Raw genomic sequence first — 51881 nt, 5'->3', positions numbered from 1 at the left:
TTAACCGCGCTGTCGTAGGTTCAAGTCCTACTCGGGGAGTTCTGGCTCCTTGGTCAAGTGGTTAAGACACCGCCCTTTCACGGCGGTAACAGGAGTTCAAATCTCCTAGGAGTCATATGCCGATGTGGCTCAATTGGCAGAGCAGCTGATTTGTAATCAGCAGGTTAACGGTTCAAGTCCGTTCATCGGCTTTGCCAAACATTACTTTGGATTATTTGGGGACCTTTAGCTCAGCTGGTTAGAGCGGTCGGCTCATAACCGATTGGTCCGGGGTTCGAGTCCCTGAAGGTCCACTTTATCTGGCCCGATGGCTCAGCTGGTTAGAGCGCCGCCCTGTCACGGCGGAGGTCGTGGGTTCGAATCCCATTCGGGTCGCTTATCCTTTTTTGTGAAGGATGATTAATTTCATAGCATGGGATCTTAGCTCAGCTGGGAGAGCATCTGCCTTACAAGCAGAGGGTCATAGGTTCGAGCCCTATAGGTCCCATATGCCGGCGTGGCGGAACTGGCAGACGCACAGGACTTAAAATCCTGCGGGACTTATACTCCCGTATCGGTTCGATTCCGATCGCCGGCATACCAAAAGAATACGTGGGCATAGCTCAGCTGGATAGAGCGTCTGGCTACGGACCAGAAGGTCGGGGGTTCGAATCCTCTTGCCCACGCTTCTCACTTTTATAGTGAGCCAACAGCATAAAGCGCTATCGCCAAATGGTAAGGCACTGGATTCTGATTCCAGCATTTCCAGGTTCGAATCCTGGTAGCGCTGCTAGAAAAAGACACAGATTTGTGTCTTTTTCTTTTACTCTGTTTTATAAATTATTATATAAAACAGGAAAATCAGAAGCAGACAGTCAGAATTATTCTGGCAGCACATCCTTTACCTCTTGAGGACAAGAAAACATATTGTGTTATAATGACCGATATGGTATGATAAACAAAATAGTTCTTACAGGGGCTTTTAGCATGAACAGCATGTGATGGTCGGTAATTACACAATATAAGGTAAAGGGGATAGATATCAGATATGGCAGAGGCACGTATTATTTACAATCCTGGTAAGCTGGTTATGAAGATGTTTTATCGTAAGATGAACCAGGAATCCAGGCAGGAACTGGCAGAGAGAAAATATGACGCTGTTGGACTTTTTCAGACTACGGTATCAGGCGTATTATATTATGCTGACCGTGTTGCAAAGGTAAGCAACGTTTATCCGGTCGAGATAAACGGAAGTTGCCCGCAGCACATTATTACACTGGCTTTCTTTGGTGAGACAGCCGCAGTGGAGACCGCCATGAAGATGGTGATACAGGAAGAAAAAGAAAGAAAGAATCGTCTCATTTAACAGTGAGCGAATCACAATAGTCATTGATAAAAGGAATGATAGGGGTTCTGTTAACATAAGTTATGTCTAATAGAACCCTTTATTTGTGAATAAAGGGAATGGAATTCAGGAAACGGAAAGAAGGATTGACGGAATGTATGAAATGAAAATTCAGGTAAGATACAGTGAAACAGATCAGAACGGCAGAGTAAAGCTTCATCAGATACTGGAGTATTTTCAGGATTGCGTTACATTTCATTCTATGGCTGTCGGACTGGGAATCCGTGGGGATAAACAGGAAGACCGGGCCTGGTATCTGATTGCATGGAACATCCGGATTCATCGGTATCCACAGATGGCTGAGAATTTAACAATAGTGACAGAGCCTTATAAAATGCGCGGCTTTTACGGTTACCGGCGTTTCAGGATTTTGGATGCACAGGGAACAGTGCTCGTGGAGGCTGATTCCAACTGGATATTCATGGATACGAAAAAAATGATTCCGGTAAAGATACCACAGGATTTGGCAGAACGGTACATTTCTGCTCCTGTGAAGGATCAGACGGTCAGAGTAAAAAGAAAGCTGTCTGCAGACGGCGTCTGGACCGAGGGAGAAAAGCTGACGGTGACGAAGATTTTTCTTGATTCTAACGGACATGTCAATAATACGTATTATGTGCTGTGGGCGGAAGATGTCCTGCCAGAATGCTATGAGATTGGAGAGGTGAAGGTAGACTACCGGCAGTCAGCCTTTTTAAATGATATGATTCATATCAGTTATATAGAAGAAAAAGACGGTTGGAGAGTCCGTTTTTTAAATCAGGACGATACCTTGATTGCGTTGGTGGAACTGAAAAAACGATAGATGAAAAATGAAAAATTGAAAATATCAGGTAGATAGGAGAAAACAATGATTGAACTGGGAGTAAAACAGACACTTTATATTGACCATACCACCAGTTTTGGTGTGTATTTATGTGAAAAAAAGAATCTTGGAAAGAAAAAGGAAGATTGTGTGCTGCTGCCGGGCAGACAAGTTCCGGAAGGCAGTCAGAAAGGTGACGGCGTGGAAGTTTTCCTGTACAGAGATTCTCAGGACAGACTTATTGCCACTACACAGATTCCCAAAATAACATTGGGAGAGCTGGCGGTACTTGAAGTGGTGGATGTGACTAAAATCGGAGCCTTTTTGGATTGGGGGCTGGAAAAAGATCTGCTTCTGCCGTTCAGCGAGCAGACTGTGAGAGTCAGAACAGGCGAAAAATATTTGGTAGGTCTCTACATTGACAAAAGTGAACGACTTTGCGCAACTATGAAAGTATATGATTTTCTTCGAACAGATTCTTCCTATCAAAAAGGAGATTCCGTTAAAGGTATCGTATTTGGAAAAAATCCGGAATACGGAGTGTTCGTAGCTGTGGACGGCAGATACAATGCGATGATTCCCAAAAATGAAGTGGTTAGAAAGCTGGAAATCGGGGAGGAAGTATCGGCAAGAGTTGTTGCATTGAGAGAAGACGGCAAGCTGAATCTCAGCATCCGAGAGAAAGGATATATCCAGATGGACATCGATTCAGCCAAAATTATGGAAAAACTGTCAGAGAATCATGGATTTCTTCCATATCATGATAAATCTGCGCCGGAAGATATCAGAAAAGAATTCGGTATGAGCAAAAATGAATTCAAGAGAGCCATTGGAAGACTGTACAAAGGGCATAAAATAGAAATCACAGATAAAGGAATCAAGAGCGTATGAACAGAGCGGCCTTTGATATAAATGCATTCTGGTTCTGTGCGGTTTTGCTGCATATTCTGGGTTCGATTGTATTCAGCGTGATGGGCCTGCTGCCGCTGGGGACGCTTTTTTGTCTTGCGGCCTTGTGGGGAACATATATACATCTGTCGGATAAAAAACGACAAAGTATGTTCATAGCGCTTGCAGGATGGCTCATAAGCGGCGGAGTAATCCTCACCATGCCGATTTCCTACGGGAGCAGTCTGCTCATGAATCTGCTGATGCTGCTTCTTGTTTACTACGTCTGCCGGCAACGGGAGGTAACTCTGTGGAAATACTGCGCATTTAAAAAGATTCCGGCAGTACAGGGAGGCATTATTCTGCTGCTCACTTTTGTATTTCTGGTTATTGCTTCCTATATAAATGCAGTGTCCATGTTATTTGTTGAGAATCGCACCGCTGCATCGCTCCAGGGTACAGGAGATATATTCCTGCAGAGTGTTTTGGTTTTTGCGGTGCTTCCTGCCATAACGGAAGAAATCCTGTTTCGGGGATACATTTTCAGAGGAATTGCAGATAAAGATGTCGCTGTCATCATTTCTGCCGTGATGTTTGCGCTGCTGCACATGAACTTTAATCAGATGAGTTATGCATTTATCATGGGACTTCTGTTTGCTCTTCTGGTAAGAAGTACGGATAATCTGTCTGTGCCGGTGCTGGTTCATCTGTTGTTTAATTTGTATAATGTATTTACAGCTGCATTTCCGGAAAATCCGGCGGCGGTGTTTTTTCAGACTCTCAATATTGGCGGGTATAAGCTGCTTGGAGCGTCTCTCACGGATTCATCCGGGGAATACAGTTTTCAGCTGATGGGTATTGGAAGTGTAATAGTGATTTTAGCATTATCTGCAGCGGCTGTATTGCTCTGGCTGCTGAAAAAGAGCAATGGAAATATAGCACAGAGTCAGCGCACCACACAGGAAAACAGCATGCAGAAAGAAGGAATTCCCTGGAAGCCTGACAGGACATTTTGGGGAAGCTGTGCGGCCTGTCTGGTCATTGCGGTATCTTATGAATTTCTTTTATGATAATCAGAAACGGGTTTTCCGTCATCCGTAGGAAAAAGGATGTCGGGAAACCCGTTTTTTGTATTATTTATTTCTTTTTCTGATAATCCAGCGCCGCAGAGAGAAATCCCTTAAAGAGAGGATGCGGCTTATTCGGTCTGGACTTAAACTCCGGATGTGCCTGAGTTCCAATGAACCATGGATGATCCGGAATCTCAATCATTTCTACGATACGTCCGTCAGGAGAGAAACCGGATAACAGCATACCGTACTCCTGCAGAACTTCACGATATTTGTTATTAACTTCATAACGATGACGATGGCGTTCCTCAATAGTCTTGGAACCGTAAAGCTCCAGAGCTTTGGAATTATCCACAAGGTTACAAGGATAAGCGCCAAGACGAAGGGTACCGCCAAGATTGGTGATGCCTTCCTTGTCCGGCATAATATGAATCACCGGATTGGTGGTCATCGTGCTGAACTCATTACTGTGAGCATCTTCAAGGCCGACCACATTGCGGGCAAATTCAACGATGGTAAGCTGCATGCCAAGACACAGGCCAAGATAAGGAACCTTCTGTTCTCTGGCGTAACGAATGGCACAGATCATTCCTTCGATACCGCGGTCACCGAATCCGCCCGGAACGATGATTCCATCCACATCAGCGAGAAATTCGTGAACATTATAATCGCTGATCAGTTCGGAATCCACCCATTTGATCTCAACCTCGGAATTGTTGGCAACAGCGCCATGCTTTAATGCTTCCACAACACTGATATAGGCATCATGCAGCGATACGTATTTACCTACCAGAGCAATCTTAACTTTATGTTTTGGATTCTTCCATGCATCCACCATAGCAATCCAGTCATTAAGATCCGGCTGTGGACAGTCCATGTTGAGACAGTCACAGACGACATTGGCGAGCTTTTCTTTTTCCATTTCGAGAGGCAGTTCATAAAGGATATCCACATCAAGATTCTGGATGACTCTTTTTTTAGGGACATTACAGAACTGCGCGATCTTTTCTTTGATGCTGTCATCAAGAGGAAGATCGGAACGGCAGACAAGAATATCAGGCTGAATGCCCATGCCCTGCAGTTCTTTAACGCTGGCTTGTGTCGGTTTGGTCTTGAGCTCTCCGGAAGCTTTCAGATATGGAATTAATGTTACATGAATGAGGATACAGTTCTCATGGCCTACTTCATGCTGAAACTGACGCAGAGCTTCAAGGAAAGGCTGGCTCTCAATATCTCCGGCAGTACCGCCAATCTCGATGATAGCTACTTCTGTTTCAGAAGCATCCTCATTATGATAAAAACGGCTTTTGATCTCGTTGGTAACGTGTGGGATAACCTGAACAGTGTTGCCGCCAAAATCACCGCGTCGTTCTTTGTTCAGGATACTCCAGTAAACTTTACCGGTAGTAACATTGGACTTCTTATTTAACTTTTCATCAATGAATCGTTCATAATGTCCCAGATCAAGATCAGTTTCCGCTCCATCATCGGTAACAAAAACTTCACCGTGCTGAATCGGGTTCATAGTACCCGGATCCATGTTGATGTATGGGTCAAACTTCTGGCTGAATACTTTGTAACCTCTTGCTTTTAAAAGACGTCCAAGGGAAGCTGCCGTGATTCCTTTTCCTAAACCGGAAACAACTCCACCTGTGACGAATACGTATTTCACTGGCATGGATTATCCTCCTGTTTTTTCACTTTTCTCACATTAATTATTCCATTATACTATAGGTCCTGCTTTTTTTCCAGATAAAAATTAACAGGAGAAAGTTGAAAAATTGTGCGGAATGCATGAAAGCATAGGGTAAAAATATTTTCAATACCTAAAAGTATAAAAATATTTTCAGAGTTGTAAAGAATAATGAGTAAATTTAAAATTATAATAAGATATTTTCTGACGAATTGTTGGCTAATGCAATGGAAATCCACTGATAAAATAGTAACCATTTATCAATTATATGCAAATTATGACGTTTGTCAATCAAAAAAGAGATTGGAGGGGATTATGATGAGACTTTGTGAAATGTCCATAGATGAGTTGATCTCCGTTGATTACAGCTGTAATTGCGAATGAGATCTTTATTGAAGAACTCAGTAAGATTATGCCGGAAGATGTCAGGCTGCCCATAGGAGTTGGTTCCGGGACGATTAATGATCTGGTGCATCGGATGGTGAAACATGTGAACGGATAAAGAAGATGCTGTTGAGGAAAGGAAAATATTCATGTTTGAAGTATCTTTAGAAGGATAGATATGGGAAGCTATATCAGCGGAGAAATACTTGATGTGACCGGCGCGAGGATGAGTTGAGAAGAAAAACATGTTATATGGAAAACGATATAAGTCTGGCATAAAGATACATGAGAACGAATAGAAAACAGGAGGCATCCATGATCCAAAGCATTACAATATCAGATTGTGTAGGACCATATTCCCAATGTGTCCTGAAAGGTGATATATTACAATGTATTGATCACGCAAAACGCCTGGGATATGAAGGCGTGGAGATGCATATGCGAAACGCAAAGCTTAATGATTATAACAGGATAAAAGATTATCAGTACAACATCAGCGAGGCAGCTTTAACTGTCTCGCTGTTTTGCTGCTGTAACCTTTAATCCTTTTTCACAGATCTGCGGTATTCGTTTGGCGTCATCAGAGTCTTTTTCTTAAAGGCCTGTGAAAAGTAGGACTGAGAAGAGAAGCCGATGAGCTTGGATATCTCGGCGATGGAGTAATCGGTGTTTTCCAGAAGCTTTTTGCTCTCGTCAATCCTTTTTTCGTTAAGGTAACTGATAGGGGAACGAATATATTTCTTGGTGAAGGAATGTACCAGATAATATTTATTCATGCCGCTTTCTTCGGACAAAGTATCAAGGGTAATATTTTCGGCATAGTGTTTATCAAGATAATCCTTGATATTCTGGCAGTCCTGGCTGGATTTATCCTCCAAAAAGGAGGTAAACTGTATTTCTGTGTCTCTCTGCAAAAAGATGAGAAGAAGTTCCGTGTAGTGGCTGCATACATCTTCAAAAGAAAGTGGCTGTCCCTGAACTTCCTCCACGATTTTGTTGATAAAAAAGGAGTACATTTCTGAAGGACATTGATGAAGAACAAAAGGCTGTTCTAATATATTGTCTTTTTTTAAAAAATATAAATACTCGATACCGAGAATGGCAATGTCCGTTGGATTTTCGTTAATTTCAATGGAAAATTTCTGCCGTTCCGGATTCATGAGAATCAGGGTGCCGGCCTGAAAAGAAATATTGTAATTTTCATAATGCAGCTGTCCGGAGCCTTTTTGCACAAAAATCAGTTTGGCATAAGGATGACCTGGAAACACATCGGATGTCGGAGTATCACAATGGTAAAGATTAATATGAGAAAGTCTTACAGGAGCCTGCATGTGTAGATTATGATGTTGAATAGTGTGTCTAAGTTGTTTCATATGTCTCTCCTTGCTCTAATTCCTTTGTAATTCTTTTATTATATTGCCGAATGCTGGAGTCTGCAAGAAAAGAAATATAAATATTTTAAACAATTCAATGAAGAATCTTAAGAAAAAATAAAGAAATGTAATTGCACTTTACTCTTTTTTGTGGGAAAATAAGAAAAACGACAAAAAAAGGAGAAAAATGCGATGAAAGAACCAACACTTGTAGTACTTGCCGCGGGCATGGGAAGCCGGTACGGCGGACTGAAGCAGATGGATCCGGTAGATCATGAGGGACATACCCTTCTGGACTTTTCTGTGTATGATGCGAAAAGAGCCGGATTTAAAAAAGTTGTATTCATTATAAAACATGCTATCGAAGAAGACTTTATCCGCATGATCGGCAGCAGAATAGAACCGTTTATGAAAGTGGAGTATGTATTTCAGGAGCTTGACAAGCTGCCGGAAGGATACGCGGTACCTGAGGGGAGAGAGAAACCTTTTGGGACAGGCCATGCGCTGCTGTGCTGTAAAGATGTGGTAAAGGAGCCTTTTGTGGTGATCAATGCTGATGATTATTATGGCCCGAAAGCTTTTCAGATGATGTATGATTTTCTGACAACTCATGAGGATGGAGACAAATACAGCTATGCCATGATTGGATTTTACATTGAAAATACGATTACCGAAAATGGATCTGTAGCCAGAGGTATCTGCCATGTGGATGAGGATAATTATCTGACGGACATTGTAGAGCGAACCAAAATTGAGAAAAGGGGTGCGTGTGCAGCTTTCACGCTGGATGACGGTAAAACCTGGGAGGATATCCCGGAACATACTCTCATTTCCATGAACTGCTGGGGATTTACACCAGGAATTATACGTGAACTGGAGACAATGTTCCCGGTATTTCTTGACAATGAGGTAAAAGAGAATCCTCTGAAAGCAGAATTTTTCCTGCCAAATGTGGTTGGGGATCTTTTAAAAGAAGGAAAAGCATCGGTGAAGGTGCTGGAGTCTGAAGAAAAATGGTACGGTGTCACTTATCAGGAAGATAAGCGCACCGTTGTTGAAGCCATTCAGGCTAAAAAGAACGCGGGGCTGTATCCGCAGGAGCTTTGGAGATGAGTTCCTTTTGTTCCAAATCTATATGATGACATACCGGGTCGCTGCCAGCCGTCCGAATCGAGTTCTGATACTGGGACGGCGGCATCCCGGTAATTTTTTTGAATTGTTTGGAAAAATAATGAATAGACGTATAGCCAAGGGCGTGAGCGGTGTCCGTAAGATTCATTTTATTTTCCCGGATAAGCTGCTTGGCGGCTCGAATCCGCATCTGACAGAAATATTCCATGGCGCCCAGTCCTGTCTGTTCCCGGAAGATCCTTTGAAGATGAGAACGGCCGATTGCGAACTCTTTGCAGATCTGCTGAATGTTCACTTTCTCCGAAATGTGAGCGGCATAATAATCGGTGATTCGGTTTAGAAGGATGGAGTCAGCCTTGGAGAGAGAGGAAGTCGCCTTTTCTTTTGCAGCGGAAGGGGAAATGTACTGTCGCATCAGACTGATGAGAAGCATTTCCAGATACATGCCGATGAGCTGCTCACCGCCAAACGGCTGGTTGAGCTTGCGTTCCAGGCTGTAGAGAGCAGAATCATCCACCCGTACCGAAAAGTTGCTGCGCCCTTCTTCCGACAGAGAAGACAGAAGACGAAGTTCCCGGCTGCCGCAGTGAAAAATGCGGTTGGCAATGAGCGACATATTCGGCGAATCACAGTAGAAGCCGCAGGTAAACAGGAGCGGGGTGGTCTGCTGCGCCGCCTTGAAAGAATAATATTCGTTGGGCGCCTGGATGTAAAGCTGGCCTTTCTCCAGGGAAACCGGCGAGGATTCGTGGCCGGAGCGCAGAATATCACAGGATCCTTCCTGGACATACAGGAGTTTCCAGCAGTCGTGATATTCGCTCTTATATATAAAATCACTTTTATATTCAAAAAATTGAATAGATGATACGGCGGAGATCATAAACTCCTGTTTTAAATGAATCGTTTCCTGTGGCATGTCTGTACCCCTTTTCAATGAATGTAAACTGTGAATCATATATCTTTTGTCTGCGGCGTCAAAGCCATATCTGCGCCGCAGCGATCCGTAATCTTTTCTCAATATCTATGATAATCATTCTATAACAATATTCGGTAAAAATCAATAAAACCATCCCTTTGAGATTTCAGATACTCGTGTTATAATGGATGAAAAATGCGATTTTAGATTAAGATGAGGTACACAGCAAATGTTGACAATGCAGATAGGTATCGTTCTGGCTGTGATTCTGGCTGTGGCTGGCGTTGTTCAGTGGAGGGTTCAGAGCAGCAGACGCGAGAAACAAAAATATATATTGGAATATGCGGAAAAAGTAACCGACTTGGAAACCCGGAAAAAAGAAGAGCAGAAACAGCAGGAGCAGGCGGAAGAGAAGAAGCAGAAATACCGGGTATTCTATCTGGATTTCATGATCACCCACGGGTCTGCCTTCGGGGGATGCTGCGCTACCTGTGCAGACGGACGCAGAAGACGGGGAGCTGTGGCACTGGATCACATTTTGATGTATGGAAAGCATCCTTCTGGCAAGGAGTTTACTTATTATATTGAGGAACAGGGCCTGGAAATAGGCGCTTCAGATGATCCGGATGCTCTGATCGTGCGCTCTAAAGACGCGCCTTTTGAGATTCGGGAAGAGGGCGTTGGAAGAGACCAGGGAACAAAAACACGGTCAGCAGTTCTGAAAAAAGATATTTTATATTATATTATTTTGGAGTCCAAGCATGAGATTTCCATAAAAGCGACTAAAACATGTTAAGGGCGGAGGATAAAAATGCAGGAAACAACAACTGTGAAAATAAAAAAATGTCCGTATTGTTTTCGGAAGATATCTAATGATGAGGTGGGATTTTTGCTGCGCCCCGACGGGGCCAGATTTTTGTCCCCGGCCTTGAATGAGGTGGTTGCGCCGAAAACAGATCTCTCCTATCTGTATTTCTGGAATGCCATGGGAGTTCCGGAAGAGCAGGTGGATGCCAATCGGGTGTATATTGACAATCAGATCATGACGGAGCTCAATCAGGAGCTGACGGCTTCCGGCCATGAGCTGGCTGTGAAGCATTTTGATCCGGACAGCTTCGGATATTCTTTTCATGTGGAGGAGGGTGCTGTAACGCTGTACTCCAATACCATGCTCTGCCCCTACTGTCATAACGAACTGCCGCAGAATTTTTTCCGTTATGATATGCTCATGATCGGGCTGGCAGGCAGCGTGGCTTCGGGAAAGACTGTTTACCTTTCTTCTCTCATGATGAACAGCTTTGACGCCATGCAGAGGGAGAATCTCACGGTGAGAAATGCCGGAGGCAATCCGAACGACAGCTACCGGATGGAAATGGAGAGAAACGCGGAGAGGCTTCTGCGCCGGGGGATCTGCCCGGAATCAACCAACAAAACTTTCCGCAAACCAATATTTCTTGAGATTACTTACCGGGTCAGCGAACAGGTCTTTCATCTGCTGACAGCCGTCTATGACGTGGCGGGCGAGCTGATCCGCGAGAGTGCCGGCGTGGGGCGGACAGGCTTTGTTCGCCACATGGATGGATATATCTGTCTGGTGGATCCTGCACAGATGCATCTGGAGCACTCGTTCATCACCAAGCAGATTCCCGATGAGGAGCGTGTTCTTGAGAAACTTCACCTTATGACGAAGGAGGAGCAGATTTCCATTCAGAGGATGAGCAATCAGAATGGAAAGCAGGTCATGAGTCAGGATGATTTCCTTGTGGAACGTGCCGTTAGTGATGAGTACATTTACGAGAGAAAGGCGGAGAGTATTCTGGAGGCCATTCGAACTGGTGTGGGAGATCATGAACTTGGGAAGAAATATATGGCGCTGACCATTGCAAAGAGCGACTTGCTGGAAGAACTGGGCGAGATTCGGGGCTTTCGCGGAAGCAGTCTGTTGTTTGAGAGAAACCGCCCGGTCTATGGTTTTATGAATATGGACCATCATTTCCTGCGCCAGGAGATTTTAAAACAGATTTTTGACCAGAAAGTATTTCGTCTGCAGAGAAATCTGGATGATTATAAAGAGAGCAGCCTGTTTGCGGTGTCCGCACTGGGTTGTGAGACCGAAGAAGTCAGAGATGAAGAAGGAGAAATGACAAAAACCGTTGGGAAAGTACGGCCGATCCGGGTGGAAGAACCAGTGCTCTGGATGGTCATGAAATATATGCAGGAAAGAGGGTGGCTTGAATGACATCGGAATATTTAAGACATGAGTATACATGGTCCAATCATTGTATCACAGGAAATGTACTGGGATGGGGGATGACAGCGTCTTCCTGCCCCAAAGACAGAGATATGCTCAGGGAGCTGGAAAAGACAGCTTCCGCTGCGGAGCCGGAGAGGGCAAAAGGAATCCCGGTAGAGGAACTTTCCTTTGTCCCTCTCTGTGGTTTTGTCAAGATGACGGTGATACCATGGGATTCCGGTGAAGACAACCGCAAAAATAAAAAGGTGTTTCTGTATCAGCCAAAGGAAACATCCGCCAGCCCGGGAGTATACATGGCGCCCCGGGGATTTTGGGAAGATCAGCCGCAGGATGGCTATCTTCCAGCGGTAAAAATCGAAGAGAGAACTGAAAGGCCGGAAGACATTTTTATAAAAATGCATGTATATGACAGACTGCCTGATTTTCTTCGGGCGGTCTTTTGGTGCTTGTTTGAGAAAAAGCAGGGACTGAATTTTGCTGCCCCTTCCTGGAAACAGGAGGAGTTTGCCGAAAATGCCGGCGTACTCATGTATGCTATCCACAGTATCCTTCCGGAATCGCTGAGAAAAAAGGCTGGTTATGTTTCTTATACGGAGCAGCCGGTGGGACGGGAGCCATTCTATTTTTCCAGAGAACCTCTCGGAGAAAACTGCATCAATATGTCAGAGTTTGAAAAACAGGAGTTTCCGCCGGTGACCTCGAAACTTGAGGAGTATTTCTTCTATCATCTGTCGGAGTTCCTTGTGAAGAAGGACGACCTTTATGATAAGTTCTGGTCGGAGGCCGAGCAGTATTTAAAGACAAGTACCGGAGGCAATGAAGAAAGGAAACTTCAGTGGCTGTTTTATATGTTCTGCCAGAAACACGGGAAAGAATCTCTGGAAAAGAACGAACTTCTTCCGGGTATGCCGGAGCTGTTTTACTGGGCATCACGGGAGCCGGCGTTAAAAACTACTACAGAAGAAGTGAGGGCACTGATACATAAGGGAAGTTTCAGTCAGGAAGAAAAGGAGGAATACATTCGTATTCTTCTGGAGGGCTTTACAAAGAGGGCTCAGGAATCAGTATGCGGAGAGATTCACTGGCTGTTGTCCTCCATGTATGCGGTAGACAGGAAGAAGTTTCTGGAGCAGCTTGCAGTGATCAAAGAGAAAAACCCATTGGTTTATGCGCTGCTGCTGTCTCAAAATACAGAGCAGGAAGATTCATGGCAGAGAGCTGTTTTCAACGAAAATACAAAGTCCTTTTCCAAAATGCAGGATTATGTCGGATTTCTTGAGAAGGCGGAGATCTCGCCGGAGCTGAAGAATCAGATCATTCTGGCGGGTATTCATCTGCTGAATCAGAATCTTTTTAAAAAAGAAAACTATGTACAGTTCGACGCTTTGATGCTGCGCCTTTCCAGAAAAGACCAGTGGGTGGAAATCCTGAAAGATTTTGTGAGAAATCAGCTGGAGCCGGAGGCGGAGAATCTGGACGACAATCAGTTAAAGACTGCCTGCTATGTGGAGCAGCTCCTTAAGAAGTACGCGCCAAAGGAAGTGTCCGGCCTGCTGGCTGAGGAACGGAAGAGACGACGGAAACTCGAATTGCCGTCAGAGGAGGCTCAGGAGGCTGCCTATGAGGTGCAGGAGGAAGACGATGAAGATCCGGAAGAAATGACGGAACCGGGAACCCTGAAAGAAGCACTTCTGGTGGGGTATCCGCAGGGATTTCTTACAGGATGCGCCCTCTATCTGTGTAATTATGCGCTGATGATCGGCCACTGGAAGATCGCGGTGGGTATGGCAGGCATGTGGCTGCTTTTCATGCTGAATTTTTACTACCTGATGATGCACAAGGAACATAAATATCCATTTTGGAAAAATCTTGGCATGTGTATCCTGGAAGGTTATGTGATAGAATTTATTGCATCCCTGTTTTTATCCCAGAAGATCCGGCTGTCTTATTTTATTATTCTGGGAATTGCGGCTATCGCCGTGCAGGCGTTAAACATTTTCAGGAAAAGAATGGAAGAAGAGGAAGATTAAATGAGAGCACAGGATAACGCAGATCGTTTTCTGGAAGAAATAGAAAAAAAGCTGTCCGGAGCACAGAAGAACAGGAAGCCTTTTTCGCAGTTTCTGGAAGAAAAAATGGATCAGTTCGACTACAGTAATACTTCTCTCGCTAAAAAGGTTTTCCACAGAGTAGAGAAAAAGGGAGAGGATGTGGTTCGCTATGTCCCGGTGACCAGACAGACTATCGGGGCGTGGCTCAAAGGATCCATGCCGTCTTCCAGAGAAATATATATCACCCTGGGTATGGCATTTGATATGGGGCTTGATGAGATTAATTATGTTCTTCTGGAGACATATATGGGCTATGGTCTTTACTGTAAAAATATTGAAGACGCCCTCTGGATCGCCCTCATCAACGGACTGTTTGACATTGACGAGATGGAAGAGGTTAAGGAGAGGATTGAAGAAATGCTGTCCGAGGAGCCGGAGGAATCGGAGACCCGCAGTCTCCCGACTATGGATCTTTGGGTGATGCTGTCTCAGGCAGGGTCGCTGGAGCAGTTTTATAATATCGTCCGCATGTACCGGGAAGAGTTTAAGGACGGAGCCAAACGGTTTGGCCAGTGTCTGGAAGAAGTTATAGAGGAGGAGTACGGCTACTATGAGAAAGCGGCCTGGCTGCTCAGGGACATCGGATGCATGCATTGCGAGGCGCAGTTCTCCAAGATAAAAGCAGGAAAAGCGGTGGTGACCAGGGAGTGGCTGCTGCGGTTCTGCATTGCTCTGCAGCCAAGCGTGGAATCCATTGAAAAGCTTCTGGCGAAGGCACAGATGGAACCGCTGGGTATCACGCCGGCGGAGGTGATCATCGAGATGATCGCCAAATATAAGGCGGATTCCGTGGCGGACAGCCAGAAGATCTGGATGCTCATCGAGTCTGTGACGAAGGAGCTGCGGGAGAAAGGCTACGAGATTGAGGATGATCTGTGCCGGAAGTACGACTCCGTCTACGATGTGCCGTTCCAGCAGAAATGGTGGTTTTCTGCCTGTGTGGGCCATCAGCTTCTGGAGAATCAGAAAAGAAAAGATTACGGATATGAAAAGAACGGATATTGCCGTTATATCATGGTAGATCAGGTCCTGTTTGACGATATGAACCGCAATAAAAAGAGCACGGTTTTCCGTAAAAATGCATCTCAGTTTATATGCGGGGAGATACCGTGGCAGGAGATCGATGACTGGCAGAAAGTGCCGGCGCTTGCTGTCGAAAAAGGCTTTCAGCCGGATACTTTTGATCTGGAGAAATTTGAGGATTATTGCTATATGCGCCGTCCGAGTCGGTTTTCCAAAGATTTCATCATGAATGATGTATATTTTTATTCTGCTCTTCTCTATTCTATCTGGACCGGAAAATGTTTCCAGAAAGACTTTGGAGAGACAGAGGTGGAGGAACTCCGGGAGGAATTTGCCGTGGGCGGTCTGCAGGCAGAACGGCTCCTCCATATGATGGAAGAGAATCTTATGGATGGAGCGAAATATCAGGAAGACTGCGATATCGCTCATATGCTGTCGGCGCTGTTTGCCATGTAATGACGATTTTGGACACATTTGCGTAAAAATGAAGAAAAAGAACGTTTGAATTAAAAAATGAACTGTGATATGCTCCTGTTAACATATGTAGAACAGGAGCTGATTTTTTATGTCGATTTTATCGCAGATAGGCATCGTTGTGCTCATAGGATGCATTATTTTTATATTGATTCGTTCCAACAAGACGCTGAAGGAGGCTTCCGAGGAAGGTGAACATTTTGTGGACGAATGGGCGCTCCGCCAGCAGAAAAAGGAAGAACGGGCTCTGGAGAAAGAAGAACGCCGGCAGGAAAAAGCAGAGCGGCTCAGAGATAAAAAAGAGAGCAAAAAGAATAAAAAGGAACTGCTCTATGAGGAAGAAGAGAGCTGGGACCGTGAAGATGACAGAGATGAGGACGCTGACAATGATCAGGAAGACGGCTGGAACAGTGAGCCGGAACAAAGCGCTGGTGACCGGAATGCCGGCCGGGAGAAGATCATCTCCATGGACCAGTACCGGAATCCGGGTATTGTCCTTGTACAGCTTGATGAGGCGCACCGGCCGACTGCCCGTGTGCGGGTGACGCGGCTGCCTTTTACCATCGGGCGCAGTGCCGACAATATGCTGGTGCTTGACGATCTCTGTGTGGCAAGGAAGCACTGCCGGATCGTGGAAAAGAACGGCGCATTTATTCTGGAGGATGTGGGAACGGCAAACAAGCTTTTTGCGGGCGGGGCAGTCACAGATCATGTAGTACTGTCTGATCAGACCACTTTTTATATAGGCAATGTAGAATTCAGAGTGGAGATGGGGATGACCAGAAGCGGCAGCACGCATCTTTACCAGGGAGCAGGAGAGAGATACTATGAATAGCAGGGCAAAAGAAAAGCAGAAGGCATTTTCCACAGAACGTTTTGTGTGGGAGCTGCAGAGAGCTTTTTATTCTTTCAGAAATGGCCCGGTGCTGGCGATTCTTCTTTTTCAGATTGCGGCGTTTATCGTAGTGCACGCAAAGGGAGCCGGCACCATATACCGGGATATGATCGGGATTTTGTTTTTGATTACCATTGTCTCCTGGTTTTTTACTTCAGTGATTCACGGAAATAAAAGGATTCTGATCTGCGTGCTCATTCTGCTCACGGTGGGAACTATGTTGCAGTGTATCATGGAGCAGGAGCAGATCATTAAGAATCCGGAGCTTCTTAATAACGGTAATCCGGCAGCGGGGCTGCAGCTGCAGTATCTGCTGGGATTTGCAGCGGGGCTGCTGGCAGCGGGATGTTATCTCAAATGGAAACAGATATCCGGTATGAAAATGTGCCGGTTCCTTGTGGCGCTGTCCCTGGGCATATCCATCGTGACGCTGGTAGCCTCAAGGGCGGTGGGCAACGTGCGGAACTGGATTCATATCGGAGGCATGTCCATTCAGACCACGGAGCTGGTGAAGGTACTGTACGTCTTTATTGCAGCGGCGCTTCTCGGTACGACGGAGAAACCGTCCAGGCAGAGAATCCGGGTATTTTACGGAATTACAGTTCTGGAAATCCTGCTGCTGGCAGTGCAGAGTGAATTTGGTACGATGCTCCTGCTGCTGGCGATTTTTCTTACCTATGTGTTTTTGTTTATTCCGGATATTAAGGTGTTCATCAAAACAGTTGCCGTCATGGCTGTGCTTGCAGCGCTGATCATTGTAACGGGAATGCAGCTCAGCAAACTGGCGGACGCCGGTTCTGTCATCGGGACTAATCCGCTGTCGAGTTTCTTCCTTTCTAACTATGATAAAATCGCCAATCGCTTTATCTACTGGCTGAATCCTGAAAAAGATGCTCTTGGACTTGGATATCAGCTTCTGAAAGCAAGAGAATCCATTTTGCTGGGAGGGTGGTTCGGCACCTCGTCGGTGACAGATCTTCCGGTCAAGACCAGCGACTTGGTTTACCCGGCGCTGATTCAGCGCTGCGGTATGATATTTGCGATTCTTGTTTTTTTCATTTTTATATTAATGTGGCTGGAAGGAGTCCGGTTGTTCATAAGAAAAGGCGACAGGTATCATCAGGCGGTGGGTGCAGGTTTTGTATTCATGTTGTTTGATCAGGCGCTCATTATTATAGCAGGAAGCACAGGACTTTGCCCTCTGACCGGTATTACCCTTCCGTTTATTTCAAGCGGAGGAAGCTCTCTGGTGGTCACCTTTATGATGGTCGGCGTTATGATTGCCGTATCCAGCAACGTGAAATGGAAAGGACTTACAGATAATGAAGAAGAGTTTTTTAAAGAGAACGCAGTTTTTACAAAGTGCAACGCTTATCTGTGTCATCTTAATGATCATATCCCTCATCCGGACATCCGCGCTGCTGCCGGGCGTCTCCGAGGAAGCCGACAGACAGAAACAGGAAGCCAGGGAAAGCACGTATCAAAAGGAATACGTCCGGGGAAAAATTTTAGATCGAGAGGGAAACATTCTCGCAGCGTCCGAAGAGCCGGAAGGGAAAAGGACATATAGCGACCCGTATGCATTTTCCAATGTGGTGGGATACTGGTCCATAAAATACGGGACATACGGAATAGAAAAGACCATGAATGATGTGCTCTTACATAGCGATTCGAAGGAAGAGGATAAGAGGGGAGCGGATGTGTCGCTGACTCTTGACGCCAATCTGCAAAAGGAAGCCTATGATCTGCTCTCTGATTTTACCGGTTCCGCAGTGGTGCTCAATGCAAAAACAGGTGAAATCCTTGCACTGGCGTCCTCTCCGTCCTTTAATGCCAACGCGCTGGAGGAGGACTGGGAAGAAATCAATAAACAGGATGGGGTTTTTTATTCCAATGCTTATCAGAATCCGGTGGCGCCGGGCTCTGTCTTTAAGCTGGTAACTTCCAAGGCGATTCTGGAAGCCGGCATCGACGACGAGGAAGTGGAGGATAACGGAAAGCTCGTGATCAACGGGCAGACCATCCGGAATTACGGCGGGACGGCCCATGGGACCCTCTCTTTTGAGGAAGGGTTTGTGAAATCATCCAACGTATATTTTATGGACCGTGCCTTAAAGCTGGGCGGCCCAGCACTGAAAGAAGCTGCGGACAGCTTTCTGATCGGTCAGGATATCAAGCTGGATTTCGCAACGATAACTTCTTCTTTTAACCTGGGTGACTACGAGGATAATGTCATCGCGTCTACAGCGTTTGGACAGGGAGAGACTCTGATCACGCCTCTTCATATGGCGATGATCACACAGAGTATCGCCGGCGGCGGAGAGATGCTTAAACCATATCTGATCAAATCAGTGGTAAACGGGAGAGGAAAAACCACTCAGGAAGGAAAATCTGAGGTTTTGACAAAAACCATGGAAAAAAATATTGCAAAGCGAATCAGGGAAGTGATGACGGAAGCCGGAGATTCCTATGGACTTAAAACGGTCGGAGACGGTTACGAGATCGCTGCCAAGACGGGAACTGCCGAGCGGGGCGATGGTTACAATAATGCATGGCTTGTAACTTTTGCACCGGCCGATGATCCTCAGTATGTGATTGTACTGAACCGTCTGAAAACAAAAGAAATTGGAAAATCACTGGCGCCAATTGCGGAATCACTGTACGAGACTTTATTTGAAGAATAGTGTATTATTGATAAAATGTACAGAAGCAGCCGGGCAGGCGGTACATTTACATTTTCCGGAATATATAATGGAAAAGTTGCTATCTGGCGCCGCAATGCCGCAGCATCTCCTGAAAATCATGGAGTGACAGTTCTTCCGATGGATTCCGGCCGGTTTCCAGAAGCTGATACACAGGGGATGGCAATTGTTCTATGTGATTTTCTTCAACCAGGTCATACAGTAAAAAAGTGAGAGCCTGAATGAGAAACTGCTGCCCTTTTAGCTGCGGTGAGATGTTATAGGAAAAGCGCAGCGGGTACGCCGGGTATGGATTCCTTAAAAAATAGTAACAATATGTGTAGTCAACCAGGGTGACCGCATAGTCCCCATGGGCTTCGGAGATAATCAGGTTGGAGGGATTTAAATCGGTGTAGAGAACGCCGTTTTCCAGCAGATAGGAAAGAATATCTGTTGTTTTGTACAGAATCCGGCATAATTCTCCGATGGAAAAAAGGGAAACCGGAGCCGGCTGAGAACAGTCTTCCATACACAGAGTGAGTGTGCCGGATTTCTGACCGGGAACCTGATAATCTTCACGCAGCCAGTAATAAACGGGAATGGAAGGATGCCTCAGAGCAGACAGAGTCTCATATTCATCATAAAAAGCCTGTCTAACTGAGGTATCTTTTGTTATAATAGATTTCAGAATATAGCGCTGTGTTTCATCTGCAGCCCGGTACAGGGTGATATCCTTTTTCTTTTGAAAAAATTCAATGGATGTAAAATGTGTGGGAACCATGTAAACCTCCGTCTGTTCGTAATGAAAACAGTGTAACATAAAGGAAGTAAAATGGCAAACCGCCGGAAGAAGCATCAGAGAGACGGGACGGCAACATGCCGGACGCCCTGGGAAGGCTGGCAGACAGCGAGCCCAATAGTCCGGACACGTACAGCGAGCCAAATGGTTCGGACGCGGACAGAGCGCACATGGCAAAAATACAGGACAGAAAGGAAGAACGAAATGTATACATATACCCGAAGAGCACAATATCATGAGACAGACCAGATGGGGGTTATCCATCATTCCAATTATGTGAAATGGATGGAAGAAGCCAGGATACGTTTTCTGAAGGAGATAGGGATTGATTATCGAAAACTGGAAGAGGATGGAATTATTTCCCCAATTGTCGAGATATCGGTCAGCTATAAGAAAACGGTGGATTTTGACGATGAAGTGCAGATTGGGCTTTATGTGAAGAAATATAATGGAATCCGGCTGGAGGTCGGGTATGAGATGAGAAATTGTAAAGATGGGGAAATCTGCACTACGGCTTATTCCAAAAGCTGCTTTACGAAAGATGGCAATATTGTTTCTCTGAAAAAAGAGAAGCCGGAGCTGGATGCAAAGATCCGAAAATATATGGAGGAAGAAGCCTGGTAGCGAAAGGGCGACGAGCCGATCATACGAGCAGCGTCAAGATGAGCTCTGTGAAAAAACAGACGGACATACGGGAAAGGAGGGCGACGGGTGGCTTTCTATTTCGCAAGTGAGAAAAATAAAAGAGAAGTGAATGAAGACAGTTATTGCCAGATGGAACTTCGTATTAATCTGGAAGCGTCTGTCAGCGCCATGGTAGTGGCGGATGGCATGGGAGGACTGGCCGGCGGAAAGTTTTATTCGGAAGCGGCGCTGGAACTGTGGTACAAAGGACTTCTGGATACTATGATGGGAGAAAATTTCAGAGACTGTTCCCTGCATCAGCAGATTGATGTTCTGTCGGAGTTTTCCGAAAATATCTTTGAAAAGATCAATCGTGAGCTTTACAAGAAAGGTCTGGATACAGGAGTGAAAGGCGGCACAACTTTGTCTGCGGCCATTCATTTCTGGGACACATGGATTATTTCCAACTGTGGGGATAGTCCGGTTTATGGTCTGAAAAACGGGGAACTCTCTTTGCTGGGCGAGATTCAGAATGTGGCCAGTCAAATGGTAAAAAAAGGAACTGCCAGGGAAGGAAGTACGCTGTTTTATCAGAATAAAAACCGCCTGACGGAGTATCTGGGAAAAAGGGGAGAGGTTCACCCGTGCTGCAATCGTCTGCCTCAGGAAGCGGCAGATCTGATTATCATGGGGTCAGACGGAGCCTTTGGCAATCTTTCTATGAAAGAGATTGAGCGGGTTCTTAACGAGCAGAGACCATCGCAGCGGATGATCACAGAATTATTTGAGCAGGCCAGAATGTCCGGGGAAGATGACAATCAGACGGCCATTGCATTTGTGAGGGAAGAAAAAACAGCGCCTGAGATACTTCATGAGGATCTGTTTCAGGATCTGGAGCTGGGAGACTCTTTTCAGAGCGCTGTGACGCCGTTTTGCTCTTACACACAGATTCCGGAAGAAAAAAAGGAGCTCAGCTTTAAGGATATGCTTCTCCGTCACCGCTTTACGGGAGGAAAGGAAAAATGATTTGCTACTTTGAGGAGGGAGAAACTTTTACCTGGATCCGTGACCGCGAGCGTTCCGGAGAGGAACTGGTTATTCCTCTCAAAATGATAAAGGAAAGTCACAGAACCGGAAATAAGCAGGCGATGATCGCCAGCGATATCCGTACCGGCAAGAAATATTTTGTGAAGGTGCTGTTTTGCAGTAATCTCGAACAGATTTATGTGGAAAAAGAGAGTAAGGTACAGCTCTATTCACCTTATATTATTCGGATTTACGGTGGAATGCTGGATGAAAAAAATAAGAGATTTATCACTCTTGTGGAATATATTAATGAGAGAGATTTGTCGGATCTGGTGAGCAGTCATGGAATTGCCGGACATACGTGGAACGAAAAAATGAAAAGCTGCAACACCATTGCCCTGAAATTTCTGTATGGCATCGATCATTATATGTCCATGCACCGGCAGGACCCTATCGTTCACCGGGATCTGAAGCCGGAGAATATTCTGGCGTCGCCGGACGGAAGCACCGTAAAGATCATTGATTTTGACTGGGTGCATCTCCACGCGTCCAACGTGACTGTCATGACAAGGCGGGAGCAGAAGGGAACGCCGGGTTATGCTGATCCCCGTTACTGGAACAGCTATATCTGCCGGAAAGAGATGGATATTTATTCGGCCGGACTGGTGCTTTATTACCTGTATACCGGTCATCATCATTTCTTTGGCAACGAAGAACTGCAGAGGTATATGGTTGGCGATGATTACGCCTATCAATTAAAGGAGATGCCAGGCATTGACGAGAGGCTGGTGCATATTATCGCAAGGATGATAGCCAGAGAGGAAGAACGCTACGGTGATATCAGAGAGGTAATTGCGGATATGGAGAATTATCTGAGATCCGCCGGGCGCATGCCGGAGCTGCCGGAACTTCTGAGGGAAAAGGACGGCGGCGACACTATCCGTTTTTCCTATAAGGTAGGAGATGTAAAATACAGCCCATACATGAAAAATTACCGCTTTGTGCCTATTGAATTTGGAAGAAAACAGGAGCGCAGTCAAAATGGAAAAATGAGCGGACATATTATGTCATTCTACCGGACCGGCGATAAAATCCGCGCGGTGATTCTCCATGAGGACTGCCATAAGGTGGTCGTGAAAGCGGAAGATCATGTCAGTGAAGGAGACATTTTTTCTTACGTTGGAACAAATATTGAGGTTTTACAGATAAAGAGGAGGCATACATGAACGAGAGATGGAATCCGGAGATTCCTCTGGATATACAGCAGCAGTTTACAAGAGAAAAAGAGCAGGCTTTTACCCTGTATCTTGACTTTGTGGTGGACGGAACCGCGTCCATGTATACGATATTTCCGGCGGTCTACTACGCCGCGGCACATTTTCTGGAGTGCCTGTCCAAGTATGAAGTGTACCCCATGGTGGGACTCACCGTCATCCGCAATGAACGGCAGGGCGAGGAGACCGAGAGGGCCGTTTTTGAAAATGGAGCATATTTTACCGGGGAGATTCCGTTATTTTTAAAGAAACTGAAAAGTGTGCAGCTCTATGGCGGCGGTGAAGACGGGAGAGAATCGGTGCATACGGCCATTGGAAAGTCTCTGCAGAAGTTTCCGTTCCAGGGGAGGAACCGGGCGCTTTTTGTATTCACCGACGCCTACGGCAGCAACGATTACGAAGAGTATGTAAATGATCCGCTGGGACAGGTGATCTTCTTCTCCACGGAGGAAATGAGCGAAGAAGACTTCCGGTTCTGTTTCATGCAGGCGGACGGAGAGCTGGACGAGGAGGCTTCCCCGATGTTTTTGGACATTGAGAAGCTGTTAAAACCCATGAGCACAGAATTTTTAGATAACATTGTAAAACCGCTCAAGGATTTGATGAAGGGAGTATCGATTGGTGCTTGATGAAAGAAAAACCGTGGGAATGCTGCGGGGTTCCAAGGAGGAACTGTTTGCGCAGGGACATCCTGTCATCCGGCAGATCAAAGAGATTCCAGGGATAGTATTTCCTGAAGATATGGAAGAGCTGCCTTCATCCGCCGTCTCCTTAAAACAGCTTTTTTCCCGAAAGCAGATGGATGAGAACCATGTGGACTGTCTGGTTCTTTACCGGATCGCCGCCGGGGTGCTGCGCATCCTGAAAGCGCTGGCGGAAAAAGGTATCCATCCGGGGCTGATCGAGATCGGCGACTTCTTCGTGGATCTGCTGCCGGGAAGCGTGCAGGTGTATCTGACCCATCCGGAAAAGTTTCAGCTCCTTCATTACGAGCAGGATTACGAATGGTATCCGGAGGATGAGAGGCTGTTTGGAGATCTGGAGCTCTTCGACGCCGAAGCTCAGCGAAAGGCCGACGTCCGGCTGATTTATAAGATTCTTGTGGCAAGTTCCAAAGGAAATGTAAAGATGCCGCCGAAGTTTACCGAGGCGGATTATTCGGAACTGTTCTATAAGGCGCTGCCGGATGAGTGGAAACAGCTCTTTGCCAGGAAACCAGACTGCGAATATGAGATCATGGATCAGCTTCTTGCCCAATGCATCGAGATGGAGGAAAGCTTTGCGAAAGAAGCTAGAGAAAGACTTGATGATAAAGCCCAGAAAAAGCTGGGGGAGCAAATGTTTACAGGAAAACATGACGTCAGACCAGAGAAGGATGGCAATTCGGAAGAGAAGCGGCTGTATTCCATGATCGTTCTTCTCCGGACGGAACTGGAAGATTCCAGAATCATGAGCCAGATGCTCTATCAGCTCCAGGACGAGCTGGAGACAGAAACGGAGCTTGCCCACTGGCAATGGCGGCAGGCATTTGTCTTTGGAAACGGCAGCATCGCGGTGAAGGAGTTTTCCTCTTATCCGCCGGGATTTCGCTGTCAGTGCGAGCAGGAGATCAAGGATTATTCCGCCGCCGAGGCACTGATGATTGCCGCCAATCTCATGGAGGAAACGATGAAACAATACGATAAGAGTAATGTGTTTCGCATGTACGCCCTGGCGGACGGCCGCCTGAAAAACGACCGGGTCTTTCAGGCAGCGCTCTCCATGTTGGAAGAAAGACGGCAAAGCGGCATGGAATTTTATCTGATTGCCGGAAAGGACAGCCGCTGTGAGGCGTGTCAGAAACTTGGAAATCTTATGGAATGGGAAAATGGGGACAGCGCAGAGTAACAGGAGGAAGCAGATGCTGATTCAGGCAATTCGTAATTTCAGAGAAAAGACAAAGGAACGATACGAGGCGGCAGAAGAAGAAAAAATGGAGCAGTGGAAAAAGGACGTCCGCGCGCTCCATGAAAATGCGGCGTTTCTCTTTTATTATGAAGAGGTGGAGCCGGAACCAAACAGCCTCCTTAAGTTTTTGATCCGGGGCGAGATTGTAAAGGGGGAGATTCCACAGGGAAGTCCGTTACTTTTGCTTGACGGCCAGGCCAGAGAACTGGGCCGGGCGGAGGTCATGAGCGACACCGAAGAAAAGGAAGAAAAACGGCTTGGGCTCATGCACATCAAACGGAATCAGTTCGTTATCCGGATCACGGAGCTGTACGGCGAGAAAGCGGAAACCATGGAGGTCGGCAGTTATCGGAGACAGGCGGATTCCCTGTGGGAAGCTCTGTCTCTGATCACCAATGTGCCTGAGACAGAAGCGCCGGAGGAATCAGCGCTGCCTTCAGGTTCAGTCAGTTCGTCTGCTTCTTCATAAGGGAAGAAAGTATTTCGCCCATATCTGTATTGCTATTGCGGTTCATAGCGGAACTGAGCATCATAAATAACGACGGGTCGGACAGGGGATTCCCGGTTCCGGCCCCTTTTTCGTCGGAATTATTATCGCCGGGATTCCGATTCCCGGAGGAGAAACTTTGGCTCAGCAGCTGCATTAGTTCCGGGTGGCTCTGCATGGTTTCCTGCCAGTTCTGGTACATCCGCGAGAAGCGGATAAAGTTTAAGATACTGTCAATCTGCTGCGCCTTTTCCCCGGACACAGAGTTGCGCAGAGACCGGAGCACGGCTTCCACATCCACAGGGGAATCCTCAAACCCGCAGGCCTGCAGACGGGATTCATCCTCAAAACCGTCCATGATTTTCCGGATTTCCAGAAGCTTCATCTGGACGGCGAGAACTTTTGCCAGAGGCGGGTGGCAGTAAGGAATGACCGTCTCCATGATGGTAAGCGTATCATCCTCAAGAAAACGGGAGAGAGGGGAATTCTGACCGGAAAAATTGGAATTCATAATATCCTCCTTGGAACATCTGTCATATAGTAATATATGCAGGAAACATTTCCTGTTATTTTTACACCATCATATGAAAAGGAAGAAGAAGTTATGAATGAAAATCTGATTCTCGAAGGAAATACCATCTACGAAATCGACCCGGACTGTATGCGGACGAGAAATCAGTTCTGTCAGAGACAGGCAGCAGGCGGCTGCCGGATGACAGGAGCCGAAGAAGACGGCAGATGGGAAGCGGCAGAGCGAAGAAGAGATGACTCCTGCGGCCGGGAGAATAACCGGTGCGGCCGAGATTCTGACGGCTGGAAAGACCACCGAAGCGATGGCTCCTGTGGCAGAGGAAATAATCATGGCTGGGAGAATAACCGGTGTGGAAGAGATTCTGATGGCTGGGAAGAGCGCCGAAGCGGTGGATCATGCGGCAGAGAAAACAATCATGGCTGGGAGAATAATCGCGGAAGCTCTTGCGGCAGAGGAAACAATCGCCGAAGCGGAAGCTGCGCTGGCTGCGAAAATCATCCCCGCAGAGGCGGCGGTTGCCGACGCAGCTGCCGGCGTGATAATTCCTGCGCCATACTCGGCGTGCTTGCACTGACGGGCTGCCTGTCAAACTGCCGTTGGTGAAACATTTTTGATGGATTATAGTTCTGTGTTACAGTCTGTATGGAGATTCCTTATATAGAAGGTACTGAATGCACCGCTGTCCCTTGGGATGGCGGTGTGTTTTGTTTTAATATAATGTAAAAAAATGGATAAAATGTAAAAAACAAGTAGAACAATAATGTGCCTTATGGTAAACTGTAGAAGAGAAATCTTTGTGATTTCTTGATACAGCCGGAGGGCGTGCTTGCCATCTGTCCTGAGTATTTATAGGAGGATGATGCTTATGAGTACATATGAGGAATTGATGGTCATATTGACGATAGGTCTTTTGATTGTTGCGATTCTTAATCTCAAAAGTAAGTAAGCCGCCCTGTCCCTTGGCACGGATTCATGGCGACTTATTTACTATAAATCAAATTGAATTGATTAGCCGGGACGGATAGGCTTTATCTATCTTCCGGCTGTATGATTTGTTACATTTATTGTAGCAGAAGGAAAGGGAATGTCAATATAAGAATAAAGGGAGTTTTAGATGCAATGGTGGTATAGAACTGTCACATCAAGTAGTGTGGCAGTTTTTTTCTATCTTTTTTACAGAGCTTGATCTGTCTCGGAGGGTACATAATTGAGGATATCAGCGACATTGCAGTTGAGGATGCGGCAGAGGTCGTTAATGGTGGTTGTGTTCATTGGTTTATTTTTGCGGAGTTTATCAATGGTGGCACTGGAAATGTGATGGTGATTGATTAAAGTATAAGTTGTTTCTTTAGAATTTTTTAATGTTCTCCAAAATGGACTATATTCAATCACCGATTATGCCTCCTATATTATATATAATGAGCATAATATATGGTTTTATTCTTGACTATGGTCAGGAAAATGACTATAATTTTAGTGGAGTGGAAAAGAAAATTTGTCAGAAGTGTTTGGTATAAAGTGCATTTTGTGCTGAATTTTGTGCATATTTTGCAAGGAGGGTGGAAAAGAAAGCGGACAGAGTGTATTATAAAAAAAAGCGAAGACAAAAGTAGGTACTAATTGTGTATGCAAAAAACAAAGAGTCCGAGGAGGAAATGTATGAAAAGAAGTATGAAGAGAGGAAAATCAATACTTGGAATCATCTTAGCCGTCACTATGATGATGGGCGTGATTCCGATGGAAGGGCTACAGTTTGTAATAGAGGTATGTGCAAGAGAAACGGAGCCGACAAGTGGTACTTGTGGAAAGAACGGGGGAGACAACCTGACCTGGGAATTGTCAGATGATAAGATTTTGACGATATCTGGAACAGGGGAGATGGAAGATTGGACATATCATTCTCCATGGTCAGATTATACATTTAATGGTATTAGTGTGCGTAGAGGAATTAAAAAAGTTATAATTTCAAATGGTGTAACGACAATTGGAAATCATGCATTTTATGATTGCCATAGCATAACGGAGATAAGTATACCGAATAGTGTGACGAAAATAGGAGAAAATGCATTTAATGATTGCTGGGATTTAAGGGAAATAAAGATTCCGGATAGTGTGACAACGATAGGGGAAAGAGCATTTACAGATTGTACGGCCTTAAAAGAAATAAAGATTCCGGATGGTGTGACGACGATAGAAAAGGAGACATTTTTCAATTGTACTTTTTTAACAGAAATAAGTATTCCTGATAGTGTGACGAAAATAGGAGACTTAGCATTTTCCTTATGCGGTAGTTTAACTGATGTTTATTATAGTGGCAGTGAAGAAGAATGGAATAATATTGATATTTCTTCTGCTAGTGATGTTATATATGGTAGTAATGAGGATTTAATAAATGCTAACATTCATTACAACAGTACTGGTTCAGAGAATCCTGAAGAACCAGACAACCCAGATTCTTCAGGAGATTTTCAATGCGGTAGCTTCTTTTCTGTAGAAGTAGGAAAATATGGATATTTAACAGCAACAGCTTCTGCAGGAAATCTGGAAAGTTTAAAAACATTGACTAATTCTATCACATGGACTTCCTCGGATGAATCAATTGCAACGGTAAAAGGTGGAGGATTTATTTTGGGGTCATATCCGATAGAATATGAAACTGAGCAGGGTACTTATGAAAGATGGAATGCGATTGCAGGCATACGTATCGACGGAATATCGGAAGGCAGCACAATAATAACTGGTAAAGCGCCCGGTCGTTCGGATGTAACCTGTGAAGTCACTGTTGTGAAACCTCCGGCTACAGAGGAAGAGGAAATTGGTAATGGCGGAAGTCTGATTTTAGGTGAAGATATTTCTGGTTCAGCTGATGAGGATAGCGGTGTATTTGAGTTTTTCCCAGGAAATTGGTCATTAAAAAACGCTTTATTCCCTGTTGAAATTAGTATAAAAGAGGATACAAAAACACATAATTATGAGGTTCGTGGAACGGTAGGTATCGGAAAAGCAGATTGGTTGAATGATGATACAACGTGGAGTAAATATAAGAAAAATGTATCAGACGCAAATCGATATACAGGGCGTGTAGATTGTCTGGAGAAATATGCTGATACATGGGATGTAAAGTCAATGACAGCTATGACAACAGATAAATTCAATGTTTTGCCAAAATTATCTGTTATGGGTTACATAGAAAATACCTATGACAAAAACTGGAATCTGATTTCTGGAACGGGGAAATTGGCGGCAGATGCAAAATGGGAAGGAAGCATTAACTGGCAGTTTGTAACACCGATAGGGCCGTTATATTTGAACTTAAAAGGTTCTGGAAAATTAACAGGAAGTCTGGGACCAAAATATAATTATGACGAAAAGAAGTTGGAAATTGTAGATGGACAATTAAAAATGATTCCATCTGTTGCATTAGAAGGGGGTTATGGAATTGATAAAGTGGCTACCGTTGGTGCAGAAGGAAGTCTTTCTTTGCCGGTTACCCTGATTCCAGCAACAAAAGGTGATTTAGAAGCAAAAGCGGCTTTGAATGTAAATTTAGTTTTCGTCATTGATTATAGTCATGATTTGGCAAAATATACAAAACATTTATGGGATACCACCGATACTCTTAAATCAAAATCCATCCAGGCACGAAAAGGAGCGGTATTTTCCACAGGAACTTTATCTGAAATAGATACTTCTTCACTGAATGATGCCAGTGCATGGAATACCGGAAATCGCCAGACAGCAAAAGTCCGGGCCAGAAATGCTGCAACAGATACAGAGGTTACTCTGTTGGATGGCGTTTTAGGAGGCTCACTGCCAATGCAAGCGGAAATCGGTGGAAAGCGTGTGATGGTCTTCCAGTCCTATGATAGTTCTAGAATTACATTGAACAGTCCGGTTCTCATGTATTCCGTGTATGAGAATAACGCATGGTCGGAACCAAAAGCGGTATGGGATACGGGAACTGCGGATATGTATGCAGATATGAAAGTGGTAGACGGTAAACTTGTTCTTGTCTGGCAAAAAGAAAAAACGGAAATTACCGGTGATGTCACCAACGACAGCGAGAATGTTTTAAAACAGATGGCACAAAATTCAGAAATCTGTTTTGCGGTTTTTGATGAGGAGAACAATACATTTTCTGCCCCGGTCTATGTGACAGAGAATGATTCCTGTGATATGATGCCGAGAATCTGCGATAACAGTGATGAGATTGTTGTTTCCTGGGTGCGAAATGATGCAGATGATCTGATGCAGGAGACTGGAATTAATACAATTTACACCGCCGCATGGAATGGCACGACTTTTGATGAGGAGACAGAACTGGTAAAAGCCAGTGGTACGGTGGACGATTATGTCCTGTATAAAAATGGTGATGCATATGAAACCATTTTTGCAGGACAGTCCAATGAAATGACCGCCATGTTTGATACAGATGGACGAGTCATAGAAGAACTTTCTGATTTATTCATGTTCTCTGAAGATGGCAGTATTTCCAGTATGCAGTATGTGGATGGACAGATTATCTCTGTGTCCAATGGAACCTTATACTCCTATAATCCGGCGGACAGAACAGTGGAAACATATCTGGCGGGAGAAAGTGCTTTTGGCGCAGAGATACAGTATGCTTCCAACAGCGAAAAAAGTGGGTATGTGTGGAGCCTTTACGATGAAGAGACCGGAACAGGCAGTATTGTGGCTTCCATGAAGACGGAAAATGGTTATTCGGAGCCGGTAACTTTATATGAAAAAGAAAATACCATCTGGAGATATGCTTCTCCGACCATAGACGAAAACGGAAACTGGCAGTTTGTTGCCAATGCAGAAGATGTGGCAAATGGAACCCATTCTCTTGTATCCATTGTGAAGGCACCAAAAACTGGTGTTGCATTGGCAGGTGCGTCTGTGGATGAAAATGACAAAGTCAATGGAGAAACCGGCGTGGATTATTTCCTGACGAATACCGGAGATACGCCAGTCACAGAACTGGAACTTACGATTACATTGTCGGACGGAAAGACTGTCACGAAAAAAGTCCCGGTAAATATCCTTCCGGGAGAAGATGCTGTAGGAACAGCCTATGTGGATTTATCAGATGCAGACACTAAACAGAATATACAGATATCTATTTCTGGTGAGGAGCAGACAGATACTTCCGAGTGCACGGTGGAAGATACCATTGGACTGCCAGATGTTTCTGTGACTGGAAGCTACATAGAAGATGGTGAGAATATCCAGGTGACGGCGGTGATTGCCAATGAAAGTACTACAGACACGGAAGTGTTACTGACGCTTTTCAGCGATGAGACACAGAAAATGGAACTGGAGAAGAAAAACAATATTACTCTGAAAGCAAGAGAAAAACAGAGTATTTCTTTTACAGTACCGAAGAATAAGATTATTTATAATGAAAACGATGCCGCTTATTTGACATTAAAAGCGGAAGCTACTGGTGGTGATTATAAAGAAGATAACAATATTACCTATATTGTTCTTTATAAGGAAAAGACACCTGGCACAGATCCGGGTGATTCAACGGGCAGCAGTGGAACAGAGAGTGAGATACCGACAACCGGAACAACAGAAACACCATCTCAACCGTCTGGTAGTGGAAACAATTCTGCTTCTCAGACAATGCCTGCACAAAACAATGGACGTCAATCAGTACCTCCAGCTGGTACCATACTGACCGATAACCGGACCAAAGCCGTTTACATGGTAACAGAACCGGGAATTTCAGTGGCTTACGCGAAAAATCTGAATACGAAAGCGAAAGCGATAACGATACCGTCAGCAGTGACGATAGGAAATGTTACATATAAAGTGACTTCCATCGGGAACAAAGCATTTAAAAATAATAAAAAATTGAAAAAGGTATCTATCGCCAGCAGCATCACAAATATCGGTAATTCCGCATTCCAGAATTGTATGAAACTGAAAAAGGTGACAATACCTGCTCAGGTGAAAAAAATCGGTAAGAAGGCATTTTATAATTGCAAAAACTTACAATCGGTGCTTGTCAAAGCAAAGAAATTGACAGCAAAGTCTGTGGGAAATAAAGCATTTACAAAGGCTGGAAGCAATAATTACCGTAAGCTTAAGGTGAAAGTTCCGTCAAAGAAATATGAATCATACAGCAAAATATTCAGAAAGAAAGGCCTGTCTTCAAAAGTAAAAATAATCAGATAGAAAAAATGGGTATGCACAGCAGGGGATTTTCCGCATTGGAAAATCCCCTGTGTGAATCTATCGGTTCATAAAATTACGAACAAGTCAGCTTTTGAAAGGAAAAACTAATATTTTACAGTGTTTGTGTTAATGATTGCGTTTGCCAGATCATCCACAGCAGCATCCGTTGTTGCTTCCGCCGAATCCGAAACCGAATCCGTTGCCGCATCCGCAGCAGGAGAGGAGGATCAGCAGCCAGATGATATCGCAGCATCCGTTTCCGTCATTTCCGCATCCGTTTCCGTTGCCGCAGCAGCAAAGTAATAAGAGAGGGAACAGGCAGTTTCCGAAACCAAAGCCTCCGTCGCATCCATTTCCTCTGTTCTGGCAGTTTGTAGCAGCTAAATCACTCATATTGTGTTACCTCCAAGGTTTATTTACAGTTTATATTATGCCTGGCACAGGAAATGTTTCCAAAAAATGTGCGATCAGGGAAACGGGTATACAAATAGAAGGATATACTGAGAAAAAATTCAGATTCATTGATAATAAAAAAGAAATCCGTTTTTTCTGGCAAAAAAATGAAGAAATGGCTTGTATTTTATTCAGAGATGGCATACAATATGAAAAGTGCCTGAAAACGTGCGCGTTTGCGGGCATTTATGAAAGATTGACAGAAAGAAAACGCAAGAACAACAGACATGTTTGAAAGAATACAGGAGGTATCAGGATGAAACCGTACAAGGAACTCAGCAGAAAAGAACTCTTAGATTTGCAGAAGGAGCTGCAGGCGGCATATCAGAGTCAGAAGGATAAAGGACTGAAGCTGGACATTTCCAGAGGTAAACCGAGCAAGGAACAGTTGGATTTATCTATGCCGCTGCTGGATGTGTTAAGCAGCAGCTCTGACATGCATGCGGAAGACGGAACCGACGTGAGAAATTACGGTCTTGTAGATGGTATTCCGGAAGCGAAGAAGCTGATGGGAGATATGATGGGAGCAGATCCTTCTCAGGTGATTGTATGGGGTAATTCCAGTTTAAATATTATGTATGACTGCGTGGCACGCTCCGTGCTCTTCGGCGTGATGGGCAACACACCTTGGTCAAAGCTTGACAAGGTAAAATTCTTATGTCCGGTACCGGGATATGACAGACATTTCGGCGTGACAGAGCAGTTCGGCATTGAGATGATCAATGTTCCGATCCTGGCGGACGGCCCGGATATGGATATCGTAGAAGAATATGTGAACAATGACCCGGCAGTGAAGGGTATCTGGTGCGTACCTGTGTATGCGAACCCGACCGGAAGCGTGTACTCCGAGGAGACAGTAAAGAGAATGGCAGCCCTCAAGCCGGCGGCCAAAGATTTCCGAATTTACTGGGATAACGCTTACTGCGTACATCATTTATTTGATGAAGAGGAGAAGCAGGCTAAGGTGCTGAACATTCTGGAAGAGTGTGAGAAAGCAGGCAATCCTGATATGGTATATCAGTTCTGCTCCACATCCAAGGTAACCTTCGCGGGAGCCGGCATCGCAGCATTATCTTCCTCTCCGGCAAACATTGCGGATATCAAGTCCAAGGTACAGTGGTCCACCATCGGCCCGGACAAGATCAACCAGCTCCGCCATGTGAGATTTTTCGGAGACGCTGACGGATTAAGAGAGCACATGAAGAAACATGCGGCTATCATTCGTCCGAAGTTTGAGGAGGTTATTGAGACTCTGGATAAAGAACTTTCCGAGCTTGAGATTGCACAGTGGAGCCATCCGACAGGCGGATACTTCGTATCCTTTGATGCTATGGAAGGCTGTGCCAAGAAGATCGTGGCAAAATGTAAAGAGGCTGGTCTGGTGCTCACCGGCGCCGGCGCTGCATTTCCTTACGGAAAGGACCCGAAAGACTCCAACATCCGTATTGCGCCGACCATGCCGACCATGGACGAACTCAAAGAAGCAATGCAGCTATTTATCACCTGTGTGAAGCTTGTGAGTGTGGAGAAACTTCTCGAAGCATAAAAAACTTGAAACAAAAGCGGGATTGCTGTAAGATATCATAGTCAGTGATTTACAGCAATTTCATAACAAGAGAGGATAAATACAGATGAGAATCATTTGTATTTATCCTTTTTGTGCGATAAGACCGGAGGACGGTCGATGGAAACTGCCGGAGGGGCAGGAAAGGAAATAGATTATGGAAAATGTAACGATTAAGGATATTGTGGAAGTGACCGGCGGAGTCCTTCTGTGTGGAGATGAAAATAAGGAGATCCGCGAGTTTTCCATTGATTCCAGGGAAGGCAGCGAGGACAGCATTTTTGTCCCGATCATCGGGGAGAGAGTAGATGCGCACCGGTTTATTGAGGGGGCGCTTTCCTTAAATGGGGCGACCTTTACTTCGGAGCATCTGCCGGCAGACGAGGAGAAACCGTGGGAGCAGATTGCCGCCAAAACCGGCCGGGTGAAGCCGTGGATTTATGTGAAGGATACGGTGAAGGCCATGCAGCAGGTGGGCACGTTTTACAGAAACCGCCTTTCTCTTCCGGTGGTTGCAGTCACCGGCAGTGTGGGAAAAACCACGACCAGGGAGATGATCGCGGCGGCGCTTTCCGCAGGAAAAAAAGTGTTCCAGACTCTGGGAAATCAGAACAGTCAGATTGGTGTCCCGCTGACTCTGTCGCATATGTCGAAAGAGGATGAGGCGGCAGTGCTGGAGATCGGCATGAGCGAGAGAGGACAGATCGAGACGCTTACTACCATGATCCGCCCGGATATCGCCGTGGTGACGGTCATCGGCGTCAGCCATATCGCACAGCTGAAATCCCAGGAGAACATTTGCCTGGAAAAGATGGATATCGTAAAAGGCGTACCGGAGGACGGCATGGTCTTCTTAAACGGGAATGATCCGTTTCTGGTTCCTTACCGGGGCAAGCTTCGGCAGAAGACGTATTTTTACGGCATGAGTCCGGACTGCGATTACCGGGCGGAGAATATCCGGAACGGCGACGGCCATGTTTCCTTTACCTTCTGTGCCGGAGAGCTGCGCATTCCGGTGGTGCTTGGTACCATGGGCGAGCATAATGTGAGAAATGCGCTGGTTGCTCTCGGGGTAGCGCATCAGATGGGCGTTGACCTGGAGGCAGCGGCAGAGAAGCTGCGGGAGTTCCATGGACAGCGGCTGAAGTTCGTGCCTTGCGACCGGTGTACGGTCATCGACGACACTTATAACGCCAGCCCGGATTCCATGCGGGCGTCCATCCATGTGCTTTCTTCCATGGAAAATGTAAAGGGACGCAGAATAGCTGCGCTTTCCGACATGCTGGAGCTGGGCGAGGACGAGAAAGAATATCACTATGAAGTGGGAAAATATATCGCGTCGCAGGACATCGACGAGCTGGTAGTCTTCGGTGAACTGTCCCGGGAGCTGCTGCGCGGAGCGGCAGACGGTAAACCGGGTGCGCTGCGGCTCACCCAGGTGGAAGACCGGGACGCCATGACGGCCTATCTGCTTGAGACGCTCCAGCCGGAGGACGTGGTTCTTCTTAAGGCGTCCAACGGCATGAAGCTGTCCGAGGTGGCGAAGGCGATCATCGGATAGCCTTGCGGGAAGCAGATTAGAAATAAAAAAGTAAGTATAGCAGGAAGAAGAGGTTTTTTCATGAATCAGAAGACATATAATGCGAACAGTATATCGGTTCTGGAAGGGCTGGAGGCCGTCCGTAAACGTCCGGGAATGTACATAGGAAGTGTGTCTACCAAGGGACTGAATCATTTGATTTATGAGATTGTGGATAATTCCGTGGACGAGCATCTGGCGGGATATTGTCATAATATTCAGGTGATTCTGGAGGCGGACGGCACGGCGGTGATCTCCGATGACGGCCGGGGTATCCCGGTGGGCATCAACGAGCAGACCGGGCTCCCTGCGGTGGAGGTGGTCTTTACCATGCTCCATGCAGGAGGAAAGTTCGGCACCGGCGGGTATAAGATCTCCGGAGGTCTCCACGGCGTGGGCGCTTCCGTGGTCAACGCCCTCTCGGTCTGGCTGGAGGTCAAGGTGCGTTCTGATGGAAAAATCTATCAGCAAATGTACGAGCAGGGCAAGCCGGTGGCTCCGCTGGAGGTCATCGGCAAGTGCAGAAAGGACGACACGGGAACGACCGTTACATTTCTTCCGGACGGGGAAATTTTTGATAAAACGTATTTTAAGGCGGAGGCCATCAAGAGCCGTCTCCATGAGACCGCCTATCTGAATCCGGGTCTTTCCATCACCTTTGAGAACCGTCGTCCGGGCGAGGAGGAGACGGTGGTTTACCATGAGGAAGATGGTCTCAAGGCTTATGTGAAGGATTTAAATCAGGGCAAGCCGCCGGTCAGCGAGGTTGTCTATTTCAAAAAGAAGGTGGACGATATCGAGGTGGAGATCGCCTTTCAGTATGTGGACGAGTTTCAGGAAATGATTCTCGGTTTCTGTAATAATATCTGTACCATGGAGGGCGGTACCCATATCACCGGTTTTAAGACGAAGTTTACCTCGGTGATGAATCAGTATGCCAGAGAGATCGGCGTCCTGAAGGACAAGGATCCGAACTTCACCGGCGCAGATGTGCGGAATGGTCTCACTGCGGTGCTTTCCATCAAACACAAGGACCCGCGGTTTGAGGGACAGACGAAGACAAAACTGGATAATCCTGACGCGGGCAAGGCGGTCAACGATGTGGTAGGTGAAGAGCTGGTACTCTACTTTGACCGGAATCTGGAGGAACTGAAAAAGGTACTGGCCTGCGCGGAAAAGTCCGCGAAGATCCGAAAGGCGGAGGAGAAGGCCAGAACTAATCTGATCACCAAGTCCAAGTTTTCCATCGATACCAACGGAAAGCTTGCCAACTGCGAGAGCCGGAAGCCGGAAGAGTGCGAGGTCTTCATCGTGGAGGGAGATTCCGCCGGCGGCTCTGCCAAGACGGCCAGAAACCGGAGAACACAGGCGATCCTGCCAATCCGGGGTAAGATTCTCAATGTGGAAAAGGCGTCCATGGACAAGGTGCTTGCCAATGCGGAGATCAAGACGATGATCCATACCTTTGGATGCGGATTTTCCGAAGGATACGGCAACGACTTTGACATCAGCAAGCTTCGTTACGATAAGATCATCATCATGACCGATGCCGATGTGGACGGGGCGCACATCGCCACCCTGCTTCTGACATTTTTCTATCGGTTCATGCCGGATCTGATCCATCATGGACACGTATATCTGGCGACGCCGCCTCTTTACAAAGCGGTGCCAAAGCGGGGAAAAGAAGAGTATCTCTATGATGATAAAGCGCTGGAGCGGTACCGCAAGACCCATAAGGGGCCGTTTACCCTGCAAAGATACAAGGGCCTTGGCGAGATGGACGCAGAGCAGCTCTGGGAAACTACTCTGAATCCGGAGACCAGGGTGCTGAAGCAGGTGGAGATTGAGGACGGACGTATGGCGTCCGCGGTGACCTCCATGCTCATGGGCAGCGAGGTGCCGCCGAGAAGGGAGTTCATTCACACCCACGCGCAGGATGCGGATTTGGATGTGTAATACCGGATTTTTCAGATATTTTCAGATAGAAACAGAACGGAGGAACTTATGTCAGAACGGATTATAAAAACAGAGTTTTCTGACGTCATGCAGAAGTCATATATCGATTATGCCATGAGCGTCATCTGTCAGAGAGCGCTGCCGGATGTGAGAGACGGTTTGAAGCCGGTGCAAAGGAGAGTGCTTTACGCCATGGAAGAACTGGGGCTGCGGGCAGACCGGCCTCACAGAAAGTCCGCGAGAATCGTGGGCGATACCATGGGTAAGTATCATCCCCACGGAGACAGCTCCATCTATGAAGCGCTGGTGGTCATGGAGCAGGAGTTTAAGAAGGGGATGCCGCTGGTGGACGGCCACGGAAACTTTGGTTCCATCGAGGGAGACGGCGCCGCCGCCATGCGTTACACGGAGGCGAAGCTGCAGAAGTTTACCCAGGATGTGTATCTGGCGGATCTCGATAAGGATGTGGTGGATTTTCGTCCGAATTTTGATGAGACGGAGAAGGAGCCGGAGGTACTTCCGGTGCGGATTCCGAACCTGCTCATCAACGGCGCCGAGGGTATCGCCGTCGGCATGACGACGAGTATTCCGCCTCATAATCTTTCGGAGGTCATCGACGGGGTAGTGGCCTACATGGATAATCCGGAGATTACCACCGAGGGGTTGATGGAATACATAAAAGGGCCGGACTTCCCGACCGGAGGTCTGGTGGTGAACCAAAAAGAGCTGCGATCCATTTATGAGAGCGGCAGCGGTAAGATCAAGCTCAGAGGCAAGGTGGTCTTTGAGAAGGCGAAGAAACGTTCCGAGAGAGACCGGCTGGTCATCACAGAGATTCCGTATACCATGATCGGCGCCAATATCGGAAAGTTCATCTCTGATGTGGTGGGACTGATCGAGAGCAAGAAGACCACGGATATTGTGGACGTTTCCAATGAATCTTCCAAGGAAGGCATCCGCATTGTGCTGGAATTGAAGAAGAACGCCGATGTGGAGAGACTCAAGAATCTTCTATATAAAAAGACGCGTCTGGAGGATACCTTCGGCGTCAATATGCTGGCCATCGCCGACGGGCGGCCGGAGCTTCTGGGACTGAAAGACATCATCCGTCTGCATACAGATTTCCACTATCAGGTGATTTCCAGAAAATATAAGACCCTGTTGGAAAAAGAACTGGTGCAGAAGGAGATCAAAGAAGGACTGATTCAGGCCTGCGACATCATTGATCTGATCATCGAGATTCTCCGGGGCAGCAAGAGCCTCGCTGAGGCCAAGGATTGTCTGATGACGGGAGATACCGGGAAGATCAGCTTTAAGACGCAGAAGTCTAAGAAAGCCGCGTCACGACTGTCCTTTACGGAGCGCCAGGCCACAGCGATTCTGGAAATGCGTCTGTACAGGCTCATTGGTCTCGAGATTCTGGCACTGCAGGAGGAGTATGCGGAGATTCTCAAGCGAATCCGGGAATATGAGGAGATTCTGAATAATCCGGAAGCCATGAAAAAGGTCATCAAAAAAGATCTGCAGAAGATCAAAAAAGAGTACGGTTTTGAGAGAAAAACCGCACTGGAAAATGCAAAGGCTCCGGTGGTCATAGAGGAAGCCGTCGAGGAGCGGGAAGTCATTTTTGTCATGGACCGCTTTGGATATGGCAAGATTCTCGAGAAAAACATTTACGAGAGAAATCAGGAGGCGGTTGAAGAAGAGTACCGCACTATTCTTCCGTGTATGAACACAGATAAGCTCTGCCTCTTTACCCATAACGGACAGATGCATCAGGTGAAGGTGCAGGATATCCCGGGCGGCAGGCTGCGGGAGAAGGGAAGTCCGATGGATAATCTCTGTAACTACGACAGCCGGGAGGAACAGATACTTCTTATCGTTCCGGACCGTGCGCTGAAGGATCATGCGCTCCTGTTTGTTGCCCGTTCGTCTCTGTCAAAGATTGTGGACGGCACAGAATTTCTTGTGCAGAAGAAGACGGTGGCGGCCACCAAGCTTGGCGAAGGCGACGAGCTGGCGGCTGTGGTGCTGCTGACGCCGGAAAATGTGGAGCAGAGCTTCGTGGTGATGCAGAGCGAGGACGGATATTTCCTGCGGTTCCCGCTGGCAGAGATCACGAAAAAGAAGAAGAATGCCCTGGGCATCCGGGGAATGAGCTTAAGAGACGGCGATCAGATCCGGCATGTGTATGTGACGACAGCCGGAGCAGGGGATTCCATTCTCTATAAAGATAAAGAACTGTATTTCCAGAAAATAAAACAGATGTCGAGAGACAGCCGCGGTGTGAAAGTGCGGCGGTAGACAAAAAAAGAACTGATTCCCATGATTTTCAGGAATCAGTTCTTTTTTTGTGCGATAAGCCCGCAAAACGGCCGCCGTGCTTGCACGAGCGGACACCCGGCGGGCAACGGACAGCGAACGGCTCTGACGTGAGCTGAGAGATAAGCTCGCCGCCCCGACTAATAAATAACAATCGGGAAACCGGCTTCTACATTTTTATAGATGGTAGCCGCTGCGGAATACGGCAGATTCACGCAGCCGTGGGAGCCGTTGCTTCTGTAGATAGAACCGCCGAAGCTGTCTCTCCAGGTGGCGTCGTGCATGCCCTGATTACCGTTAAATGGCATCCAGTAAGTAACATCTGAGCTGTATCCGCTTCCGTTGGCGTTGGTTCCGGTCAGAGTAGACGGGCTCTCCTTATAAGTAAGAGAATATACGCCGGTGTATGTGTCATAAGTTCCAGGCGTTCCGGTCACACAGGAAGTGTTGAGGATACATTCGCCGTCAACATAGAGCCATACTTCCTGATTGGAAATACTGATCTCCACATAAGAATCGCCAATATCGTCTTTGGCAGAATTCCGGCACCGGGCGGTGTAGGAATATTCCGGTTCTCTTGTGACAGTCTTGCCGTTGGTGATGTTCTTCATTAATTTGGATTTTTCGCCGTCAAAATAAATCTTCCAGCCGTAATCTCCGCCGTAAGCGTTAATGGTCTCTCCGGAGGAGGTGGTGAAGTTTCTGGAAGCGCCCATGGTGTTATATTTGGAACCAAGCTCTTCCACATAATCGCCTACTTTGCTGTCATCAAGAGTCACTTCGAAGTCGTCGGAAATGTTGACCCAGTCTTTGATGGTGTTGTAGTCCACTGTCTCCGTAGTGTAGCTGAAATCATAAGTAATATTGCTGGAAGCGTACTTGTTGGCTGTTGCCAGAGCGTTCTGTACGGCTTCGTCGTCCTCATAATATTCCGGCAGTTTGTAAAGGTTCTCTTCTTCCAGATTGATGACCGTAACCCCGGTGGCAAGACCGGTTTTGATAGCCTCTAGAAGCTGGTTCTTCTTTATGGTATTACCAAGAACCTCCGGAACGATCTCAAACTGAGTTTCGCCGGCTTTTATGTAGGCATCCTCAGGAGCTACTACGTTTGCCTTGTCGAAACATTCCAGAGAATCAACGACCTCTTCCAGTTTGTCCTCGTCGAAAGAAACGTCAAGAGTTACTGTGCTCTCATCTTTACCGAAGAAATGGGTGAACCAGTTCCATGGACTTTGTGATTTATAGAGATCTTCAATCTGTGTGCCTACAGAGATGACGGTATCAATGTCCTGTGGATCGATTATTTCAGTGCGTTCCTTTTCTTCCAGCGCGATCTTGTGAGATTCCAGATCGTCGGTAAAGGTGCGTTCTGCTTCGTCCAGGGTCATTCCCCCAAGGCTGATGCCGTTTACATAAGTGTCGCGGTGAAAATGGTCTTTATAATGGTAAACACCGATTCCGTAGGCAAGAACAATGACAACGAAAACGGCTCCGATTATCCATTTGACAGGTAAGGAGGACTTTTTCTTTGCCTTTGCCGTTTTTCTGGCCTGGCTTCTCCTTCCGCCCTGCGGTTGTTTAGTTTGTTTCTCGTTTTTCATGAGTACATCCTTTCGTATGTGAAATTTGCGTATAATATTATAGTACATCCATAGGAAAAATCATACCGGTTAAACCTTACAATTATGTTAAATCTTTGTGATAACCTTGTAAATCCGATAAAAATTTTTGAATTTCCGCTGGTGAGTTCTGGCTGAGACTGGAGTTGTGGAAGCGGGTGTCCATGGTGACATCCGGACCAAACCAGCCGGGAGCTTTATAAGAATTGGCAGAATCTATATCCGGAAATTCAATTTCAGCCATGATGAGTCCTTCATAAGAACCGTGGAAAATATCCAGCTCAATAAGGTAACCATGGGATTCCGGGATTTTGTACCGGGTTTTTTCTATAATAATGCCGTCTGTTTTGGCGGAAAGATGGGTAAAACTCTCCCGGGAGAGGGGCATCTCCACTTCTTCTCTGGCAAGCAGTCCTTCAGATTTGACGGTCAGAATGTAGTCGTCGTTTTTCCGGCGGATACGGATGACCGGGCAGGTGCAGACATAAGCCTGGGCAATAATATCATGCGGATAGGAATCCAGATGCTCTGGTAACTGCTTGATTAAATATTTGCGCTCAATTTCCATGTCAACCTCCTTTTATAAATGAAAAATAAACCATTTCAGTATAAAAGTATAACTGATTTTTAAGAAAAATGAAACCATGAATTTCTTATGGCTGACCTTGATTAATATGCTTTTTTAGGATATTATTTAAGGAAGCGCTGAAAAAAGTGCCTTATCATATTTGCAGGAGGTTTTCATATGAGTTTAGTATATGTTTTTTTTGCAGACGGATTTGAAGAAGTAGAAGCACTCACAGCAGTGGATTTATTAAGAAGAGCCGGCGAGGATGTGCGAATGGTTTCTGTTATGGGAAGAAAAGCGGTGACCGGATCCCACAATATTTCAGTGGAGTGTGATATGGTGTTTGAAGAGATAGGAAAAACAGCGGATATGCTTGTGCTGCCAGGCGGACTGCCAGGAACGGATCATTTGCGGGAGCACCGGGAACTGGCGCAGCTGCTCACGGAGCAGTATCAGGACGGTCGATATGTGGCGGCTATCTGTGCGGCGCCGTCGGTCTTTGCAGGACTGGGATTCCTTGAGAACCGGAAGGCAACCAGCTATCCGGGATGTGTGGATGCGTCCCGGTGCGGCAGCTATGTGGAAGATCCTGTGGCGGTGGACGGAAATGTTATTACCAGCCGGGGTGTCGGTACGGCGATACCTTTTGCCCTTGCGCTCATCGAGGCATTGGAGAGCCGCGCAGAGGCAGAGAAGATTGCCGCGTCGATCGTATACCGGTAATCAGGAGGAATTTATGAGTCAGGAGAATCAAACCGGCTTTTTCAGGCAGTATTTTATCGCATGTTTTCAGCCGGGGAAATATAAGTTGCTGCTGGAAAAAAAGACAGGCAGCCATGTTCTGTATCTGGGTCTGCTTCTGCTTTTTCTTCTGGTGGTAGATACGCTGATTCCTTTCGGAGCATGGACAGCCAGCGTGGGAGGGTTCCGGAATCTGTTTATGAACCGTATTCCGGAATTTACTCTGGATAATGGAACGCTCACCATGGAATCGCCGCTTTCTTTTGAAATCGGCTCATCTATCCGGGTGGAGATCAATTCGGGCGTGGAGAAATACACACAGGAAGATTTTGATGAAGAGTACCTGCAGGAAATTCTTGTCAGCAAAACAAATGTGTTGATCCGCACGGGCGAAACGGGTTCTGAACTTTCATTATCTGAACTTTCATTATCTGCCCTGAGCGGTCTGTATTTGGACAATCAGGTGCTCACGGCGGCGATACCCGCCATTATGGTCATGCTGCTGTTCTATTTTATAATGATTTTTATATCTAAGGCTGTGCAGTATCTGATAGTCTCTCTGGTATATGGACTGATCTGCCGGGTGGGCGTACGCTCGCCGGAGGGAGAGACGCTATCCATCAAGGATTCGTTCCTCATTGCGGTGTATGCCAAGACTCTTTTTGCCATCATCGGCAGCGTCAATGCCAGTCTGGGTTATATCATAAGCAGTTTCTGGGTATCTATGATATCCATTGTATTTGTCATGAGTTATATGTTTAAAGCGGAAGTTTCTGTTTTGAAACCGGAAGTTTCCTGAAAGGGGAGATAATATGTCAAAAGTTATTATGGTTACCGGCGGCAGCCGGAGCGGGAAAAGCGTGTTGGCCGAGAAGAAGGCGATTGAGTATGGAAAAAGAAGCGTGCTTTACATTGCTACGGCTATTCCTGTAGACGAGGATATGAAGGAACGAATCCGCATCCATCAGGAACGCAGGGATTCCGAGTGGGGAACGTATGAAGGATACCGCGATCTGGGCGATGTGGTGAGCAGTACAGAAAAGGACACGATCCTTCTTGACTGTGTGACAGTGCTGGTCACTAATATTTTGATGGAAGACGAGAGGGACTTTGACAAGATAAGCGCCCGGGAGATTGAAGATCTGGAAGCACAGGTCATGCTGGAACTGGGTAATATTATCAAAGGCGCCAGAGACGGCAACAAGACGCTGATTCTTGTGACCAATGAAGTAGGGATGTCCGTGGTTCCTTCCTATCGTCTGGGAAGAATTTTCAGCGATATCACAGGAAAAGCGAACCAGCTCATCGCCTCCTTAAGCGATGAGGTTTATATGTCCATCAGCGGTATTCCGCTGCGCCTGAAATAGGTGACGGTATGAAAAAGAAAAAAAGAAGCCCGATTTCTCTCCTGATCCTGCTGATCTGCCTGGCAGTGGCTGCTTTTTCCGCCTGGAAGCTCTATGGTTATTTTCGGGGCTACCGGGACGGAGAGAAGGAATACGAGGAGCTGACGCAGTATGTGGAGACATCACAGCAGGAGGAGACGAAAAAAGGAAAGAAGGATAAATGCCCGATCACCGTTGATTTTGACTCTCTGCGGGCCATCAACGAGGATATTGTCGCCTGGCTGTATATTCCTGATACGGGAGTGAACTATCCGGTGGTGCAGGGTGAGGATAATGAGTATTATCTTCATCATACTTTTGAGAAGAAAGAGAATTTTTCCGGAGCTATTTTTATGGATACTACATGCAGTCCGGACTTTTCTTCGGACAACAGTATCCTTTTCGGTCATAATCTGAGAACCGGTGAAATGTTCGGGCAGCTGAAGCGGCTGTACGATACCGATTATAATGAGGAGGCTGATTACCAGAAACACCCGGTCATCTGGGTGGTAACTCCGGATTCAGCCATGGAATATCGGATATTTGCAGCAAGAGAAATCAGTGTGGAGCGGGATACGGACGTCTACATGGTAGACTTTGCGCAGCGGGAGGAGTATCAGGCATGGATGGAGCAGCAAAAAGCCGCCTCCATGTATGAAACAGATACGGACATTTCTTCCTACGAACCGATGCTCACACTTTCTACCTGTACATCAGATACAGAGGACGGCCGCCTTATCGTACAGGCGATCCGTATTCAGGTGCGCGCACAGTAAGGAAAGGAAATGTGATGTGGAGAAAAATGTGGAATTCTTCCAATCGGAAGGTTCTGTGCTGTAATATCATAACTGCCCTTGTTCTCAACCTTTTCCTGGAATGGATGGAAAGAAAGTCTGTGGCGGAGGTTCTTTCCTTTGTCAATGAGAGGACTTATGTATTTCTTTTTAATGCGGCTATAATTTTCATGTCTCTTTCTCTGATATTGCTTGTCAGAAAGAAAATATTTGTATATGCGGTTATTACCGGGTGCTGGATTCTCATAGGAACTACGAACGGTATTGTTCTGAACGGAAGAAAGACTCCCTTTACCGCAGTGGATCTGACTGTTGCCAAATCAATTCTGCCAGTGCTCAATAGTTATCTGGAGCTCTGGCAGATTGTATTACTGGTGATTTTGATGATCGGGGGAGTCATAGCGCTCGTATGTCTATGCCTCTATTCGCCGTCCAGCGGCAGATCCTTTGATATGAGAGCAAATGTACTGCTGGTACTGCTGCTGTCGCTGCTTTTCGGAGCCATTGCTTATGTGGGAGTGGGAAGAGGACAGATTATCAGTAAGTTTGATAATCCTATCAACGGTTACAAGGATTATGGTGTTGCCTACGGTTTTTGCGTGACAGCTCTTGATACCGGGATAGACCGGCCTATCAATTACAGCCGGGACAGGATCAATAAGCTGAAGAGCAGGATATCTGACGCGCTTTCCGAGAAAGAAGAAAAGGAAAATACAGAGAACAGCCGCGAACCGAATATCATCTTTATTCAGCTGGAATCATTTTTTGATCTGACCCAGGTGAAAGATTTGAATATATCTGAGGACCCTATTCCATTTTTCCATCAGCTTCAGGAGCAGACCACTTCCGGCAGACTGACGGTGCCGGTGTACGGCGCGGGGACCATCAATACGGAGTTTGAAGTGATCACCGGCATGAGTACGGAATATTTCGGCACGGGAGAGTATCCGTACCGGAGCGTTTTGAAGGACAAGACCTGCGAGAGTATTGCGTATTGGCTGAAAGATTTATCTTATGAGAGCACGGTGATTCATAACAATAACGCGTCATTTTATGACAGATACCGGGTATTTTCCAATCTGGGATTTGACAATTTTATTACCATTGAAAATATGAATGTCAAAAGCTGGACGGAGGCCGGATGGGCGAAGGATGCTATTTTGACGGATTATATTATGGATACTTTGGGCAAAACCAGTTCCAGAGATATCATTTATACTATATCGGTACAGGGACATGGCGATTATCCTACAAGCGGTCAGGAGGATGCGAAGATTCAGGTGTCTGGTGAAGGATACAGCGAATCCTACCTTAATCAGGTAACCTATTACGCCAATCAGATTCATGAGATGGATGAATTTCTGCAGGAATTGATCGGAAAACTGGAGAAATGCGGCGAGGATACCATGGTCATCGCTTATGGAGACCATCTTCCGGGGCTGGATTTCGAGACGGAAGATTTAAAAGAAGGAAATAAATATGAGACGCCGTATTTTATCTGGGATAACTTTGGATATAACAGCAGTCATAAAGAGGAGGAGTCAGAGAATCTGTCCGCTTTTGAGCTGGCCTCTAAGGTTCTCTCTCAGGTCAATATACACAGCGGAATCATCAATCAGTTTCATCAGACTATGAAAGGGACTAAGAATGAAGGAAAGAATCTGAAGCTTCTTCAGTATGATATGCTTTATGGGGCCGATTTTTCCCATGAGGATGAGGAAGAGCTGGAACCAACGACTCTTAATTACAGTCTGAAACCTGTACGGGTGACGAAAGTGAAGGAAAACGACGGTAATTATCTGCTGCTTGGAGAGAATTTTACCGAATTCAGCCGCGTGTACATCAATGGGATTCTTACAAATTCCACCATGAAAAGCAGCCAGGTCCTTGAGATTAAGGCCAGCGCCTTAAAAGACGGCGATGAAATAGTCATACATCAGGTGAGTAAAACAAACAGTGATATGACTCTGAATAAATCAGATGTATTCACCTTCCATAAATCTCTGGTGGAGCCATTATATAAAGACAGCACAGAAGTGCAGAATGGAGAATAAACATATAGAATAAGAAAGGCCGCCCGAGGTCTGTCTGCTGCATAATGATTCCGGCAATGTTTTTCCGATGGGAGTTGTCAGGAAAGATGATCCGGCAGGCAGGCTGCGGGCGGCTGTTTTTGTCCGTATCAATTTTCTTCCCACACGCAGTTCATAAAGTTGTGCTGCAGCTCTTTATAATATGTCCGGCTGACGGGAATCTTTGAACCGTCAGACAGGGTGCAGGTCTGCCGGTTCATGGTGACGATATGCCGGCAGTTGACCAGAAAACTGCGGTGGGAGAAACTGAACCAGCTTTCGGTATTGTCTTTCAGGGCGTTCAGTTTTTCCGGCGTTCTGTAAATGGTTTCTCTCGTATGGATCTCCGTGTTCCGCAGTACCCGTTCCATGTAAAGGATGTCCTTCTGCGGAATTCGCGCGGTGGTTTTTCCAAACTGGATGGCGAGATAAAAACGGCCAAGTTCCTCCAGGCGTGCAATCGCTTTTTGCAGCGCTTTCGGGAGATAAGTGTCTGTCTGACTTTTCAGAATGAAATATATGTGGGAGGATTCATATACCTGCGAGGCATAGTCAACATAATTAGTGATATAAATAATCTGGCAGTCAGGCAGCAAAGAAGTAATGTTTTTTGCCGTCTGGATTCCGGAGGAACCCTGCAGTTCAATATCCATAAATACGATATGAGGCTCAAACTGGCGTTCTCTGACGGCAGCGAGAATATCAGAATCATCGGAAAAGGAAAAAATCTGTGCTTCCATAGGGCTATACTGTTTAATTTTCTGGCATATTTCTTCGGATGTAATAGGATTATCTTCACAGACAGCGATCGTCAGCATGAAAAAACTCCTCTCTGTCTCATTTTCGAGATGAATATGCAGAAAATGGAATGAAACGGCTGTCATGAGGCGCCCGGACTGAAAACATTACATTTACTGCATTTTTTTCATCAACAAAATAATAATCTTTATTATACAAGATTTTTAATATATATGAAACAGAAAAAATGCCATAATTATTTCACGTTTTTACAGGAAGTGTTGGATATATTTCTCTGCTTTTTCCAGATCTCCTTTTTGCAAAAGGATAGAGATGACCTGAAGGTGACCGGCAATATCATGATTCTGCTTCCGGAGCAGAAGATTTTTCTCCTGAATATCTTTAAAATCAGCTATGTTTTGCTCAAGAATTTTTTGTTTCTTTCTGTGCAGATGAAAGTCTTTCAGTATCTGCCGGGCTTCAAGGAGTCCCTGTTCAAATAGCACAGAGGCAAGGAAAAGTCCCAGGAACACAAAAATCCAGCCGCCGGAGCCCAGCTGCTCCAAAAAAGCGTAAAGTACGCCGGTACCGATGAAGAAAGCAACCAGTCCAAGTTTGATCAGAATTAGCAGATTCATTTTCTGCACATAGGTGTTCCAGAGCCAGATGGCGAAAGGAGTAAAAATCGCCTGCACGATCACCGGAGGGAAGATGAAGAGAAACAGGCGGATGGGATCATTTTCCGGCGCTATGGTATTGGAAGATGTATTCAGATCCAGATGAAGAGCATAACTGATCACATAATAGACCATTCCCATATTCAGCTCTATGCAGCTGGCATAAAGAAGAACAAACAGATTATTCTCGATGTGCCGGAACAAACTGCCGCGGTATAAAAGCATGCTGGCAAGAAAAGGGGAGAGCAGCAGTATTATTTTATAGGATGCCGTTGTGATCTCTCCAGTCAGCAATGTATAAATAATGGGAAGCAGCATAAATGGCAGACTAAACAAAAAAGAGTGCCTGACATGGGAGCGCGGCGTCATAGTTTTGCTGATGTAAAAAAATACGGACGACAGGTAAATGATATGGGAGCCGATAAAGGCCGCGGTGAATATTTGAGAAGAAGATAAATGCAGTGTCATGGGAGATTCCTTTCATCAGGTATAATCAATCATAATGTCAGAAACAAAAATGTTCTTGTGATCCTGCCACCGGCAGGCACCGTCCCGTTTTCTGACGATTTCTTCAATGATCGACAGACCAAGCCCGTGATAAAATGTATCGGACTTTGTGGTTTTATGATCAAAAACTGTGTCTGGATTTTTTGCATTTTCCATATGGATAAAAAGAAAATTCCCTTTATATGTAATGGAAAGATTCAAAAAAGGCGTCTCCTGCCCGGAAGTCTCACAGCTCTCAATGCCGTTATTCAAAAGATTGAAAAACAGGCTGATAAATGTGGGGGCCGGAATCCCGATCTCCTGTGGAAGAAGAATATCACAGGAAAATGCGATGCCCAGATTCTCACATTCCGTCTCTTTTCCGTGCAGGATCACATCGAGTATATCGTTATCGCAGTAATGTTTATATCGTACACTCTGAAAAGACGAAGAAAAATCACCGCAGGCATTGCGGGCGTCCTCCAGTCGGTCTTCCTCCAGCAGCCGCTCGATCAGCCGCAGATGCTCCCGCACATCCTCCATCTGCCTCTCCATGCCCGCCTGAGACGCGCGGAGCCCCTGCTCCTGCCGAAGCGCCGTCCGGCGCTGCATCTCCAGATATTCCACGTTGATTTTCGCGTAAAATTCCCGCAGAGAAACAAAAATAAAAACCACAATAAACAATATGATGCTGATATAGATAAAAAAGAACAGCACAATGGAAATGTGCGTCCGGTACACATAAAGGTAGTAGGCGAAAATGAAAAGGGGCACCGTCAAAAGCAGCGCCGCCAGAATCACACCGGCCCGCCGGAAAAAAATCGAGTGTTTTGTTGTATCTTTATCTTTTACGTCTTTTTGCATGAAAAACCTCCTGAGTACGAAGGGCAGGGCCTTCAAAGGGTGATGGTGTTACTTGTAAAAGTATTTTGTATCAATATTATTATAATGGATATCTGGAAAAGAGGAAAGGAAAAACAGGAAGGGAGAAAATCGGAAAAAGTAAGCAGAGCAAACCGGGAAAAGTGATACATTTCTTCTGTCACTGAAACGAAGTATGTGATATACTTATAAAGAAAAGAATATAGCAGAGAAATAGAAAAGAAAATGGCTCGCAGTCTACAAATAAATGTAAAAATATGGAAAATATATTGCAATAGAAATAAAAATATTATAAAATAAATATTGTCCATCAGGACAATACCCGGGCAAGCGGGGAAAGGAGGACAAGATGGAAGAGATGACAGTTTTGGAAATGCAGAGATTTTTGAACCAACAGTATGCAGAAGGCAAAACAGAGCTGGAAGCTCTCAGAAATTTAATGGCAATTTTGGGATTGACCTATCCACAAACAGAAAAAGATAAATGAATAAAAAATACATAAGGGGCTGTCGCACCAAAAACAGCTTATGCCCTATGGCAGGGATTCATGCTTTGCATGGAATCGCTGCCATATTTTTTTGAATAAGCGTGGGACCTATGGCATAATCGCAGACGACTTGCGTTTTGCGACTCAACTTTCGAACGTTTATGGAAACGCCATTCGCGCTAAACTCGCTAACGCTCAGACAACGCGCTCGGTGGCGGATCCGTTCTCAAGTTTTGTGACGCAAAACCTGCAAAGCATCTGCTCTTTATGCCATAGGAATCCACGCTTTTTCATAAAGATCGGGGATCCGATCCCATTGCAGATCCATGAATCCTGCCATTCGCCACGCCCGATGCCAAAAGCTGTTTTTGTTTCTGCCGACTGTGGTACAGCAAAAGAAAAAAGCCGAACTTTTTTACAAAGAACGGCTCTGCGTGTATAATTATGTTATGCACAAAACGAAAATTATACAAAAAGATTATAGCCTATCTTCGATGAATTATCAATTAAAACTTCCTTTTGAACTGGAAGTTCTGATCCCGGACGATGACCCGGTCCGCCTGTTAAGTGCGTTTGTGGAGGAGCTGGAACTGACTGATCTGTACCGGTCTTACGGAAAGATCAAAAAAGGCCAGGTGACACCGCGTCAGATGTTCAAGATCGTGATCTATGCCGCCATGAACCATATCTATTCCAGCAGGGATATTGAAACCGCCTGCAGGAGGGATATCAATTTCATGTATCTGTTAGAACAAAAACCTGCACCGGACCATGCGACCATTGCCAGGTTCCTCTCCCTTCATTTATCCCGGTGTTCGAAAAAGGTGTTAGCCGAAGTGACGGAAATACTCTACAGCCTCGGTGAGATATCCGGGACCCATATCTTTATTGACGGGACAAAGATCGAATCTGCAGCAAACCGGTATACATTTGTATGGAAGAAAGCGGTGACAAAACATCTGCAGAGGCTCTGCCAAAAGATTGCAGTCTTTGTGGAGGAATGCGAGATACTGTATGGGATCCGTTTCATTTTCAACGGAAAGAAGTTCGGTCTCAGGACCCTGAAAAAGATCCGGAAAAGACTCTATAAGATCAAAGAGGAAGAAGGGATCGTGTTTGTCCATGGGATCGGAAAAAGAAAAAGCCAGATCCAAAGATCCATTGAAACATTGGAAGGATACATGGAAAAACTGAAGGAATATACGAAGAAGATCCACCTATGTGGTGGCAGGAACAGTTATTCCAAAACAGATCCGGATGCTACTTTTATGAGGATGAAAGAAGACCATATGCAGAACGGACAGCTGAAACCAGCCTATAATCTCCAGCATGGTGTGGATTCCGGATACATTACATGGCTTGATATAACGCAGAGGCCGACAGATACCAGGACCCTGATCCCGTTTATAAAAGATATGGAGGAACACCTGTCGTTCCATTATCGGGATATCGTTGCAGATGCCGGTTACGAAAGTGAAGAAAACTATCTGTTCCTCGAAGGAAACGGCCAGATTGCTTATATCAAGCCGAATAACTATGAACAAGCAAAGAAGCGCAGGTATCAACAGGATATCGGACGCATGGAAAATATGACATACGAT

At 45.9% G+C, this 51881-nt stretch carries 45 protein-coding genes and 8 tRNA genes; 41 read left to right on the top strand and 12 right to left on the bottom strand.

Annotated elements, in window-relative coordinates; all coding sequences use genetic code 11:
- Positions 1 to 43: 43 nt before the first annotated feature.
- From B5F87_RS16620 to B5F87_RS16565, 12 genes are all read left to right on the top strand, one after another.
- A tRNA-Glu gene (locus tag B5F87_RS16620) sits at positions 44 to 115 on the top strand.
- A 3-nt stretch (positions 116 to 118) separates the two neighbouring features.
- Positions 119 to 191, top strand: a tRNA-Thr gene (locus tag B5F87_RS16615).
- 28 nt (positions 192 to 219) lie between these two features.
- A tRNA-Ile gene (locus tag B5F87_RS16610) sits at positions 220 to 293 on the top strand.
- Positions 294 to 301: 8 nt separating this feature from the next.
- Positions 302 to 375: transfer RNA gene (locus B5F87_RS16605), tRNA-Asp, on the top strand.
- Positions 376 to 414: 39 nt separating this feature from the next.
- Positions 415 to 487 (top strand) — tRNA-Val (locus tag B5F87_RS16600).
- 3 nt (positions 488 to 490) lie between these two features.
- A tRNA-Leu gene (locus B5F87_RS16595) sits at positions 491 to 577 on the top strand.
- 14 nt (positions 578 to 591) lie between these two features.
- Positions 592 to 665 (top strand) — tRNA-Arg (locus B5F87_RS16590).
- Between the two features lie 32 nt (positions 666 to 697).
- Positions 698 to 769 (top strand) — tRNA-Gln (locus tag B5F87_RS16585).
- Between the two features lie 258 nt (positions 770 to 1027).
- A complete protein-coding gene (locus B5F87_RS16580; RefSeq protein ID WP_087283049.1) occupies positions 1028 to 1345 on the top strand; it encodes a BMC domain-containing protein in 318 nt (105 codons plus the stop codon).
- Between the two features lie 133 nt (positions 1346 to 1478).
- On the top strand, positions 1479 to 2189 hold the full coding sequence (locus B5F87_RS16575) for an acyl-ACP thioesterase domain-containing protein (RefSeq protein ID WP_087283047.1): 711 nt from the start codon (positions 1479 to 1481) through the stop codon (positions 2187 to 2189).
- 45 nt (positions 2190 to 2234) lie between these two features.
- Positions 2235 to 3080 (top strand): S1-like domain-containing RNA-binding protein, encoded by an 846-nt coding sequence (locus B5F87_RS16570; protein WP_087283045.1) that lies wholly within the window; start codon positions 2235 to 2237, stop codon positions 3078 to 3080.
- On the top strand, positions 3077 to 4147 hold the full coding sequence (locus tag B5F87_RS16565; protein ID WP_087283043.1) for a CPBP family intramembrane glutamic endopeptidase: 1071 nt from the start codon (positions 3077 to 3079) through the stop codon (positions 4145 to 4147). Before B5F87_RS16570 ends, B5F87_RS16565 begins: the two co-directional genes overlap by 4 nt.
- 67 nt (positions 4148 to 4214) lie before the next feature.
- Here B5F87_RS16565 and B5F87_RS16560 read toward each other — a convergent pair whose 3' ends face one another.
- Positions 4215 to 5825: a CTP synthase gene (locus tag B5F87_RS16560; RefSeq protein WP_087283041.1), complete on the bottom strand. Its 1611-nt coding sequence runs from the start codon at positions 5823 to 5825 to the stop codon at positions 4215 to 4217.
- 373 nt (positions 5826 to 6198) lie between these two features.
- Here B5F87_RS16560 and B5F87_RS20770 point away from each other — a divergent pair, with 373 nt between their 5' ends.
- Together B5F87_RS20770 and B5F87_RS16555 are read left to right on the top strand one after the other, a co-directional pair.
- On the top strand, positions 6199 to 6342 hold the full coding sequence (locus tag B5F87_RS20770) for a hypothetical protein (protein WP_158097080.1): 144 nt from the start codon (positions 6199 to 6201) through the stop codon (positions 6340 to 6342).
- Between the two features lie 197 nt (positions 6343 to 6539).
- Positions 6540 to 6767 (top strand): hypothetical protein, encoded by a 228-nt coding sequence (locus tag B5F87_RS16555; protein ID WP_087283039.1) that lies wholly within the window; start codon positions 6540 to 6542, stop codon positions 6765 to 6767.
- On the opposite strand, the gene B5F87_RS16550 is transcribed toward B5F87_RS16555, so the two are convergent.
- Positions 6764 to 7597, bottom strand: coding sequence for an AraC family transcriptional regulator (locus B5F87_RS16550; protein ID WP_087283037.1), 834 nt, complete (start codon positions 7595 to 7597; stop codon positions 6764 to 6766). The two genes, B5F87_RS16555 and B5F87_RS16550, sit on opposite strands and share 4 nt — an antisense overlap.
- Positions 7598 to 7789: 192 nt before the next feature.
- Here B5F87_RS16550 and B5F87_RS16545 point away from each other — a divergent pair, with 192 nt between their 5' ends.
- The gene (locus tag B5F87_RS16545) at positions 7790 to 8710 is read left to right on the top strand and encodes a sugar phosphate nucleotidyltransferase (RefSeq protein ID WP_087283035.1); all 921 of its coding nucleotides are present in this window, start codon (positions 7790 to 7792) and stop codon (positions 8708 to 8710) included.
- On the opposite strand, the gene B5F87_RS16540 is transcribed toward B5F87_RS16545, so the two are convergent.
- The gene (locus tag B5F87_RS16540; RefSeq protein WP_158097079.1) at positions 8667 to 9644 is read right to left on the bottom strand and encodes an AraC family transcriptional regulator; all 978 of its coding nucleotides are present in this window, start codon (positions 9642 to 9644) and stop codon (positions 8667 to 8669) included. The genes B5F87_RS16545 and B5F87_RS16540 overlap by 44 nt on opposite strands.
- Positions 9645 to 9873: 229 nt before the next feature.
- On the opposite strand from B5F87_RS16540, the gene B5F87_RS16535 reads away from it, so the two are divergent.
- From B5F87_RS16535 to B5F87_RS21475, 7 genes are all read left to right on the top strand, one after another.
- The gene (locus tag B5F87_RS16535; RefSeq protein ID WP_087283031.1) at positions 9874 to 10440 is read left to right on the top strand and encodes a hypothetical protein; all 567 of its coding nucleotides are present in this window, start codon (positions 9874 to 9876) and stop codon (positions 10438 to 10440) included.
- Positions 10441 to 10455: 15 nt separating this feature from the next.
- The gene (locus tag B5F87_RS16530; protein WP_087283029.1) at positions 10456 to 11883 is read left to right on the top strand and encodes a hypothetical protein; all 1428 of its coding nucleotides are present in this window, start codon (positions 10456 to 10458) and stop codon (positions 11881 to 11883) included.
- The gene (locus B5F87_RS16525) at positions 11880 to 13928 is read left to right on the top strand and encodes a hypothetical protein (protein WP_087283027.1); all 2049 of its coding nucleotides are present in this window, start codon (positions 11880 to 11882) and stop codon (positions 13926 to 13928) included. The genes B5F87_RS16530 and B5F87_RS16525 overlap by 4 nt, the downstream gene beginning before the upstream one ends.
- Positions 13929 to 15488: a hypothetical protein gene (locus B5F87_RS16520; protein ID WP_087283025.1), complete on the top strand. Its 1560-nt coding sequence runs from the start codon at positions 13929 to 13931 to the stop codon at positions 15486 to 15488. It abuts the gene before it with no gap.
- 109 nt (positions 15489 to 15597) lie between these two features.
- Complete coding sequence (locus B5F87_RS16515; RefSeq protein ID WP_087283023.1) at positions 15598 to 16341, top strand: FHA domain-containing protein; 744 nt, start codon at positions 15598 to 15600, stop codon at positions 16339 to 16341.
- Complete coding sequence (locus tag B5F87_RS16510; protein WP_087283021.1) at positions 16334 to 17971, top strand: FtsW/RodA/SpoVE family cell cycle protein; 1638 nt, start codon at positions 16334 to 16336, stop codon at positions 17969 to 17971. Before B5F87_RS16515 ends, B5F87_RS16510 begins: the two co-directional genes overlap by 8 nt.
- Positions 17972 to 18044: 73 nt before the next feature.
- The gene (locus tag B5F87_RS21475) at positions 18045 to 19085 is read left to right on the top strand and encodes a penicillin-binding transpeptidase domain-containing protein (RefSeq protein ID WP_242964538.1); all 1041 of its coding nucleotides are present in this window, start codon (positions 18045 to 18047) and stop codon (positions 19083 to 19085) included.
- Positions 19086 to 19164: 79 nt separating this feature from the next.
- Here the strand turns inward: B5F87_RS21475 and B5F87_RS16500 are convergent, their stop codons facing one another.
- Positions 19165 to 19863 carry a hypothetical protein gene (locus B5F87_RS16500; protein WP_087283017.1) on the bottom strand — a complete coding sequence of 233 codons (699 nt, stop codon included), beginning with the start codon at positions 19861 to 19863 and terminating at the stop codon, positions 19165 to 19167.
- A gap of 222 nt (positions 19864 to 20085) precedes the next feature.
- Here B5F87_RS16500 and B5F87_RS16495 point away from each other — a divergent pair, with 222 nt between their 5' ends.
- From B5F87_RS16495 to B5F87_RS16470, 6 genes are all read left to right on the top strand, one after another.
- The gene (locus tag B5F87_RS16495; RefSeq protein WP_087283053.1) at positions 20086 to 20505 is read left to right on the top strand and encodes a thioesterase family protein; all 420 of its coding nucleotides are present in this window, start codon (positions 20086 to 20088) and stop codon (positions 20503 to 20505) included.
- Positions 20506 to 20592: 87 nt separating this feature from the next.
- Positions 20593 to 21531 carry a PP2C family serine/threonine-protein phosphatase gene (locus tag B5F87_RS16490; protein ID WP_087283015.1) on the top strand — a complete coding sequence of 313 codons (939 nt, stop codon included), beginning with the start codon at positions 20593 to 20595 and terminating at the stop codon, positions 21529 to 21531.
- Positions 21528 to 22757, top strand: coding sequence for a protein kinase (locus tag B5F87_RS16485; RefSeq protein ID WP_087283013.1), 1230 nt, complete (start codon positions 21528 to 21530; stop codon positions 22755 to 22757). Before B5F87_RS16490 ends, B5F87_RS16485 begins: the two co-directional genes overlap by 4 nt.
- Complete coding sequence (locus B5F87_RS16480; protein ID WP_087283011.1) at positions 22754 to 23434, top strand: hypothetical protein; 681 nt, start codon at positions 22754 to 22756, stop codon at positions 23432 to 23434. The genes B5F87_RS16485 and B5F87_RS16480 overlap by 4 nt, the downstream gene beginning before the upstream one ends.
- Complete coding sequence (locus tag B5F87_RS16475; RefSeq protein ID WP_143405271.1) at positions 23427 to 24692, top strand: hypothetical protein; 1266 nt, start codon at positions 23427 to 23429, stop codon at positions 24690 to 24692. Before B5F87_RS16480 ends, B5F87_RS16475 begins: the two co-directional genes overlap by 8 nt.
- A 13-nt stretch (positions 24693 to 24705) precedes the next feature.
- On the top strand, positions 24706 to 25221 hold the full coding sequence (locus tag B5F87_RS16470; RefSeq protein ID WP_087283007.1) for a hypothetical protein: 516 nt from the start codon (positions 24706 to 24708) through the stop codon (positions 25219 to 25221).
- On the opposite strand, the gene B5F87_RS16465 is transcribed toward B5F87_RS16470, so the two are convergent.
- Positions 25199 to 25750 carry a hypothetical protein gene (locus B5F87_RS16465; protein ID WP_087283005.1) on the bottom strand — a complete coding sequence of 184 codons (552 nt, stop codon included), beginning with the start codon at positions 25748 to 25750 and terminating at the stop codon, positions 25199 to 25201. The two genes, B5F87_RS16470 and B5F87_RS16465, sit on opposite strands and share 23 nt — an antisense overlap.
- 93 nt (positions 25751 to 25843) lie before the next feature.
- Between B5F87_RS16465 and B5F87_RS16460 the strand changes: the two genes are divergently transcribed.
- Positions 25844 to 26374 (top strand): hypothetical protein, encoded by a 531-nt coding sequence (locus tag B5F87_RS16460; protein ID WP_087283003.1) that lies wholly within the window; start codon positions 25844 to 25846, stop codon positions 26372 to 26374.
- A gap of 570 nt (positions 26375 to 26944) precedes the next feature.
- Here the strand turns inward: B5F87_RS16460 and B5F87_RS16455 are convergent.
- Complete coding sequence (locus tag B5F87_RS16455) at positions 26945 to 27163, bottom strand: helix-turn-helix transcriptional regulator (RefSeq protein ID WP_087283001.1); 219 nt, start codon at positions 27161 to 27163, stop codon at positions 26945 to 26947.
- A gap of 267 nt (positions 27164 to 27430) precedes the next feature.
- Here B5F87_RS16455 and B5F87_RS16445 point away from each other — a divergent pair, with 267 nt between their 5' ends.
- Positions 27431 to 31957 (top strand): leucine-rich repeat domain-containing protein, encoded by a 4527-nt coding sequence (locus B5F87_RS16445; RefSeq protein ID WP_158097078.1) that lies wholly within the window; start codon positions 27431 to 27433, stop codon positions 31955 to 31957.
- Between the two features lie 147 nt (positions 31958 to 32104).
- Here the strand turns inward: B5F87_RS16445 and B5F87_RS16440 are convergent, their stop codons facing one another.
- Positions 32105 to 32350, bottom strand: a complete 246-nt coding sequence (locus tag B5F87_RS16440) for a hypothetical protein (RefSeq protein WP_087282995.1) — start codon at positions 32348 to 32350, stop codon at positions 32105 to 32107.
- 316 nt (positions 32351 to 32666) lie between these two features.
- Here B5F87_RS16440 and B5F87_RS16430 point away from each other — a divergent pair, with 316 nt between their 5' ends.
- The 4 genes from B5F87_RS16430 to B5F87_RS16415 all read left to right on the top strand — a co-directional run bounded on the left by B5F87_RS16430 (position 32667) and on the right by B5F87_RS16415 (position 39813).
- Complete coding sequence (locus B5F87_RS16430; protein WP_087282991.1) at positions 32667 to 33956, top strand: aminotransferase class I/II-fold pyridoxal phosphate-dependent enzyme; 1290 nt, start codon at positions 32667 to 32669, stop codon at positions 33954 to 33956.
- A 175-nt stretch (positions 33957 to 34131) separates the two neighbouring features.
- On the top strand, positions 34132 to 35535 hold the full coding sequence (murF, locus tag B5F87_RS16425; RefSeq protein WP_087282989.1) for a UDP-N-acetylmuramoyl-tripeptide--D-alanyl-D-alanine ligase: 1404 nt from the start codon (positions 34132 to 34134) through the stop codon (positions 35533 to 35535).
- Between the two features lie 60 nt (positions 35536 to 35595).
- Complete coding sequence (locus tag B5F87_RS16420) at positions 35596 to 37509, top strand: DNA topoisomerase subunit B (protein ID WP_087282987.1); 1914 nt, start codon at positions 35596 to 35598, stop codon at positions 37507 to 37509.
- A 48-nt stretch (positions 37510 to 37557) separates the two neighbouring features.
- A complete protein-coding gene (locus B5F87_RS16415; protein WP_087282985.1) occupies positions 37558 to 39813 on the top strand; it encodes a DNA topoisomerase (ATP-hydrolyzing) in 2256 nt (751 codons plus the stop codon).
- 158 nt (positions 39814 to 39971) lie between these two features.
- Here B5F87_RS16415 and B5F87_RS16410 read toward each other — a convergent pair whose 3' ends face one another.
- Together B5F87_RS16410 and B5F87_RS16405 are read right to left on the bottom strand one after the other, a co-directional pair.
- Entirely contained in the window at positions 39972 to 41432 is a 1461-nt protein-coding gene (locus B5F87_RS16410) for a L,D-transpeptidase family protein (protein WP_158097077.1), read from the bottom strand.
- A gap of 82 nt (positions 41433 to 41514) precedes the next feature.
- Entirely contained in the window at positions 41515 to 42018 is a 504-nt protein-coding gene (locus B5F87_RS16405; protein ID WP_087282981.1) for a CYTH domain-containing protein, read from the bottom strand.
- A gap of 177 nt (positions 42019 to 42195) precedes the next feature.
- Here B5F87_RS16405 and B5F87_RS16400 point away from each other — a divergent pair, with 177 nt between their 5' ends.
- From B5F87_RS16400 to B5F87_RS16380, 5 genes are read left to right on the top strand one after another with little or no spacing between them, the layout of a single operon-like run.
- Positions 42196 to 42741 carry a DJ-1 family glyoxalase III gene (locus B5F87_RS16400; RefSeq protein WP_087282979.1) on the top strand — a complete coding sequence of 182 codons (546 nt, stop codon included), beginning with the start codon at positions 42196 to 42198 and terminating at the stop codon, positions 42739 to 42741.
- 13 nt (positions 42742 to 42754) lie between these two features.
- Complete coding sequence (locus B5F87_RS16395; protein WP_158097076.1) at positions 42755 to 43558, top strand: DUF1189 family protein; 804 nt, start codon at positions 42755 to 42757, stop codon at positions 43556 to 43558.
- 13 nt (positions 43559 to 43571) lie between these two features.
- Positions 43572 to 44126 (top strand): bifunctional adenosylcobinamide kinase/adenosylcobinamide-phosphate guanylyltransferase, encoded by a 555-nt coding sequence (cobU, locus tag B5F87_RS16390; RefSeq protein ID WP_087282975.1) that lies wholly within the window; start codon positions 43572 to 43574, stop codon positions 44124 to 44126.
- Positions 44127 to 44134: 8 nt separating this feature from the next.
- On the top strand, positions 44135 to 44920 hold the full coding sequence (srtB, locus tag B5F87_RS16385) for a class B sortase (RefSeq protein WP_087282973.1): 786 nt from the start codon (positions 44135 to 44137) through the stop codon (positions 44918 to 44920).
- Positions 44921 to 44934: 14 nt separating this feature from the next.
- Positions 44935 to 46992: an LTA synthase family protein gene (locus tag B5F87_RS16380; protein WP_087282971.1), complete on the top strand. Its 2058-nt coding sequence runs from the start codon at positions 44935 to 44937 to the stop codon at positions 46990 to 46992.
- A gap of 128 nt (positions 46993 to 47120) precedes the next feature.
- Here the strand turns inward: B5F87_RS16380 and B5F87_RS16375 are convergent, their stop codons facing one another.
- The 3 genes from B5F87_RS16375 to B5F87_RS16365 all read right to left on the bottom strand — a co-directional run bounded on the left by B5F87_RS16375 (position 47121) and on the right by B5F87_RS16365 (position 49775).
- Entirely contained in the window at positions 47121 to 47828 is a 708-nt protein-coding gene (locus B5F87_RS16375) for a LytTR family DNA-binding domain-containing protein (protein ID WP_158097075.1), read from the bottom strand.
- 189 nt (positions 47829 to 48017) lie between these two features.
- Positions 48018 to 48893: a Spo0B domain-containing protein gene (locus B5F87_RS21240; protein ID WP_087282967.1), complete on the bottom strand. Its 876-nt coding sequence runs from the start codon at positions 48891 to 48893 to the stop codon at positions 48018 to 48020.
- A gap of 15 nt (positions 48894 to 48908) precedes the next feature.
- Entirely contained in the window at positions 48909 to 49775 is an 867-nt protein-coding gene (locus B5F87_RS16365; RefSeq protein WP_087282965.1) for a sensor histidine kinase, read from the bottom strand.
- Between the two features lie 367 nt (positions 49776 to 50142).
- Between B5F87_RS16365 and B5F87_RS21060 the strand changes: the two genes are divergently transcribed.
- A complete protein-coding gene (locus tag B5F87_RS21060; RefSeq protein ID WP_158097074.1) occupies positions 50143 to 50280 on the top strand; it encodes a hypothetical protein in 138 nt (45 codons plus the stop codon).
- 494 nt (positions 50281 to 50774) lie between these two features.
- A partial coding sequence (locus tag B5F87_RS16360) for a transposase (RefSeq protein ID WP_343215775.1) occupies positions 50775 to 51881 on the top strand: 1107 nt, incomplete at its 3' end.

Origin of the sequence: Eubacterium sp. An3 (assembly GCF_002159465.1) — a bacterium.
Taxonomy (GTDB): domain Bacteria; phylum Bacillota; class Clostridia; order Lachnospirales; family Lachnospiraceae; genus Anaerobutyricum; species Anaerobutyricum stercoris.
This window is presented reverse-complemented; position numbering and strand designations above follow the sequence as displayed.

Excerpts from the sequence above, each read along its gene's own strand:
- B5F87_RS16580 (WP_087283049.1), top strand. The coding sequence starts at position 1,028 with ATGGCAGAGGCACGTATTATTTACAATCCTGGTAAGCTGGTTATGAAG.
- B5F87_RS16465 (WP_087283005.1), bottom strand. The coding sequence starts at position 25,750 with ATGAATTCCAATTTTTCCGGTCAGAATTCCCCTCTCTCCCGTTTTCTT.
- B5F87_RS16500 (WP_087283017.1), bottom strand. The coding sequence starts at position 19,863 with ATGGTTCCCACACATTTTACATCCATTGAATTTTTTCAAAAGAAAAAG.
- B5F87_RS16520 (WP_087283025.1), top strand. The coding sequence starts at position 13,929 with ATGAGAGCACAGGATAACGCAGATCGTTTTCTGGAAGAAATAGAAAAA.
- B5F87_RS16540 (WP_158097079.1), bottom strand. The coding sequence starts at position 9,644 with ATGCCACAGGAAACGATTCATTTAAAACAGGAGTTTATGATCTCCGCC.
- B5F87_RS16415 (WP_087282985.1), top strand. The coding sequence starts at position 37,558 with ATGTCAGAACGGATTATAAAAACAGAGTTTTCTGACGTCATGCAGAAG.
- B5F87_RS16380 (WP_087282971.1), top strand. The coding sequence starts at position 44,935 with ATGTGGAGAAAAATGTGGAATTCTTCCAATCGGAAGGTTCTGTGCTGT.
- B5F87_RS16375 (WP_158097075.1), bottom strand. The coding sequence starts at position 47,828 with ATGCTGACGATCGCTGTCTGTGAAGATAATCCTATTACATCCGAAGAA.
- B5F87_RS16485 (WP_087283013.1), top strand. The coding sequence starts at position 21,528 with ATGATTTGCTACTTTGAGGAGGGAGAAACTTTTACCTGGATCCGTGAC.
- B5F87_RS16535 (WP_087283031.1), top strand. The coding sequence starts at position 9,874 with ATGTTGACAATGCAGATAGGTATCGTTCTGGCTGTGATTCTGGCTGTG.
- srtB (WP_087282973.1), top strand. The coding sequence starts at position 44,135 with ATGAAAAAGAAAAAAAGAAGCCCGATTTCTCTCCTGATCCTGCTGATC.
- B5F87_RS16545 (WP_087283035.1), top strand. The coding sequence starts at position 7,790 with ATGAAAGAACCAACACTTGTAGTACTTGCCGCGGGCATGGGAAGCCGG.
- B5F87_RS16430 (WP_087282991.1), top strand. The coding sequence starts at position 32,667 with ATGAAACCGTACAAGGAACTCAGCAGAAAAGAACTCTTAGATTTGCAG.
- B5F87_RS16550 (WP_087283037.1), bottom strand. The coding sequence starts at position 7,597 with ATGAAACAACTTAGACACACTATTCAACATCATAATCTACACATGCAG.
- B5F87_RS16440 (WP_087282995.1), bottom strand. The coding sequence starts at position 32,350 with ATGAGTGATTTAGCTGCTACAAACTGCCAGAACAGAGGAAATGGATGC.
- B5F87_RS16445 (WP_158097078.1), top strand. The coding sequence starts at position 27,431 with ATGAAAAGAAGTATGAAGAGAGGAAAATCAATACTTGGAATCATCTTA.
- B5F87_RS16460 (WP_087283003.1), top strand. The coding sequence starts at position 25,844 with ATGAATGAAAATCTGATTCTCGAAGGAAATACCATCTACGAAATCGAC.
- B5F87_RS16510 (WP_087283021.1), top strand. The coding sequence starts at position 16,334 with ATGAATAGCAGGGCAAAAGAAAAGCAGAAGGCATTTTCCACAGAACGT.
- B5F87_RS16395 (WP_158097076.1), top strand. The coding sequence starts at position 42,755 with ATGAGTCAGGAGAATCAAACCGGCTTTTTCAGGCAGTATTTTATCGCA.
- B5F87_RS21240 (WP_087282967.1), bottom strand. The coding sequence starts at position 48,893 with ATGACACTGCATTTATCTTCTTCTCAAATATTCACCGCGGCCTTTATC.
- B5F87_RS16525 (WP_087283027.1), top strand. The coding sequence starts at position 11,880 with ATGACATCGGAATATTTAAGACATGAGTATACATGGTCCAATCATTGT.
- B5F87_RS16480 (WP_087283011.1), top strand. The coding sequence starts at position 22,754 with ATGAACGAGAGATGGAATCCGGAGATTCCTCTGGATATACAGCAGCAG.
- B5F87_RS16560 (WP_087283041.1), bottom strand. The coding sequence starts at position 5,825 with ATGCCAGTGAAATACGTATTCGTCACAGGTGGAGTTGTTTCCGGTTTA.
- B5F87_RS21475 (WP_242964538.1), top strand. The coding sequence starts at position 18,045 with ATGAATGATGTGCTCTTACATAGCGATTCGAAGGAAGAGGATAAGAGG.
- B5F87_RS16495 (WP_087283053.1), top strand. The coding sequence starts at position 20,086 with ATGTATACATATACCCGAAGAGCACAATATCATGAGACAGACCAGATG.
- B5F87_RS16365 (WP_087282965.1), bottom strand. The coding sequence starts at position 49,775 with ATGCAAAAAGACGTAAAAGATAAAGATACAACAAAACACTCGATTTTT.
- cobU (WP_087282975.1), top strand. The coding sequence starts at position 43,572 with ATGTCAAAAGTTATTATGGTTACCGGCGGCAGCCGGAGCGGGAAAAGC.
- B5F87_RS16565 (WP_087283043.1), top strand. The coding sequence starts at position 3,077 with ATGAACAGAGCGGCCTTTGATATAAATGCATTCTGGTTCTGTGCGGTT.
- B5F87_RS16420 (WP_087282987.1), top strand. The coding sequence starts at position 35,596 with ATGAATCAGAAGACATATAATGCGAACAGTATATCGGTTCTGGAAGGG.
- B5F87_RS16530 (WP_087283029.1), top strand. The coding sequence starts at position 10,456 with ATGCAGGAAACAACAACTGTGAAAATAAAAAAATGTCCGTATTGTTTT.
- B5F87_RS16470 (WP_087283007.1), top strand. The coding sequence starts at position 24,706 with ATGCTGATTCAGGCAATTCGTAATTTCAGAGAAAAGACAAAGGAACGA.
- B5F87_RS16575 (WP_087283047.1), top strand. The coding sequence starts at position 1,479 with ATGTATGAAATGAAAATTCAGGTAAGATACAGTGAAACAGATCAGAAC.
- B5F87_RS16570 (WP_087283045.1), top strand. The coding sequence starts at position 2,235 with ATGATTGAACTGGGAGTAAAACAGACACTTTATATTGACCATACCACC.
- B5F87_RS16410 (WP_158097077.1), bottom strand. The coding sequence starts at position 41,432 with ATGAAAAACGAGAAACAAACTAAACAACCGCAGGGCGGAAGGAGAAGC.
- B5F87_RS16405 (WP_087282981.1), bottom strand. The coding sequence starts at position 42,018 with ATGGAAATTGAGCGCAAATATTTAATCAAGCAGTTACCAGAGCATCTG.
- B5F87_RS16515 (WP_087283023.1), top strand. The coding sequence starts at position 15,598 with ATGTCGATTTTATCGCAGATAGGCATCGTTGTGCTCATAGGATGCATT.
- B5F87_RS21060 (WP_158097074.1), top strand. The coding sequence starts at position 50,143 with ATGGAAGAGATGACAGTTTTGGAAATGCAGAGATTTTTGAACCAACAG.
- B5F87_RS16400 (WP_087282979.1), top strand. The coding sequence starts at position 42,196 with ATGAGTTTAGTATATGTTTTTTTTGCAGACGGATTTGAAGAAGTAGAA.
- murF (WP_087282989.1), top strand. The coding sequence starts at position 34,132 with ATGGAAAATGTAACGATTAAGGATATTGTGGAAGTGACCGGCGGAGTC.
- B5F87_RS16555 (WP_087283039.1), top strand. The coding sequence starts at position 6,540 with ATGATCCAAAGCATTACAATATCAGATTGTGTAGGACCATATTCCCAA.